Origin of the sequence: Photobacterium sp. GJ3, assembly GCF_018199995.1 — a bacterium.
In the GTDB taxonomy this organism is placed as follows: Bacteria; Pseudomonadota; Gammaproteobacteria; order Enterobacterales; family Vibrionaceae; genus Photobacterium.
The window spans coordinates 3,109,372-3,167,042 of the sequence record NZ_CP073578.1; the positions used below are offsets into that span (position 1 = coordinate 3,109,372).

Annotated in this window: 47 protein-coding genes and 4 pseudogenes (2 of these 51 only partly in view); 28 read left to right on the forward strand and 23 right to left on the reverse strand. The window is 54.0% G+C overall.

What is annotated here, in order from left to right:
- A protein-coding gene (locus tag KDD30_RS14460) for a pilus assembly protein PilM (protein WP_211646457.1) crosses the window boundary here: on the reverse strand, positions 1-685 show its 5' portion. It extends 77 nt beyond the left edge of the window; only the first 685 of its 762 coding nucleotides appear in the window; the start codon lies at positions 683-685; its stop codon lies beyond the left edge, outside the window.
- A 331-nt stretch (positions 686-1,016) separates the two neighbouring features.
- On the opposite strand from KDD30_RS14460, the gene KDD30_RS14465 reads away from it, so the two are divergent.
- Positions 1,017-3,563: a penicillin-binding protein 1A gene (locus KDD30_RS14465; RefSeq protein WP_211646458.1), complete on the forward strand. Its 2,547-nt coding sequence runs from the start codon at positions 1,017-1,019 to the stop codon at positions 3,561-3,563.
- Between the two features lie 90 nt (positions 3,564-3,653).
- Here KDD30_RS14465 and oxyR read toward each other — a convergent pair whose 3' ends face one another.
- On the reverse strand, positions 3,654-4,553 hold the full coding sequence (gene oxyR, locus KDD30_RS14470; protein WP_211646459.1) for a DNA-binding transcriptional regulator OxyR: 900 nt from the start codon (positions 4,551-4,553) through the stop codon (positions 3,654-3,656).
- A gap of 162 nt (positions 4,554-4,715) precedes the next feature.
- On the opposite strand from oxyR, the gene KDD30_RS14475 reads away from it, so the two are divergent.
- On the forward strand, positions 4,716-5,444 hold the full coding sequence (locus KDD30_RS14475; RefSeq protein WP_211646460.1) for a glutathione peroxidase: 729 nt from the start codon (positions 4,716-4,718) through the stop codon (positions 5,442-5,444).
- A 77-nt stretch (positions 5,445-5,521) separates the two neighbouring features.
- Positions 5,522-6,973: a dihydrolipoyl dehydrogenase gene (locus KDD30_RS14480; protein ID WP_211646461.1), complete on the forward strand. Its 1,452-nt coding sequence runs from the start codon at positions 5,522-5,524 to the stop codon at positions 6,971-6,973.
- Positions 6,974-7,066: 93 nt separating this feature from the next.
- On the opposite strand, the gene argH is transcribed toward KDD30_RS14480, so the two are convergent.
- From argH to argC, 4 genes are all read right to left on the reverse strand, one after another.
- On the reverse strand, positions 7,067-8,941 hold the full coding sequence (gene argH, locus KDD30_RS14485; protein ID WP_211646462.1) for an argininosuccinate lyase: 1,875 nt from the start codon (positions 8,939-8,941) through the stop codon (positions 7,067-7,069).
- A gap of 71 nt (positions 8,942-9,012) precedes the next feature.
- On the reverse strand, positions 9,013-10,221 hold the full coding sequence (locus KDD30_RS14490) for an argininosuccinate synthase (RefSeq protein WP_211646463.1): 1,209 nt from the start codon (positions 10,219-10,221) through the stop codon (positions 9,013-9,015).
- Between the two features lie 143 nt (positions 10,222-10,364).
- Positions 10,365-11,144: an acetylglutamate kinase gene (gene argB / locus KDD30_RS14495; RefSeq protein ID WP_211646464.1), complete on the reverse strand. Its 780-nt coding sequence runs from the start codon at positions 11,142-11,144 to the stop codon at positions 10,365-10,367.
- A gap of 26 nt (positions 11,145-11,170) precedes the next feature.
- A complete protein-coding gene (argC, locus tag KDD30_RS14500; RefSeq protein ID WP_211646465.1) occupies positions 11,171-12,184 on the reverse strand; it encodes an N-acetyl-gamma-glutamyl-phosphate reductase in 1,014 nt (337 codons plus the stop codon).
- Positions 12,185-12,738: 554 nt separating this feature from the next.
- On the opposite strand from argC, the pseudogene ppc reads away from it, so the two are divergent.
- Positions 12,739-15,368: pseudogene (ppc, locus tag KDD30_RS14505) on the forward strand (phosphoenolpyruvate carboxylase).
- A gap of 364 nt (positions 15,369-15,732) precedes the next feature.
- Positions 15,733-16,305: a PadR family transcriptional regulator gene (locus tag KDD30_RS14510; RefSeq protein ID WP_211646466.1), complete on the forward strand. Its 573-nt coding sequence runs from the start codon at positions 15,733-15,735 to the stop codon at positions 16,303-16,305.
- 108 nt (positions 16,306-16,413) lie between these two features.
- Here the strand turns inward: KDD30_RS14510 and metF are convergent, their stop codons facing one another.
- From metF to KDD30_RS14525, 3 genes are all read right to left on the reverse strand, one after another.
- Positions 16,414-17,316, reverse strand: a complete 903-nt coding sequence (gene metF, locus KDD30_RS14515) for a methylenetetrahydrofolate reductase (RefSeq protein WP_211646467.1) — start codon at positions 17,314-17,316, stop codon at positions 16,414-16,416.
- A gap of 283 nt (positions 17,317-17,599) precedes the next feature.
- Positions 17,600-20,005: a bifunctional aspartate kinase/homoserine dehydrogenase II gene (locus KDD30_RS14520; protein WP_211646468.1), complete on the reverse strand. Its 2,406-nt coding sequence runs from the start codon at positions 20,003-20,005 to the stop codon at positions 17,600-17,602.
- A complete protein-coding gene (locus KDD30_RS14525; RefSeq protein ID WP_211646469.1) occupies positions 20,002-21,171 on the reverse strand; it encodes an O-succinylhomoserine (thiol)-lyase in 1,170 nt (389 codons plus the stop codon). Before KDD30_RS14525 ends, KDD30_RS14520 begins: the two co-directional genes overlap by 4 nt.
- A 186-nt stretch (positions 21,172-21,357) precedes the next feature.
- Here KDD30_RS14525 and metJ point away from each other — a divergent pair, with 186 nt between their 5' ends.
- Entirely contained in the window at positions 21,358-21,675 is a 318-nt protein-coding gene (gene metJ / locus KDD30_RS14530) for a met regulon transcriptional regulator MetJ (protein ID WP_027250617.1), read from the forward strand.
- A 73-nt stretch (positions 21,676-21,748) separates the two neighbouring features.
- Here the strand turns inward: metJ and KDD30_RS14535 are convergent, their stop codons facing one another.
- Both KDD30_RS14535 and rpmE read right to left on the reverse strand, forming a co-directional pair.
- Positions 21,749-22,996 carry a malic enzyme-like NAD(P)-binding protein gene (locus KDD30_RS14535; RefSeq protein WP_211646470.1) on the reverse strand — a complete coding sequence of 416 codons (1,248 nt, stop codon included), beginning with the start codon at positions 22,994-22,996 and terminating at the stop codon, positions 21,749-21,751.
- A gap of 283 nt (positions 22,997-23,279) precedes the next feature.
- The gene (rpmE, locus tag KDD30_RS14540) at positions 23,280-23,495 is read right to left on the reverse strand and encodes a 50S ribosomal protein L31 (protein WP_211646471.1); all 216 of its coding nucleotides are present in this window, start codon (positions 23,493-23,495) and stop codon (positions 23,280-23,282) included.
- 227 nt (positions 23,496-23,722) lie between these two features.
- Here rpmE and priA point away from each other — a divergent pair.
- The 7 genes and pseudogenes from priA (at position 23,723) to rraA (ending at position 31,627) form a co-directional block, all read left to right on the forward strand.
- Positions 23,723-25,920: pseudogene (priA, locus tag KDD30_RS14545) on the forward strand (primosomal protein N').
- Positions 25,921-26,097: 177 nt separating this feature from the next.
- A complete protein-coding gene (cytR, locus tag KDD30_RS14550; protein ID WP_211646472.1) occupies positions 26,098-27,108 on the forward strand; it encodes a DNA-binding transcriptional regulator CytR in 1,011 nt (336 codons plus the stop codon).
- 160 nt (positions 27,109-27,268) lie between these two features.
- Positions 27,269-27,910, forward strand: a complete 642-nt coding sequence (locus KDD30_RS14555) for an SPOR domain-containing protein (protein ID WP_211646473.1) — start codon at positions 27,269-27,271, stop codon at positions 27,908-27,910.
- Between the two features lie 194 nt (positions 27,911-28,104).
- Positions 28,105-28,632: an ATP-dependent protease subunit HslV gene (gene hslV, locus KDD30_RS14560; protein WP_305800640.1), complete on the forward strand. Its 528-nt coding sequence runs from the start codon at positions 28,105-28,107 to the stop codon at positions 28,630-28,632.
- A gap of 9 nt (positions 28,633-28,641) precedes the next feature.
- Complete coding sequence (gene hslU / locus KDD30_RS14565; RefSeq protein WP_211646475.1) at positions 28,642-29,973, forward strand: HslU--HslV peptidase ATPase subunit; 1,332 nt, start codon at positions 28,642-28,644, stop codon at positions 29,971-29,973.
- A gap of 126 nt (positions 29,974-30,099) precedes the next feature.
- Complete coding sequence (locus KDD30_RS14570) at positions 30,100-31,008, forward strand: 1,4-dihydroxy-2-naphthoate polyprenyltransferase (protein WP_211646476.1); 909 nt, start codon at positions 30,100-30,102, stop codon at positions 31,006-31,008.
- Between the two features lie 133 nt (positions 31,009-31,141).
- Positions 31,142-31,627, forward strand: a complete 486-nt coding sequence (gene rraA, locus KDD30_RS14575; RefSeq protein ID WP_211646477.1) for a ribonuclease E activity regulator RraA — start codon at positions 31,142-31,144, stop codon at positions 31,625-31,627.
- Between the two features lie 70 nt (positions 31,628-31,697).
- On the opposite strand, the gene zapB is transcribed toward rraA, so the two are convergent.
- Positions 31,698-31,940, reverse strand: a complete 243-nt coding sequence (zapB, locus tag KDD30_RS14580) for a cell division protein ZapB (protein WP_036754671.1) — start codon at positions 31,938-31,940, stop codon at positions 31,698-31,700.
- 531 nt (positions 31,941-32,471) lie between these two features.
- Between zapB and KDD30_RS14585 the strand changes: the two genes are divergently transcribed.
- The 6 genes from KDD30_RS14585 to KDD30_RS14610 all read left to right on the forward strand — a co-directional run bounded on the left by KDD30_RS14585 (position 32,472) and on the right by KDD30_RS14610 (position 38,044).
- Positions 32,472-33,323 carry an MIP/aquaporin family protein gene (locus tag KDD30_RS14585; RefSeq protein WP_211646478.1) on the forward strand — a complete coding sequence of 284 codons (852 nt, stop codon included), beginning with the start codon at positions 32,472-32,474 and terminating at the stop codon, positions 33,321-33,323.
- A 47-nt stretch (positions 33,324-33,370) separates the two neighbouring features.
- A complete protein-coding gene (glpK, locus tag KDD30_RS14590) occupies positions 33,371-34,885 on the forward strand; it encodes a glycerol kinase GlpK (RefSeq protein ID WP_211646479.1) in 1,515 nt (504 codons plus the stop codon).
- 149 nt (positions 34,886-35,034) lie between these two features.
- Positions 35,035-36,042: a class II fructose-bisphosphatase gene (gene glpX / locus KDD30_RS14595; protein ID WP_211646480.1), complete on the forward strand. Its 1,008-nt coding sequence runs from the start codon at positions 35,035-35,037 to the stop codon at positions 36,040-36,042.
- A gap of 164 nt (positions 36,043-36,206) precedes the next feature.
- On the forward strand, positions 36,207-36,824 hold the full coding sequence (locus KDD30_RS14600; RefSeq protein WP_211646481.1) for a metalloregulator ArsR/SmtB family transcription factor: 618 nt from the start codon (positions 36,207-36,209) through the stop codon (positions 36,822-36,824).
- Between the two features lie 28 nt (positions 36,825-36,852).
- The gene (locus KDD30_RS14605) at positions 36,853-37,596 is read left to right on the forward strand and encodes a ferredoxin--NADP reductase (protein WP_211646482.1); all 744 of its coding nucleotides are present in this window, start codon (positions 36,853-36,855) and stop codon (positions 37,594-37,596) included.
- A 136-nt stretch (positions 37,597-37,732) separates the two neighbouring features.
- Positions 37,733-38,044, forward strand: a complete 312-nt coding sequence (locus KDD30_RS14610; protein WP_211646483.1) for a DUF3135 domain-containing protein — start codon at positions 37,733-37,735, stop codon at positions 38,042-38,044.
- Between the two features lie 74 nt (positions 38,045-38,118).
- Here the strand turns inward: KDD30_RS14610 and KDD30_RS14615 are convergent, their stop codons facing one another.
- Positions 38,119-38,466 carry a 5-carboxymethyl-2-hydroxymuconate Delta-isomerase gene (locus tag KDD30_RS14615; protein WP_211646484.1) on the reverse strand — a complete coding sequence of 116 codons (348 nt, stop codon included), beginning with the start codon at positions 38,464-38,466 and terminating at the stop codon, positions 38,119-38,121.
- A 394-nt stretch (positions 38,467-38,860) separates the two neighbouring features.
- Between KDD30_RS14615 and tpiA the strand changes: the two genes are divergently transcribed.
- Positions 38,861-39,631, forward strand: coding sequence for a triose-phosphate isomerase (tpiA, locus tag KDD30_RS14620; RefSeq protein WP_211646485.1), 771 nt, complete (start codon positions 38,861-38,863; stop codon positions 39,629-39,631).
- Between the two features lie 47 nt (positions 39,632-39,678).
- Here tpiA and KDD30_RS14625 read toward each other — a convergent pair whose 3' ends face one another.
- Positions 39,679-40,620, reverse strand: a complete 942-nt coding sequence (locus KDD30_RS14625; RefSeq protein WP_249199150.1) for a LysR family transcriptional regulator — start codon at positions 40,618-40,620, stop codon at positions 39,679-39,681.
- 88 nt (positions 40,621-40,708) lie between these two features.
- Here KDD30_RS14625 and chrA point away from each other — a divergent pair.
- Positions 40,709-41,882, forward strand: a pseudogene (chrA, locus tag KDD30_RS14630) (chromate efflux transporter).
- Positions 41,883-41,981: 99 nt separating this feature from the next.
- On the opposite strand, the gene pfkA reads toward chrA, so the two are convergent.
- Positions 41,982-42,944 carry a 6-phosphofructokinase gene (pfkA, locus tag KDD30_RS14635; protein ID WP_211646486.1) on the reverse strand — a complete coding sequence of 321 codons (963 nt, stop codon included), beginning with the start codon at positions 42,942-42,944 and terminating at the stop codon, positions 41,982-41,984.
- Between the two features lie 469 nt (positions 42,945-43,413).
- Positions 43,414-43,893 carry a CpxP family protein gene (locus tag KDD30_RS14640; protein WP_249199151.1) on the reverse strand — a complete coding sequence of 160 codons (480 nt, stop codon included), beginning with the start codon at positions 43,891-43,893 and terminating at the stop codon, positions 43,414-43,416.
- Positions 43,894-44,084: 191 nt separating this feature from the next.
- On the opposite strand from KDD30_RS14640, the gene KDD30_RS14645 reads away from it, so the two are divergent.
- The 4 genes from KDD30_RS14645 to KDD30_RS14660 all read left to right on the forward strand — a co-directional run bounded on the left by KDD30_RS14645 (position 44,085) and on the right by KDD30_RS14660 (position 47,699).
- On the forward strand, positions 44,085-44,774 hold the full coding sequence (locus KDD30_RS14645) for a response regulator (RefSeq protein WP_211646487.1): 690 nt from the start codon (positions 44,085-44,087) through the stop codon (positions 44,772-44,774).
- Positions 44,771-46,174 carry an envelope stress sensor histidine kinase CpxA gene (gene cpxA, locus KDD30_RS14650; RefSeq protein WP_211646488.1) on the forward strand — a complete coding sequence of 468 codons (1,404 nt, stop codon included), beginning with the start codon at positions 44,771-44,773 and terminating at the stop codon, positions 46,172-46,174. The genes KDD30_RS14645 and cpxA overlap by 4 nt, the downstream gene beginning before the upstream one ends.
- A gap of 73 nt (positions 46,175-46,247) precedes the next feature.
- Complete coding sequence (locus KDD30_RS14655) at positions 46,248-47,171, forward strand: bile acid:sodium symporter family protein (protein ID WP_211646489.1); 924 nt, start codon at positions 46,248-46,250, stop codon at positions 47,169-47,171.
- 63 nt (positions 47,172-47,234) lie between these two features.
- On the forward strand, positions 47,235-47,699 hold the full coding sequence (locus KDD30_RS14660; RefSeq protein ID WP_211646490.1) for a tRNA (cytidine(34)-2'-O)-methyltransferase: 465 nt from the start codon (positions 47,235-47,237) through the stop codon (positions 47,697-47,699).
- 77 nt (positions 47,700-47,776) lie between these two features.
- Here the strand turns inward: KDD30_RS14660 and cysE are convergent.
- From cysE to KDD30_RS14680, 4 genes and pseudogenes are all read right to left on the reverse strand, one after another.
- Positions 47,777-48,633, reverse strand: a pseudogene (cysE, locus tag KDD30_RS14665) (serine O-acetyltransferase).
- 132 nt (positions 48,634-48,765) lie between these two features.
- Entirely contained in the window at positions 48,766-49,782 is a 1,017-nt protein-coding gene (gpsA, locus tag KDD30_RS14670) for an NAD(P)H-dependent glycerol-3-phosphate dehydrogenase (protein WP_256449222.1), read from the reverse strand.
- A 13-nt stretch (positions 49,783-49,795) separates the two neighbouring features.
- Entirely contained in the window at positions 49,796-50,266 is a 471-nt protein-coding gene (secB, locus tag KDD30_RS14675) for a protein-export chaperone SecB (protein WP_211646491.1), read from the reverse strand.
- Between the two features lie 112 nt (positions 50,267-50,378).
- Positions 50,379-50,813 carry a rhodanese-like domain-containing protein gene (locus KDD30_RS14680; protein WP_211646492.1) on the reverse strand — a complete coding sequence of 145 codons (435 nt, stop codon included), beginning with the start codon at positions 50,811-50,813 and terminating at the stop codon, positions 50,379-50,381.
- Positions 50,814-51,284: 471 nt separating this feature from the next.
- On the opposite strand from KDD30_RS14680, the gene gpmM reads away from it, so the two are divergent.
- Genes gpmM through KDD30_RS14695 form a run of 3 tightly spaced genes read left to right on the forward strand, consistent with a single transcriptional unit; the run spans position 51,285 to position 54,760 of the window.
- Complete coding sequence (gpmM, locus tag KDD30_RS14685; RefSeq protein ID WP_211646493.1) at positions 51,285-52,823, forward strand: 2,3-bisphosphoglycerate-independent phosphoglycerate mutase; 1,539 nt, start codon at positions 51,285-51,287, stop codon at positions 52,821-52,823.
- Between the two features lie 8 nt (positions 52,824-52,831).
- Positions 52,832-53,998 carry a peptidoglycan DD-metalloendopeptidase family protein gene (locus KDD30_RS14690; protein WP_211646494.1) on the forward strand — a complete coding sequence of 389 codons (1,167 nt, stop codon included), beginning with the start codon at positions 52,832-52,834 and terminating at the stop codon, positions 53,996-53,998.
- 33 nt (positions 53,999-54,031) lie between these two features.
- On the forward strand, positions 54,032-54,760 hold the full coding sequence (locus KDD30_RS14695; protein WP_211646495.1) for a divergent polysaccharide deacetylase family protein: 729 nt from the start codon (positions 54,032-54,034) through the stop codon (positions 54,758-54,760).
- A gap of 99 nt (positions 54,761-54,859) precedes the next feature.
- On the opposite strand, the gene tdh is transcribed toward KDD30_RS14695, so the two are convergent.
- The 3 genes from tdh to KDD30_RS14710 all read right to left on the reverse strand — a co-directional run.
- Entirely contained in the window at positions 54,860-55,891 is a 1,032-nt protein-coding gene (tdh, locus tag KDD30_RS14700) for an L-threonine 3-dehydrogenase (RefSeq protein WP_211646496.1), read from the reverse strand.
- Positions 55,892-55,954: 63 nt separating this feature from the next.
- Positions 55,955-57,148: a glycine C-acetyltransferase gene (locus KDD30_RS14705; RefSeq protein WP_211646497.1), complete on the reverse strand. Its 1,194-nt coding sequence runs from the start codon at positions 57,146-57,148 to the stop codon at positions 55,955-55,957.
- 130 nt (positions 57,149-57,278) lie between these two features.
- Positions 57,279-57,671, reverse strand: the 3' portion of a protein-coding gene (locus KDD30_RS14710; protein WP_211646498.1) for a TetR/AcrR family transcriptional regulator. 255 nt of this gene lie beyond the right edge of the window; only the last 393 of its 648 coding nucleotides appear in the window; its start codon lies beyond the right edge, outside the window; it ends in the stop codon at positions 57,279-57,281.

Sequence of the window (57,671 nt, forward strand, 5' to 3'; positions counted from 1 at the left end):
TCGCTGGGGACTGAAACGGAAACAACTGTGCCGGAGTCAAACGGGAAACGGAGCGACCGCCAGGCGAGACAGACTCGGACACTGTCTCTGCGATCTGACCCGGCCCGGCAAACCAGAGAGGCGAACGCTCCGCCTGCCCGTCTCCACCGGCAGCCGCCAAATGATGAGGCAGATTCCGGAAGATCGCTTCAGACGCCGCTCCCTCAGCAACATGGCGATGGAATGGTTCCGGATGACGATGATTGGCCACCAGTTCCCACCCCCCATCATGCAGATAAACCAACGCCGGGTGCTTCGTGGCGGGTATTGCCAGCAACTCCGCCAGATATTTCAGCAGCCAGAGCAATGCCCGGCCCTGCAACTCCACCACCGTCGGGCGAAACCCTGCGGCTTTAGCCTGACCGGAAATCGTTTCAACACATACCTTTCTGGCGGCAAAGACCCGGAAATGAGTTTCAGATTTCTCCCCCTCTGCACCGGGTAAAGAATAATAATCGAGCGACAACAACTGTGGATCAAGGGCCAGCGCGCGAGCCAGCTCCTGTGTCAGCAGACCCGTTAAATCATCCTCCCAGTGGGATTCAACCGTGATTTCCCGCTGGATGACATCCTGATCCGGAATGGATAAAACACAACGCCCGGTTCGCTTTGGAAGCAAGGTCCGTAATTGACGCAAGGCTGACAACAAGGCATCCCTGGAAACGCTATCCTCAACGGGCCCCCAGCGGACGACGGTCCAGTTTCGTTTTCGGGAAAAAATGGGGCTTCTGCATACGCAGACAGTATCAATTGCGTTTTATTTTGCTTCAGCACGACCGCCTTTACACTATGGTGATCAATATCGATTCCGGTCCAGACTGGTTTGTGCAACATAGCGTGGTATGCTCCCCTGTTAGCGACAAGGCAAAATTATTCGAATAAACACCTTTGGCGGCGTTAAATTTTTTTGAGTTATCTTTATACTACTGACTGAAATAGCGCGGTTGGCCGAACGAAGGTGTAACGGGAATTCTCAAGTGAAGTTCATAAAGCGATTATTTATCTTTGCAATTATTTGCATCATTCTTGGAGTCAGTACGATTTTTGGTTTCTATCTGTACCTGAAGCCTGATCTCCCTGACGTAGCAACGCTGAAAAATGTTGAATTACAGACCCCCATGCAGGTGTACAGTGCCGATGGTGCGTTGATTTCCCAATTCGGTGAAAAACGACGTATCCCACTGACGCTGGATGAAATCCCTCCGCAGTTGGTTCACGCGATTATTGCCACAGAAGACAGCCGCTTCTATGACCATCCGGGCATTGACCCGATTGGCATTACCCGGGCCGCTTTTGTCGTTGCCACATCCGGCAGTGCCAAGCAGGGCGCCAGTACCATTACTCAGCAGCTTGCGCGAAACTTTTTCCTCAGCAATGAGAAAAAGCTGATGCGTAAAATCAAAGAGATTTTCATCGCAGTGCACATCGAGCAACTGCTGACCAAAGATGAAATCCTTGAGCTGTATCTGAACAAAATCTATCTCGGCTACCGTGCCTACGGCGTTGGTGCTGCGGCTCAGGTTTACTTCGGCAAAGAAATCAGTCAGCTGACCTTAAGTGAAATTGCGGTGATTGCCGGTCTGCCGAAAGCGCCTTCCACCATGAACCCGATTTATTCGCTGGATCGGGCGACCACGCGTCGCAATGTGGTACTGAGCCGGATGCTGGATGAGAAATACATTACCCGCGCCGAGTTTGAACAGGCCAAAGCCGAGCCGATTGTTGCCCGCTACCACAGTGCGGAAATAGAGCTCAATGCACCATACTTTGCCGAACGCGCCCGTGCGTGGATGGTGAATCGCTATGGTGAAGATGCATACACCTCTGGTATGAAGGTCTACACCACAGTTCATCCGAAGCTGCAGCGCGCTGCACAGCAGGCCGCCATTCAGAATTTGATGGAATACGATCAGCGCCATGGTTTCCGCGGCGCTGTCGCCACACTCTGGATGCCAGAGCAAAGTGCCTGGGAAGAAGAAAAAATTCTGGATCATCTGGCTAAACAGCCAACATATGGTGAACTGGATCCGGCCGTCGTGCTTCAGGTGAACGCAGAGACAGCCGAAGTCCTCCTCAAAGACGGCCAGCACCAGATACTGAACTGGGACGGCATGAAGTGGGCACGCCGCTTTATCACCGATTCCAGCCAGGGCGCGGCACCGAAAAAAGCCACAGACATTCTTGAGCCCGGTCAGCAGATCTGGGTGCAGCATCAGGGTGAGCAATGGGTTTTGAGTCAGGTCCCGGATGCGAATACCGCCTTTGTGGCCATCTCCCCCTATAACGGTGCCGTTCAGGCAATGGTGGGCGGGTTTAACTTCGTACACAGCAAGTTCAACCGTGCCACACAATCGATTCGTCAGGTGGGTTCCAGCATCAAGCCATTCATCTATTCTGCGGGTCTGGATTCTGGCATGACGCTGGCCACGCTGGTGAACGATGCGCCGATCGACAGCCGCGACCACAGCATGGGCACGGCCTGGCGCCCGAAAAACTCACCACCGGTTTACGACGGCTGGACCCGTTTGCGTCGGGGTCTTGCTCAGTCGAAGAATGTCATGGCAGTCCGTGTGCTGCAGGATGTCGGACTGGATGACTCCATCAGCTATCTGACCCGCTTTGGCTTTAAGCGGAAGGATCTGCCACGCGCCGAAGCCATTGCACTGGGTGCCGGCAGCCTGACACCTCTGGAAATGGTTCAGGGATTCTCGGTCTTCGCCAATGGCGGTTATTTTGTCGAGCCCTATTTCATTGAGCGTGTCGAAGATGCCTACGGCAACCTGGTGTATCAGGCCCATCCGAATGTGGTCTGTAACGACGATTGCCAGCGTCAGGAGCAATTGGCGGGCAATCATGTCGTCGCAAGCCGCGCGGTCATGCATGACATCGCCATCAGCGAGGAAGAACTGGGCCCGACAGGCAGTGCCGATGCCAGTGAATTGCAGCAAATCCGTGTCGCACCTCAGGTGATTTCTGAACAGAACGCATTTCTGGTTCGTGAAATGCTGGAAAGCAACATCTGGGGCGGCGGCGACTGGCGTCATGATACCGGGTGGAACGGAACGGGCTGGCGCGGACAGGCGTTAAAGCGCCGTGACGTGGGCGGAAAAACCGGGACAACTAATGACTCCAAAGATGCCTGGTATACAGGTTTCGGACCGGGCATTGTGGCCACCGCCTGGGTGGGCTTCGATGATCACAGCCGAGAACTGGGTCGCACCAGTCGCAATCCGAATATTGAAAACGACCAGACTGCCGGTGCTGAAGCCGGTGCAAAAACGGCGCAACCCGCCTGGATCGGTTTCATGGATAAAGCACTGGAAGACGTTCCCGAGCAGCGTAAGCAGCTTCCGCCGCATATCGTTCAGGTCCGCATTGACCGCGATACCGGGAAACTGACCCGACAAACGGACTACACCTCCATGTTTGAATATTTCATTCAGGGCACTGAGCCGAAAGACTATGCCGGGGAAGGCGGTGACAGCGGTATCTTCGAAGCGGACAGTTCTGATGAATTGTTCTGAACCCTGTAACTGACCGCAACCAAAAGCGCGCCTCCAGGCGCGCTTTTTTGTTCTGCGGCTCTCCGGACCTTTTCCGAAATGCCTGCCTTTTTAATGCGCCAGATGCCCCGTAATGCTCCGCCGGATCTGCTCGGACAGCTGTTCATAACGTCCTTTCAGCGGCGAACCGGGACGATAGGCCAGCGTGATCAGCCGACTGGGTTCCGGCTCGCAGGCTTTGATATAACACACCCCATCCCGCTTGCTCGTATTCGGGGTTGCCAGCTTTGGCAGCAAAGTAATGCCGCTCCCGGCAGCCACCATGTTACGTAAGGTCTCAAGACTGGTGGCCTTAAAGCTGCCGTCTTCTTTGGCTCCGGCAGCAAAACAAAAGCCCATCGCCTGATCCCGCAAACAGTGGCCATCCCCCAGCATCAGCAAAGTTTGTCCGTTCAGCTCATTCATGGGTAACTCAGACCGGCCAGACCATGGGTGCCCTTCCGGCACGGCCAGAACCATCGGCTCATGGTAAAGCGACAACTCTTTAAAGTGCTCACTTTCTTTCACCGCTGCGAGAATTATACAGTCCAGCTTCCCTTCATCCAGTTGTTGCACCAGCACCTGTGTCTGCGCCTCATGCAAAAACAATTCGAGCTGAGGAAACGCAGCCTTCATCGCCGGAATGATGAGTGGCAGCAGGTAAGGCCCGACCGTTGGAATAAAACCGATATGCAAAGGCCCGGACATACTTTCCCCTTGCTGGCTGGCCATTTCGGACAGCACCTTCACCTCGTGCAGTACCTTTTTCGCCTGATTCACCAGGTTTAACCCGACATCCGTAAACAGCACCTTGCGGCTGGTCCGCTCGAGCAAAGAAACGCCCAGTTCAGTTTCCAGCTTACGGATCTGCCCACTCAGCGTCGGCTGACTGACGAAGCACGCTTCCGCTGCTTTACGAAAATGCCGGTGTTCAGACAACGCCACAAGATATTCGAGATCACGGATGTTCATGTATCACTCTCTGCCATATTTAATAGGATTTGACGATTGATAAGATAACAGTAAACGATTGGAGCTATCAATTGGTATTTCGCATACTACATACATCGACAGGGGCAAGACAAAAAAGTCCCACAAAATATTGAAATTCCAAACTTCCAACAGGAGCGCAACATGTTTACATCGAAAGAAGGCATGACCATCCCGCAAGTTACATTCCGTACCCGTCAGGGCGATCAGTGGGTTGATGTGACCACGGATGAGCTGTTCAGCAACAAAACTGTCGTGGTGTTCAGCCTGCCGGGAGCATTTACCCCAACCTGCTCCTCAAGCCATCTGCCACGTTACAACGAGCTGGCTTCCGTATTCGCTGCCCACGGTGTGGACGACATCCTGTGTGTCTCCGTCAACGACACCTTTGTGATGAATGCCTGGAAATCTGATCAGGAAGCAGAAAACATCACCTTCATCCCGGATGGTAACGGCGAATTCACCAAAGGTATGGGCATGCTGGTTCAGAAAAACGACCTGGGCTTCGGTGATCGTTCATGGCGCTACAGCATGCTGGTGAAAAACGGTGTGGTTTCTAAGATGTTTATTGAAAACGATGAGCCGGGCGACCCGTTCAACGTCTCCGATGCCGATACCATGCTGAACTACATCGCCCCTGACTACAAACTGCAGGAGTCGATCACAGTTTTCACAAAACCTGGCTGTCCTTTCTGTGTCAAAGCGAAACAGAACCTGATCGACCAAGGTCTTCAGTTTGAAGAAGTGGTCTTGGGCAAAGATGCAACCACAGTGAGCCTGCGTGCCATTTCTGGCCGGAGCACTGTGCCACAGGTATTTATTGGCGGAAAACACATTGGTGGCAGCGAAGAGCTGGAAGCTTACCTGGCTTAAGACCACCGGCAGGGTGAACACCACCCTGCTCCTCCCCAAATTCCGCCCTGAGAACTGATTGTCGTTGGAGAAATATAATGAAAACCCTGACTGTTGATGTTGCTGTGATTGGTGGTGGTACGGCTGGCCTGGGTGCCTACCGTGCAGCAAAAGCCCACACCGACAGTGTTGTCATGATTGAAGGTGGCCCTTACGGCACCACTTGCGCCCGCGTGGGCTGCATGCCATCAAAACTCTTGATTGCCGCTGCAGAAAGCGTCCATAACATTGAAAAAGCCCCTGCATTTGGCATTCATCCTCAGGGTGAGATTCAAATCAACGGCCGTGAAGTCATGGACCGCGTGAAACGCGAACGTGATCGCTTTGTCGGATTTGTGCTGGAAAGCGTCGATGAAATTCCGTCAGAAGATAAAATCAGCGGCTACGCAACATTCGTGAACAACACCACGCTCGACGTTGACGGCCATACCCGTATCGAAGCGAAGCGAATTGTGATTGCCACCGGTTCTCGTCCGGCCTACCCGACGGTGTGGCATGAGCTGGGCGATCGCCTGATCATCAATGATGATGTCTTCGAATGGGACGACTTACCGGCATCTGTTGCTGTGTTTGGCCCTGGCGTGATCGGACTGGAACTGGGACAAGCCCTGCATCGTCTTGGCGTTGATGTGAAAATCTTTGGTCTGGGCGGTCAGGTTGGCCCGCTGACCGATGAAGAAGTCATGGCGTATGCCAGCAAGACCTTCAACGACGAGCTGTATCTGGATGCCGATGTCAAAGTCGAGAGCATGAAGCGTGTCGGCGATGAAGTTGAAATTCAGTTCATCAACAAATCCGGCGTGCTGGAAACCCAGTATTTCAACTATGTGCTGGCAGCGACCGGACGCCGTCCGAACGTCGACAAACTGGCCATTGAAAACACCAGTGTCACGCTGGATGCACGGGGGGTGCCGGTTGCGGACCACTTCACGCTGCAAACCTCGGTCGACTCAATTTTTATTGCCGGAGATGCGAGCAACCAGTTGCCTTTACTGCACGAAGCAGCCGATCAGGGTCGGATTGCCGGTGACAATGCAGGCCGATTCCCGGATATACGTGCCGGACTCCGCCGCTCAAAAATTTCTGTGGTCTTTACAGAACCACAAATTGCGATGGTCGGTGAAAGCCGCCGCGAGATTAACCAGCGCATAGGCAACTGTGGCTGCTACGAAGTCGGTACGGTTTCTTTTGAAAATCAGGGGCGTTCCCGGGTGATGCTGCGCAATCAGGGTATCCTGAATCTCTATGGCGAGCATGGCACCGGCCGCTTCCTCGGCGCTGAAATGATTGGCCCGAGTGCAGAACATCTGGCTCACCTGCTCAGCTGGGCGCATCAGAATCAAATGACGATTGCTCAGATGCTGGATATGCCGTTCTACCATCCAGTGATCGAAGAAGGGGTGCGGACCGCACTGCGCGATTTAAACGCCAAGCTGCATCTGGGTCCGGAAATGATCAAACACTGTCTGGACTGTGGTCCCGGCTGTTAATCGAGTTCACAACGACACTGCAACATCCAATCTCAACGGGAAAGCAAAAGCGCCGGATCTCCGGCGCTTTTTTTATCTTTGAACCTGCCGTCGTTAGGCCACATTCACACTGGGAATCATCTGCTGATCCAGCCGGACTTCAAGCGCCACTTCATCACAGGCATGCTGACGCGGACACATATCGCAGTCTTTCATCACTTTTTCCGGCAACAGTGCTTTCGAAGTCGGAATAAAGTCCTGCTTCATAAAGAATTCCGGCACACGAGTCAGCACAAATACGCGCTTAATCGCCATCTGATTCGCTTTTTCAAGCAGATGAAGTACCAATGCCTTCCCCTGCCCCTGATGCTGCCAACCGGCCTCGATCCCCAGAGAGCGGATTTCAGCCAGGCCAGAATCATAGACATACAACGACGCGCAACCGGTCACGATCCCCTGCGTTTCCGCAACCGCAAAGGAGCCAATATCCCGCACCAGTTCGTTCCGCGGACGCGGCAGGTTCTCACCCAGACCGGCCCAGTAAGCCACCATCCCTTCAATGGCATCCAGATCGGTCAGGCGAGCACCTCGTACTTTCACCCCCGGCGCATGACGTTTCGACAGGCGCTTCTCCGTCTGAGCAATGGCATGGTCGACCTGATTTGGTGCCACGCCGCCCAGCGCGCAGCGTTTTTCCAGACAGGATTCAATGGTCAGGATCGGATACACATCTGCATCAATCACCGGCGAGAAGGCTTTCATCTCATCCAGCGACAATTCTTCCAGCGCACAGCCTTTTTCTATCGCCGCGACCACTGCCACGCCGACAATATGATGCGCTTCACGGAACGGAATGCCTTTCGCCACCAGGTAATCAGCCAGCTCTGTGGCATTCGAATAGCCCTGCATTGCCGCTTCCAGCGTCCGGTCTTTATTGACCTTGATGCCGTCAAAGCACAGCGCCGCCATTTCCATGCATTCATGCCAGGTGTCCAGTGCATCGAACAACCCTTCTTTGTCTTCCTGCATGTCTTTGTTGTAGGCAAGCGGCAAAGCTTTGACCGTCATCATCATCCCGGCCAGCGAGCCGTACACCCGGCCACATTTGCCCCGGATCAGTTCCAGTGCATCCGGATTCTTTTTCTGGGGCATCAGGGAAGAACCCGATGTGACCGTATCCGCCAGTTCAATGAAGTTCGACTCACCGGAGTTATAAAAGATCATATCTTCTGCCAGCCGCGACAGGTGCAGCATAGAAATCGACGCCGTCGACAGCAGCTCCATGACATGATCCCGATCCGACACCGAATCCAGACTGTTGCGGGTTGCCCGGTGGAACCCCAGACTGTGGGCCAGCGCTTCCCGGTCAATCGGATAAGCTGTGCCGGCCAGCGCCCCCGAGCCCAGCGGACAGGTGTCCAGCCGCTGCAGCGCATCACTCAGACGGGAATGATCCCGCTCAAACATTTCCACATAGGCCAGACACCAGTGCGCAAAGGTCACAGGTTGCGCCCGTTGCAGGTGCGTGTAGCCCGGCAGCACCGTGGTCTGATGCTCGCGGGCAACAGTCGTCAGTTGGCTTTGCAGGTGGTCCAGCATCATCAGCAACTGATGTCCCTGCTGACGACACCACAGCTTGAGGTCAGTCGCCACCTGATCATTCCGGGAGCGGCCTGTGTGTAATTTCTTACCCAGATCGCCCACCCGGTGAATCAGTTGCTGCTCTACCCAGCTGTGAATATCTTCGGCATCCGACTGAAGGATCTGTTGCGGATCCTCCATCACGGCAAGCTTCAGCTCATTCAGTGCCAGTTCCAGCTTCTGCTGTTCCATCTCGGTCAGTACCCCGACCTGACGCAGCGCTTTTGACCAGGCCACCGAGCCAACGATGTCCTGCTCCGCCAGGCGGTAATCAAATCGCAGGGAATCATTAAACTGCTTGAACCGAGTATCTGCTGCCTGACTAAAACGTCCGCCCCATAGTGCCATGGTACTTCTCCTTTCCTGTACGACCGGTGTTGCTCACATGTCTTTTCGTAATGCGCTTTGCGCTATGTTTTTTATTTTTTCTGTTCGTTCAGTGCACGGATACGGCTGGCCAGCGAGTACAGGCGGATAAAGCCACCTGCATGGCTGTGATCGTACACTTCATCTTCACCGAAGGTTGCAAACTCTTCGGAATACAGGCTGTTCGGTGAACGCTTCTGCACCGCAGTCACCTGACCTTTATAGAGTTTCAGCACCACTTCACCATTCACATCCTGCGCCAGCTCATTCGCGGCAGCCAGTAACGAACGGCACAGCGGTGTAAACCAGCGGCCATCGTAAATCAGATGCGAAGCTTTCAGTGCGATGCTTTCACGGAACTCAAAGGAATCTTTGTCCAGCACCAGTTGTTCGACGGCACGCAACGCTTCCATCATGATGGTGCCGCCCGGCGTTTCATAACAACCGCGGGACTTGATGCCCACCAGACGGTTTTCCACGATATCGATCCGGCCAACACCATGCTCAGCACCCTTCTGGTTCAGATATACCAGTGCTTCGTACGGTGTCATGGCCTTGCCGTCCACCGCGACAATTTCGCCTTTTTCAATGACGACTGAAACCAGTTCAGCCGTGTTGGGTGCTTCTTCCGGATCTTTCGTCCAGACCCAGCACAGTTCATTGGACTGATTCCAGGTATTTTCCAGCACGCCGCCTTCGGTGGAAATGTGCCAGGCATTGGCATCACGGGAGTAGATTTTTTCCAGTGTTGCTGTGGTCGGAATCTGACGCTCCGCCAGATACTCCAGCAGCGCTTCACGACTGCGCAGATCCCACTCACGCCATGGGGCGATTACCGTCAGTTGAGGCGCCAGTGCGGCATAAGCACTTTCAAAACGCACTTGATCGTTCCCTTTCCCGGTACAACCGTGACACAGGGCATCCGCGCCCACTTCCAGCGCACATTCAACCTGAGCCTTGGCAATGATCGGACGCGCCATGGATGTACCCAGCAGATATTTACCTTCGTATACCGCGCCGGTTTTCAGGCTTGGGTAGATGTAGTCTTTGACCATCTCTTCTTTCAGGTCGGCGATATAGCAAGCGGAAGCACCCGAAGCCAGTGCTTTTTCTTCAATGCCTTCCAGCTCGGCTTCGCCCTGACCCACATCCGCCACAAACGCGACGACTTCACAGTCATAATGCTCTTTCAGCCATGGAATGATGGCCGATGTATCCAGACCGCCGGAATAAGCTAATACGACTTTATTTACCTTGCTCATTGTTACTCTCCTTCGTTGCCTGCTCGACGGTCATCCCGGTCAGGCGATATCAATCATGATGTTCAAACGATAATCATAAAACGGTTCATTTTTTATATCCGAACCCAGCTTTTGCGCCAGCGTCCGAATGCAATTCTGCGGGTTCAGAGCACAAATCGGGTCCCGATTTGTTCTCCTTCAAACAGCGCCTGAAGCTTGTCCGGATACCGCCAGCCCGCAATCTCAACCGGACGGCCCAAACCTTTCGCAGCGTCAAATGCGGCTTTCACTTTGACGATCATGCCGTCGGTGATCACCGCCTGCTCAATCAGTGAGTCGGCTTTGGCTTCGCTCAGCGAATCAATCAGATGGCCTTTGCCATCCAGCACGCCACTGACGTCCGATAACAACACCAGCTCCGCATCCAGTGCTGCCGCGACGGCTACCGCCGCCTGATCAGCATTCACGTTCATCAGTGCACCGTCAGCGGTCAGGCCAATGGAGCTGATAATCGGCAGATAACCCGCAGCCATGATGCTGGCAACCAGCGCACTGTTGCCCGGCGCAGCCTTACCGACCGCACCCAGCTCCGGATCCAGCTCAGTCACCTGACATAAGCCGCCATCAGCCAGACTCAGACCCACCACATTCACGCCCGATTTGAGTGCCTGTCCCTGCAGCATTTTGTTCGCCGTCCCTGCCAGCGCACCGGCAATCACGCCGATTTGATCCACCGGGGTGACCCGCAACCCCTGCTTTTTCACAGTCGGCAGATTCAATTGTTTCATCAGGTCATCAACCAGATAACCACCACCATGGACCAACAGCAGAGGCCGGTTTGCTTTCGCCTGGTAGGCACTGATGGCACCAAAGACTTTCTCCAGAGTGTCGCTGCACGACAGCACAGCACCCCCTAATTTGATCACTAACGGCGACTGTTCCATTGTGGGTCTCCTCTCAACAGCCAAACTTAGCCAACCAACGCAGTTAACGGCGAAAAGCCATTGCGAATATTTATGCACTGCATCGCCTGAGACGACGCACCTTTCAGTAAATTGTCAATCGCAGCCGTCAGAATCACATGCTGCCCCTGCACCTGCCAGCCAATGTCACAAAAGCAAGTATTCACCACATCCTGCAAACGTGCCGCCTGGTTGCCCAGTAAGCGCACCGCCTGCTCTGTGGGTTGGTGGTACGCAGATGTCATTGCCTGCGTGACATCTTCCGGGGTTACCCCCTCCGCCAGTTTGACGGTAATTGTCGCCAGAATGCCGCGCTTAAAATTCCCCAGATGCGGGGTAAAAATGACATCTGTGCCCAGGTGCGTTGCAATTTCCGGCAAGTGCCGGTGCGTAAATACACCGTAAGCCATCAGACTGACTTCGCAGAACGTATTCACCATTGTCGCTTTGCGACCCGCACCGGATGCGCCACTGACGGCATTGATCACCGGCCATTGCTGCGTATCAACCAGACCCGCCACCAGCAGTGGTTTCAATGCCAGTTGGGAAGCCGTCGGATAACAACCGGGGACAGCCACCAGTTGTGCCTTGGCGATGGCGTCGGCCTGCCACTCCGCCAGACCATAAACCGCTTTATCCAGCCATTGCGGATGCTGATGGGTAAATCCGTAGTACTGGGGATAAAAATCATCGCCTTTCACCCGGAAAGCACCGGACAAGTCAAAGACCTGACAACCGGCCTCAAGGAAAATGGGCGCCAAGTCATGACTGATCTCATGTGCCGTCGCTAACAGGACGATATCGGAAGATTTGGCAACGGCTGCAACATCCGCCAACGGCTGAAGCGGTAAGTCCACCAGGCCCCGTAATTGCCCGTGCAGTTCGCTGAGAGGTTTACCGGCATCCAAACTGTTTTCAGAGACATATAAACCCGCCAAATGGAGTTGCGGATGCTTCTGGACCATGGCCGCCAGTTCCGCACCGGTATAGCCGCTGGCCCCAATAATTGATGTATTCAGCATGTGGGATCCCGTTGTCATCGTGGTGAAATTCACTATCTAGAAAATATAACTGCTGTATGTTTCAGTGCGTGGCGCCGGGCAGGCGCAATAAGAAGGGTGCCAGAGGCACCAGGCAATCAAGACTCAGCGTCGTCGGAAGGAATACTGCTTGTGGTTCATTGCCTGGTTCATAAGGTTGCTTGTTGCCTCTGGACTAAAGATAAAGCGGAGTTTCAGTACAATCTCTGACTGGTCATTCATCACCAACACCAAGATTGGTATTTTTATTCATTTATTTTGAATTTTTATATTTACCTTTTCTGGCATTTTGTGTCAAGAGAAGGCGAATAAAAAAGTATCCTTCGTGACTTCAACCCGGTTTCAGCGCACGCTATGGCTGTAAAAATATAGAAAGTAAATTACAGGACTGAGACGTTTTCCCTGCATATTCATAACTTCAGGGGTGGATTTTGGCCAAAAAAGAACCGACTTATTGACCTTTCGCCCCAATGGAGGCTAGATTGTGGGTTACGCCTTGGCGATTGGATGTAACAAAATTACGATATGGATGCGATATGAACGAAAAGTACAGTGCGTTAAAAAGCAATGTCAGTATGCTTGGCCACTTGCTGGGTAACACAATCAAGGACGCCCATGGCAGTGAACTGCTGGACAAAGTGGAAACCATCCGCAAGCTGTCAAAATCAGCCTGCGCCGGAAGTCATGATGACCGGGAAAAGCTGATCACCGAACTGCAAAACCTGCCGGATGATCAATTGCTGCCCGTCACGCATGCGTTCAGCCAGTTCCTGAATCTGACCAACATCGCCGAGCAGTACCACACCATTTCCCGCCATTGCGAAGAGCTGGTCTGCAATCCGGATGAAATGGACGCGCTCTTTGCCAAGCTCAATGATGAAAAAATCGGTGAACTGGACTCGCTGCAGGCCGTGCGTGAACTCAATATTGAATTAGTTCTGACGGCTCACCCGACGGAAATTGCCCGTCGCACCATGATTCACAAGCTGGTGCAAATCAACAAATGCCTGTCCAAACTGGAGTTGACCGAACTCTCACACCGCGAACGCCAAAAAGCAGAACGCCGTCTGGAACAACTGATCGCCCAAGCCTGGCATTCAGATGTCATCCGGAAACAGCGTCCGAGTCCGCTGGATGAAGCCAAATGGGGCTTTGCCGTGGTCGAAAATTCTTTATGGGAAGCCGTCCCGGAATTCCTGCGCCAGTTTGATGAAAAACTCCACCAGCATCTGGGCGAAAGCCTGCCGCTTGATGCCGCCCCGGTGAAATTCTCTTCCTGGATGGGCGGTGACCGTGACGGCAACCCGTTCGTCACATCGACCATTACCCGGGAAGTCTTACTCCTGTCCCGCTGGAAAGCAGCAGACCTGTACCTGAACGACATTCAGGAACTGGTGAGCGAACTGTCGATGGTTGAGTGTAACGACGAAGTCCGCGAACTGGCCAACGGTGCGCACGAACCTTACCGTGAAATTGTCAAAGGCCTGCGCACCCTGCTGACCCAGACCCGGGATGTGCTGGATGCGCAAATCAAAGGGCAAGATGTACCGAAGCTGGCCATTCTTGAGGACGTTGATCAACTCTGGCAACCCCTGCACGCCTGCTACCGCTCGCTGCATGAATGCGGCATGAATATTATTGCCGACGGCCTGCTGCTGGATACGCTGCGCCGGGTGCAATGCTTTGGTGTCCATCTGGTCCGGCTTGATATCCGCCAGGAGAGTACCCGTCATTCCAATGCGATTTCCGAACTGACCCGTTATCTGGGACTGGGTGATTACGATCAGTGGAGCGAGCAGGACAAAGTGGCGTTTCTGGTTCGTGAACTGGCCTCAAAACGGCCATTGCTGCCACGCGATTGGGAACCTTCAGAACCCGTGCAGGAAGTGCTGGACACCTGTCGTGTCATTGCACAGCAGCCGCGTCAGGCGCTCGGCGCTTATGTGATCTCCATGGCGCGCACAGCATCCGATGTACTGGCGGTGCACCTCCTGCTGAAAGAAGCCGGTTGCACCTTCCGACTCGATGTCTGCCCGCTGTTTGAAACCCTGGACGATCTGAACAATGCCGAATCTGTGATCACGCAGTTGATGAATATCGACTGGTATCGCGGCTTTATCCAGAACCACCAGATGGTCATGATTGGCTATTCTGATTCCGCCAAAGACGCAGGGGTCACTGCTGCAGGCTGGGCACAGTACCGCGCTATGGAAGCGCTGGTGAATGTCTGTGATGACGCCGGTGTTGAACTGACCCTGTTCCACGGTCGCGGCGGCAGTATCGGTCGTGGCGGTGCCCCGGCACACGCAGCCCTGCTGTCTCAGCCGCCACGCAGCCTTAAAGGCGGCCTGCGTGTTACCGAACAAGGTGAAATGATCCGATTTAAGCTGGGCCTGCCGGATGTGGCGGTCAACAGCCTGAATCTCTACGCCAGTGCCATTCTTGAAGCCAACCTGCTACCCCCCCGGCACCCAAGCAGGCATGGCGTGATGTGATGGATGAACTGTCTGATGTGTCCTGCGAGGCTTACCGCTCGGTGGTTCGCGGCCATGAATCCTTTGTGCCTTATTTCCGCGCGGCAACGCCTGAAATGGAACTGGGCAAGCTGCCACTGGGCTCCCGCCCGTCAAAACGGAATCCGCAAGGCGGCGTCGAAAGCCTGCGTGCGATTCCATGGATCTTTGCCTGGAGCCAAAACCGCTTGCTGCTGCCCGCCTGGCTGGGTGCCGGTAAAGCGATTCAGCATGTCATCGATCAGGGGAAAGCCGAGCTGCTGGACGAAATGTGTCGTGAATGGCCATTCTTCTCAACCCGACTGGGTATGCTGGAAATGGTGTACAGCAAAACCAATATTCCGATCGCAGAATACTATGATCAACGTCTGACTGATACGCATCTGTGGCCACTGGGACAGGAACTGCGTGACCAGTTACAGCGCGATATCAAGGTGGTTCTGAATGTAGAGAACAGCGATCACCTGATGGAACAGGACCCATGGGGTGCTGAATCCATCCGCCTGCGCAACGTCTATGTTGAGCCGCTGAACATGCTTCAGGCTGAACTTTTACACCGGACCCGCCAGCAGGAAGTCGTCTCGCCAATGCTGGAAGAAGCCCTGATGGTCACGATTGCCGGTATTGCTGCCGGGATGCGTAACACAGGTTAATCCCCCTGCACTCTCCCCAAACAGGCCACCGCAAGGCGGCCTGTTTCTCATGTTCGTAATTAAGACATCCTGAAATTTTTTATTTCAACTAAGGTCAATAGAAGTGCAGTGAACCAACTTTGAGGGAAACTTTTTGCTATGCACAAGGTCCTAATAGTTGGACAGGCGTCACAAGATAACTAATTGCTCACTGTTCACCACAGAATATTTATGCTTCTGCTGGTTGCAGTCAATCAATTGATGATATCCTATGTGATCTCGACTGGGCACTGCAACAATACGATTATAAAAGCGCCTCAGAGCGTCAGGGTAACGTAACCCCAGTCGATTTATTTTTTTTGAAGTATTTTAACGGATAGAAGAGATGTCACTACCACACGTCATTTTGACCGTGCTGAGTTCGCGCGACGCGACCGGCTACGACATTACAAAAGAGTTCTCTCACAGCATCGGCTATTTCTGGAAAGCCAGTCATCAGCAGGTCTATCGTGAGCTGAACAAAATGGCCACCAACAATCAAGTCACCTGTAAACTCGAACCTCAGGAAGGCAAACCAGACCGTAAAGTTTATTCCATTACGGATCTGGGCCGAGAAGCACTCTTTGAGTGGTTCCAGGAGCCAGCCCGTAATCCAACCATCCGTGATGAATTCTCTGCCAAACTGCTGGTCTGCGGCGTGCACAACTCTGTGCCAATGCAACAGCAACTGGAAGCGTTGATTGAAGAATCTCACACGCTGATGAACCACTACCATGAACTTGAAAAAGTTCATTTTGCAAATTACAAAGCGTTGGATCGCCAGTCTCGTCTGGATCGTCTGACCCTGCGCCGTGGTATTCATAACCGTCAGGCTTGGATCGACTGGGCAGAAGAAGTGCTGACTGAACTGAAAGATCTCGACAGCCCTGACAGCGCAGTGTCACTCAGCGCTGAGTAACCGAACACGGGTTTCCATCCCGGAAATCCGTGCGCCGTTGCCGACTGGCCACAGAGACAAAAATGCCGCATTCATGATGCGGCTTTTTCTTTTCCATCCGATTGATGCTTAAGCGGTGGCTTCATCGCCTGCACGCACACCTAAGGTGTGGCAAATCGCGTAGGTCAGCTCTGCACGGTTCAGGGTATAGAAGTGGAAATCCTTCACCCCTTCCCGACTCAGGACGCGGACCATGTCAATGGCGTTACTGGCTCCCACCATCTGACGACTCAGCAGATCATCATCCAGCCCCTGATATTGCTTCTCCAGCCAGTTGGGAATTTTCACATTGTTTGCTAAAGCAAATCGCTTGGCTTGCTTCATGTTCACCACAGGCAGGATCCCAGGGACAATCTCGACATCAATTCCGGCAGCCACACAGCGATCCCGGAAACGCAGGTAGCTTTCGACATCAAAAAAGAACTGCGTAATCGCACGGCTCGCACCCGCATCGACTTTGCGCTTCAGATTAATCAAATCAGCCTGTGCGCTTTTCGCTTCCGGGTGCACTTCTGGGTATGCGGCAACCGAAATATCAAAATCAGCCTCTTCACGCAGCAACTGAACCAGATCCACCGCGTACATGTCCGGTCTGCCACCCTGTGGCGGCAGGTCGCCACGCAGCGCGACGATATTACGGATCCCATTCTTCCAGTAGTCACGGGCGATCGAGCGCAGCTCGTCGCGGCTGGCATCAATACAGGTCAGGTGCGGTGCGGCGACCAGGCCAGTCTGATCTTTGATGTCTTTAATGATGGAGTGTGTCCGATCACGCTCACCGGAGTTCGCACCATAAGTCACAGAAACAAACTTTGGCTTCAGGGTTTTCAGGCGATGAATCGAAGCCCACAGGGTTTCTTCCATCGCAGGTGTGCTTGGCGGGAAAAATTCAAAGGACACATTAAGCGCACCGTTCAGATCGGCGATGTTCTGGTTTAAAGCATCTAAGTGACTGGCGTAAGAATAACCCATAATTGAAACCTTCCTGCTGACGGCCTGTGGCCTTCCCTGAAAACGCTGACGCCAGATAACCGTTTAGACGTCTATATGTCTACAGAATGTCTTGTAACCAATTTAATGTCAACCGAACCAACATGAATTTTTCTCAACATCAAATCCCAGTTTATTCAAGTTCAACGGTTGAGGGCGAAATAACCGGAGCTACCCGCGGCATCAGGGGCCTGAGCACTTCAGTTACAAACAACAAAGGGCAGTTGAATACTGCCCTTTGGTTCTATCTCATCACCTGAAAATCTTAGAACAGGTTCGCCAATCGGTTCAGATCAGACAACAAAGCGCCTGCGGTGACATCACGCCCAGCCCCCGGGCCGCGAATCACCAGCGGATTCTCGCGATACCAGCGACTTTCAATCGCAAAGATATTGTCGCAGGGCAGCAAATTCGCCAGTGCATGCTCCGGCTCCAGTGCATCCAGCCCGACTACGGCCTGACCGTTTTTATCCAGACGCGCCACATAGCGGAGTACTTTCCCTTCACGCTGGGCTTTACTCAAACGCGATTGCAGCCGCTCATCCAGAATCTGGTTCTGTTCGAAGAAGGCATCCAGCGTCAGATCCGCCAGTTCATCCGGCACCAGCGATTCAACCTTTACTTGCTCCGGCTCTAATGACAGGCCGGATTCTCTGGCCAGAATGACCAGTTTGCGCATGACATCACTGCCATCCAGATCGTGCCTTGGATCCGGTTCGGTCAATCCTTGCTGCCACGCCTGTTCCAGCAACTGACTGAACGGCAGACTGCCATCGAACTGCTGAAACAACCAGGACAAAGTGCCGGAGAAAATCCCCGAAACAGCCAGGATGGTATCCCCGCTATCCCGCAGATCTTTCACCGTATGATTCACCGGCAGCCCGGCCCCGACGGTGGCATTGTACAACCAGTGGCGACTGCTCTTTTCAAAGGCATCCACCACCGCGCGATAAGTATCACCCGGTGCAGACCCTGCCACTTTGTTGGCGGTGATCAGATGCAGGCCATGACCGGCAAAATCGGCGTAGCGTGCGGCCAGTGTCTGACTGGCCGTCACATCCAGAACCACCAGCTCATCATAATCATGCTGTGTCAGTAGCGGCAGCCAGTCACTTCCCGGGGCCGCTTCCACGTCAAACTGCGTCAGTGCCTGTGACGGCGCAATGCCATTCAGATCAACCCAGTAGCGACGACTGTCAGCCACCCCAATCAGGGTAAAACTCATCCCGTGGCGTTTTTCCAGCGCGACCTTTTCTTCATCGAATAACTCCAGCCAGCGACTGCCGATATTACCGTGACCGCACAACAGCACACCGATCCGTTTCTGAGCCTGAAACAGGCTCTGATGAATTTGCTGAACCAGCGCCGGAATATCCGCCTGCCGCAACACCGCAACCAGACTCAGCCCCGATTCGGCTTCCGAAATAAACTCTACCGGCTGCCCTTTCAGCTGCTGCTGAAAACCGTGGCAGTGCACCGGATTATTCACCACACCGGCACCGACCGCCGCGACCATGGTGAAACCATCACGCAGACGGATTTCAGCGTGCAAGCCGCTGTCCTGCAGCAGAGACAACACGCCATTCGCCATTTCCGCCGTGTAAGCCAGCAGGATCTGCCCTTTGTCCGCCTCGATATTCTGCGCCAGGGGTTGCACCTGTGCCTGGGGCAGAAGCGTGCTCAGTTCGGCTTCAATCTGCTGCAGATTCTGAGCGCGGGTCACCGACAGTTCCAGCAGGCAGACTTCATCCAGCGAGGTCACAATCTTGGCCCCCCGTCCAGAGGCCAGTACCCGTTCCACCCGTGTGGAGCCGGATTCCGGTTGCAGACTACAGCGCAGCGTCAGGTCAATGGCACTTTGCGCCACAGGCTGAAGGGTACGGCTGTGCAGCACCGGTGCTGCCAGGCGAGCCAGCTCATCGGCTTCATCCAGCCGCAGCAAAGGTAACAGGCAGGCATCGCCAACAATACGCGGATCGGCACTGTATACCCCGGCCACATCACTCCAGATCGTCACACGACTGACCCCGGCCAGTGCCCCAATCACCGTCGCGGAATAATCTGAGCCATTTCGGCCCAGCAAGACCGTTTCCCGGGCCTGATTACTGGCCATAAAGCCGGTGATCACCAATCGGTGACCGCTGTGCTGGGCCAGTTCATTCTGCAATAGCGGCAATGAACGTCCGCGATCCACTTCAGGCTGGGTGGCGCGCTCTGCCCGCAGAAACACACGGGAATCCACGGCACGGGCGGCCAAGCCTTTCTGAGTCAGGAGCGCAGCCAGCAAGCGGGAAGACCACAGTTCACCATGACCCAGCACCCAAGCCTGTCTGGCCGGGGTCAGGTCCCGATCCGTCAGTTGCCCCAGTTCACTGAATTCAAGATGCAAAGACGTCAGTAAGACATCGGCAGCCGTTTCATCCAGTAATTCTTCAATCAGGTGCTGCTGAAAATTCCGCAGGTCCTGCAAACTCTCATGCGCCAGACGCCCATCCTTGGGCAGCAGGGCCAGCCACTGAATCAGACGGTTGGTTGTTTTACCCGCCGCTGATACAACAATCAGATCGTCGGACTGAGAATATTGCTGCAGGATATTGACGACATTCCGGTAACAACCGGCATCCGCCAGACTGCTGCCTCCGAATTTATGTAACTGACGCTCAAGGCTCATGCACCGGCCTCCGCCGCTTTGGCAAACGCCTGATCCAGATCGGCGATCAGATCATCCGCATCTTCCAGCCCGACCGACAAACGCAGCAGTGATGGCAGCAATCCAGCGGCCAGTTGCGCTTCGTCCGACATCGCTCTGTGGGTCATGCTGGCCGGGTGCGCGATCAGACTTTCTGTTCCCCCCAGCGATTCAGCCAGTGAAAACAACTTCAAGGTCGCCACAAAAACTTCCAGTTGTTTCATGTCCCCTGCCAGCTCAAAACTCAGCATGGAGCCAAATCCTTGCTGCTGTTTTGCGGCAATGTCATGACCGGGATGATCCGCCAGGCTTGGATGATAAATTTGTCCGACCAGCGGCTGAGTTTGCAGATAAGCCAGCAGGCGAGCTGAGTTTTCTTCATGTAATCGCATCCGCGGCACCAGCGTCCGGACACCCCGCAACGTCAGATAAGCATCAAACGGCGCGCCCGTGGCGCCGATACAGTTGGCCCACCAGGACAGTTGCTCAGCCTGCTCACTGTCTTTGGCTATCAGCACCCCGCCGACGACATCGGAGTGACCGTTAATATATTTGGTGGTGGAGTGCACCACGAAATCAGCTCCCAGCGAAATGGGCTGCTGCAGTGCCGGAGATAAGAAGGTGTTATCTACGGCAACCAGTGCGCCCGCAGCATGCGCCTGTTCACACAACTGTGCTACATCAATCACCCGCAACAAGGGGTTGGACGGCGTTTCAACCCACACCAGCTTGGGTTGCTTCGCCAGTGCTTCGGCCAGTGCTTCCGGGTTACCCTGATCGACAAACAGCACCTGAAAATCACCTTTCCCGGCCCGGGTATTGAACAGTCGATAAGTGCCGCCATAACAATCATGGGGAGCAACCACCAGATCGCCCGGCCCTAATTGTGCTGTCGCCAGCAGGTTGATCGCCGCCGTGCCGCAGCTGGTCACAACACCACCCGCGCCGCCTTCAAGATCGGCCAGCGTCTCGGCCAGCAAATTTCGGGTCGGGTTGCCTGAACGGGAGTAATCATATTGGGGCAACGTACCCAGCTCCGGGAAGCCATAGGTTGAGGTCAAGTAAATTGGTGGCACCACAGCACGAAATTGCTCATCAGTTTCAATACCGCTGCGTACAGCGATGGTCGCTGTTTTCTTGTCTCTCATATCGTTGCTTCCTTGTTCCTTCGGCATGGCCGGGGTCGACGAGAATAAAATTTCCACAACCTTAGCTAGATTTCAAAAAGACGTCAACACTTCTGGACGTCTATATGTCTTTGCTTGTGGCAGTAAATGCCGCTAAAATTCCCCCATACAATATTTCGAAACCCGATATCGCTGAGAAGGTAAACAATGGCAAAGTGGAACGGTGAGTACATCAGCCCTTATGCAGAACATGGCAAGAAAAATGAGCAGGTCAAAAAGATCACTGTTTCAATCCCATTGAAAGTGCTGAAAATCCTCACGGACGAACGCACCCGCCGTCAGGTGAACAATCTGCGCCATGCCACCAACAGCGAGCTGCTGTGCGAGGCTTTCCTGCACGCCTACACGGGTCAGCCATTGCCAACAGACGAAGATATCCGGAAAGACCGCCCGGACGACCTGCCAGCAGAAGCCAAAGCGATTATGGACAGCCTGGGTATTGAATACGAAGATATCAACGAATAATCTAGCCCTAGCACTCAAAAAAAAACCAGCCTTGCGGCTGGTTTTTCAATCCTGAATCACAATGGATGTGTCATTACACTTCCATATAACCCACTGGCATTTCAATTCGGGCAACCCCTGATGCAACCGCAGCTTCTGCAACCGCCTTCGCAACACGAGGTAACAGACGCGGATCCATTGGCTTCGGAATAATATACTCTGGGCCGAACGCCAGTTTCTCTACACCCGCAGCTTTCACAACTTCCGCAGGTACCGGCTCTTTCGCCAGTTCACGGATCGCATGGACCGCAGCCAGCTTCATGTCGTCATTGATCTCGCTGGCGCGCACATCCAACGCACCACGGAAAATGAACGGGAAGCAAATCACGTTATTCACCTGATTCGGATAATCCGAACGACCGGTCCCCATGATCAGATCATTGCGCACGGTATGGGCGAGTTCTGGCTTGATCTCTGGATCCGGGTTGGAGCAGGCAAAAACAATCGGCTGATCAGCCATCAGTTTCAGCGCTTCTGCAGACAGCAGATCCGGGCCGGACACACCGACAAAGATATCCGCACCTTCAATCACATCTTCCAGCGTTCGCTTATCGGTATTATTGGCAAACAGCTGCTTGTATTCATTGATGTCATCGCGACGGGTGTGAATCACACCTTTACGGTCCAGCATGTAGATTTTCTCACGCTGCGCGCCACATTTAATCAGCAGTTCCATACAAGCCACGGCAGCTGCACCAGCCCCCAGGCAGACAATCACAGCTTCATTGATGTTCTTGCCCTGCAGTTCCAGTGCATTCAGCATACCCGCAGCGGTCACAATGGCCGTCCCGTGCTGGTCATCATGGAAAACCGGCACCTGACAGCGTTCAATCAGACGCTTTTCAATTTCAAAGCAGTCAGGCGCTTTGATATCTTCCAGGTTAATGCCACCAAAGGTGTCTGCAATATTCGCAACTGTATCGACGAACTCGTCGATGGTGCGGTGCTTGACTTCGATATCAATCGAATCCAGGCCTGCAAAACGTTTGAACAACAGCGCCTTACCTTCCATCACTGGCTTAGAAGCCAGCGGGCCGAGGTTGCCCAGACCCAGAATCGCCGTACCGTTGGTAATGACGGCAACCATGTTGCCCTTACCGGTGTACTTATAGACATTTTCTGAGTTTTGCGCGATTTCACGCACAGGTTCAGCCACACCCGGGCTGTAAGCCAGAGCGAGGTCTTCTACAGTGTTGGCAGGCTTGCTGAGTTCAACCGAAATTTTCCCGGGGACAGGGTAAGCATGATAGTGAAGTGCTTGTTGACGAAAATCTTCAGACATAGTTATTAGAATCCTGAATGGATGGATGTTCGGTTCGGTATTGAACAATGAATCATATTCGATAGCAGCACAAAATCCTAGTTTGCGCTAGCTGGTAATACCATGAGAATGCAGTCGGAACGCAGGAAAAATGCGGGGGTGTGACCAGCACAACTCATTATTATGATTATTGTAAATAAGAGGCCGGACATCAATGCGCTTGCGGGATCCCTAAAAAGCAAAAAGGGATGCCGCAGCATCCCTTTTTTCGACAGTGTCTTTCAGGTCAGAAGACCCGCAGCAATTACTTGCTGGACAGAGCGCCGAAACGCTTGTTGAATTTGTCGATACGGCCACCGGTGCTCACTTGACGCTGCTTACCAGTGTAGAATGGGTGACATTTGTCGCACACATCCAGGTTGATGTCGTCTTTGCTCAGGGTAGAGTTGAAGACGAAAGTGTTGCCGCAAGAACAACGAGCGTTTACAGCAGTGTATTCTGGGTGGATACCTTGTTTCATGGGGAAACCTCATAGCTAAGGCCGTGTCGCTCTCCCGATCCAAAGCCGGGCACCACACGTCGTTAATTAACACTGTCAGGCCAAAGGCGCTGGACAAATAGGCGGCGTATGATAATCAATCAGCAGCCACAGATCAACCGCAATCAGAACCTGCTGTGACTTTGCCTCATCCGCCCCGCAAGGTACACTGGCTCTATTCTCAGCATAAGTGATTTCAGCCAAACTGCATGACTGCCACCATCGCCAAAATAGCGCTGCCTGTCCCGCTGGACAAAACCTTCGATTATCTGATTCCTGCGGGTCAAAAGCCGGTGGTCGGTGGCCGGGTTCGTGTCCCTTTTGGTCGCCAGCAACTGACCGGGATCGTGATTGAACTCACAGATTCGTCCTCTTTTTCACGCGACCAGCTCAAACCTCTCAAAGCCGTGCTGGACGCTGCCCCCTTGTGGCAACCACCGCTATTTCAGTTACTGGAATGGACCAGCCGTTATTATCAGTACCCGCTCGGCGACACGCTGGCCAATGCACTGCCCGCAGCATTGCGTAAGGGCAAACCGGCCAACAGTGAAATTCGTTACTGGCAACTGACGGAACCAGGCAAAGATCAGCCTCTGACGGCTTTAACCCGCGCGCCCCGTCAGGCCAAAGTGCTGACCCTGCTGCGTAACGGCGAACTCAGTCACGACATGATGCTCGACGCAGAAGTGAGCAGCGCCACGCTGAAAACCCTGGCCGACAAAGGCTGGATTGAAAGCTATCAATCGGTACCGAAAACACTTCGCTGGCAGGAAAGTTTTGCGATCACCGAAGACAAACCACGCCTGAATGAAGAGCAGGCGCTGGCTATCGCCAGTGTGAATGCCAACCCGGAATATGGCTGCTACTTATTGGAAGGGGTGACAGGTTCCGGCAAAACAGAAGTTTATCTCAACCTGCTCGAACCCATCTTGGCGGCCGGAAAACAAGCACTGGTGCTGGTGCCGGAAATTGGCCTGACCCCGCAAACCATCAGCCGTTTTCAGCGACGGTTTCATGTACCGCTGTTTACCATTCACTCCGGGCTGAACGATACGGAGCGTCTGAGTGCCTGGCTGGCTGGCCGGGACAATCAGGCCGGGATCATCATCGGTACCCGCTCTGCCCTCTTCACGCCGTTTGCCAATCTCGGCATCATTATTGTCGATGAAGAACATGACGCGTCTTATAAACAGCAGGACAGTTTGCGCTACCACGCTCGCGATATGGCCGTCCTGCGGGCCTGCAAGGAAAATATTCCAATTGTACTGGGCTCTGCCACCCCGGCGCTGGAAACCCTGCACAACGCAAAAACCGGAAAGTACCATCATCTGCACCTCACCCGCCGGGCCGGGAATGCACAGGCAGCACGCCATGGCGTACTGGATGTCAAAGGACTGTATCTGGAAGCGGGTCTCTCCGCCCCGCTCATCGCCCGGATGCGCCAGCACCTCAGTGCGGGCAATCAGGTGATGCTGTTTCTCAACCGCCGCGGTTTTGCACCGGCGCTGATGTGTCACGAGTGTGGCTGGCTGGCAGATTGCAAACGCTGCGATGCTCACTACACCTATCACCAGAATACCGGGGAACTGCGCTGCCATCACTGTCAGACCCAGCGGCCCGTCATGCCCCAGTGCCAGCAGTGCGGTTCTACACAGCTCCAGACCGTCGGTGTCGGTACGGAGCAGCTCGAACATCAGCTGGGCGAGCTGTTTCCCGAATATAAAACCGTTCGGATTGACCGCGACAGCACCCGGCGCAAGGGCAGCCTGGATCACTACCTGGAAGCCATTCGCAACAAAGACTATCAAATCCTGATCGGCACTCAGATGCTCGCCAAGGGGCACCATTTCCCTGATGTCACTCTGGTTGCGCTGGTGGATGTCGACAGTGCCCTGTTCAGCAACGATTTCCGGGCACCGGAACGGCTAGCTCAACTCTTTATTCAGGTCGCAGGCCGGGCAGGCCGGGCCAGCAAACCCGGCGAGGTACTGCTGCAGACCCACCACCCGGATCACGCACTCCTACAGGCGCTGCTGTATCAGGGCTACGACCATTTCGCCGCACAGGCACTGACCGAGCGGCGCCAGGCCATGCTGCCCCTTATACATATCTGTCGCTGTTTCGTGCCGAAGCACAGCAAAGTGATCTCACGGAGCAGTTTCTGCTGCAGGTCCGCGGCATTCTGGAATCCAGTCCGCTCTTCAGCAACCACACGCTGGTCATGGGACCCAACCCGGCGCCCCTCTCGCGCCGGGCGGGTCGCTACCGCTGGCAACTCCTCTTGCAGGCACCGGATCGCAAGACACTCCAGCAACTGCTGAGCATTGCACGGCCAGCCATTCAGCTCTTGCCACTGGCCCGAAAAGTCCGCTGGTCACTTGATGTTGAGCCTCAGGATCTGAGCTGAAGATAAAACAAATAATGCGACTTACTTCACAAAGCCAATGTAATTTATGCTATTGCGCACATGTTTAAACCGGCTTAAAGCGCCTACAATAACAGGCTTGCCGGACTAGGTTTCTGCGCCGATTTAGCTCCGATCCCCCGGCAATCATGAGAGAAATATCTTAGAGAGGAACAATTTATGGCGACAATGAAGGATGTTGCCCAGCTGGCCGGTGTTTCAACCGCGACGGTTTCCCGTGCGCTGATGAACCCGGAGAAAGTGTCGGCCTCGACTCGTAAAAAAGTTGAACAGGCTGTCATGGACGCTGGCTATTCCCCCAACTCCCTGGCCCGCAACCTGCGACGCAATGAATCCAAAACCATTGTCGCAATTGTCCCGGATATCTGTGATCCCTATTTCACAGAAATCATTCGCGGTATTGAAGAAGCCGCCATGGAGCATGGTTATCTGGTGCTGCTGGGCGACAGTGGTCAGCAAAAAAGCCGGGAAAACTCATTCGTTAATCTGGTCTTTACCAAACAAGCTGATGGCATGTTGTTGCTGGGTACAGATCTGCCGTTTGACATCAGTAAGCCCGAGCAGAAAAACCTGCCGCCGATGGTCATGGCCTGCGAATTTGCACCTGAGCTGGAACTGCCAACCGTCCACATCGACAACCTGACCGCCGCTTTTGAAGCCGTCAACTACCTGACGCAAATGGGCCATCAGCACATCGCCCAAATCACCGGACCAGACAGCGCGATGCTGTGCCAGTTCCGTGCCCAAGGCTACCAGCAAGCGTTGCGCCGCGCCGGTATTGAGCTCAACCCGGCTTATACCGTGAAAAGTGATTTCACTTTTGCCGGCGGTGCCCGTGCAGTGACCACTCTACTGTCACTGCCAGAGCCGCCGACCGCGCTCCTGTGTCACAACGACGTCATGGCCATTGGCGCCATGCAACAGGCTAAGCGTCTGGGCATCAAAGTCCCGCAAGATTTATCCATAGTCGGGTTCGATGATATCCAGTTCGCAGAATACTGCGATCCGCCGCTGACCACAGTGTCTCAGCCGCGTTATGAAATCGGCCGTCAGTCCATGCTGATGCTGCTGGAGATCCTGCAAGGCAAGGATATTTCGGCGGGTTCACGTTTGCTGGATGCCAAACTGGTAATCCGCGAAAGCGCAGCCCCGCCATCCAATAAATATTAACGCCACCAGAAATGATGAAAACCTCACCACTTTGAGCAAAAGCTCACACTTCCACCGGGAAGCACACCTGCAATCACCCGCAGAGGCTTCCCGGCACTAGCCAGTCCGGGCACTTCTTTGTACCATATCTGTCCAATAGTTCAGCAATAATCAGACCATTGTGGCAACCAAAGATTACGTCAAACGCGGCCGGGCAGCGAAGAAACCGGCCAGAAACAGCCGTTCCCGAAACAGCAAACCCAGCGGACAGTTCCCAGTCAAGTGGGCGCTCATTGCGCTTTTTCTAGTGATTGGACTCGGTTACGGGCTCTATTTCCTGTCCTCTTCACCCAAACCTGCAGCACCAGCGCCTGAAACAACTGCGCCCATGCCGCCCAAGGAGCACAAGAAACCGGCCGAGCCTGCCAAAAAAGAAACCAGCGTCAAAGTTGAGCCAAAACCTGTTCCTCAACCCAAGCCACAGGAAAAACTGCCGCCGAAGCCAGCAGAAAAGTGGCGTTATATTGAAGAGCTGGAAAATAAAGAAGTTCAGGTTGAAGCTAAGAAAACCCCGGACAAACCCGGACGTCCTTACCTGATGCAGTGCGGCGCTTACCGGACTCCGGCACAGGCAGAAGAACGCAAAGCCATGATTGCTTTTCAGGGACTGACCAGCCAGATCAAAGTCTCTCAGGGCGATAAAGGGAGCTGGTATCGTGTGGTTCTGGGTCCATACCCGCAAAAACGCAAAGCCGAGAGCGATCGGAATATGCTGCGTCGGGCCGGCATCGAGCCTTGTGCCATCTGGTACTGGGACGCCTGAGCAAGTTGCAGTCTCCTTCAGCCTGTCTACACTGACAACAGCAAAACACCGCAAAAGGATGCTACGGCATCCTTTTTTGTTTTCTGAAACGGACAGATCTGCTCATTACCTTGAAAACGGGCAGCCCCATCCCCAGATCATCGCCTATACCCATACCGGCCCCACAAGCCGGACTGATGCAAAGAGGTAAGACCGTGACAACTATCGTCTCTGTACGTCGCAACGGAAAAGTCGTCATTGCTGGTGATGGCCAGGTTTCTCTGGGCAACACTGTCATGAAAGGCAATGCCCGGAAAGTCCGCCGTTTATACAACAACCAGGTGCTGGCGGGATTTGCCGGTGGTACGGCAGATGCCTTTACTTTATTCGAGCGTTTCGAGCGTAAGCTGGAAATGCATCAGGGCCATCTGATGAAAGCCGCAGTCGAGCTGGCAAAAGACTGGCGAACCGATCGCAGCCTGCGCAGACTCGAAGCCCTGCTGGCGGTTGCCGATGAAACCGCATCCCTGATTATTACGGGTAACGGCGATGTGGTTCAGCCGGAAAACGATCTGATTGCCATCGGCTCCGGCGGGAACTTCGCCCTGTCTGCAGCCCGTGCACTGCTTGAAAATACCGAGCTGGATGCTCGCGCCATTGCTGAGAAGTCGCTGACCATTGCTGGTGATATCTGTGTGTACACCAACGACTTCCAGACTGTTGAAGAACTAGATGCCCAGTAAGGATTCCTCATGTCTGAAATGACTCCCCGCGAAATTGTTCATGAACTGAACCGCCATATTATCGGCCAGGACAAAGCCAAGCGTGCGGTCGCCATTGCACTGCGTAACCGCTGGCGCCGTATGCAGTTGCCGGAAGAGCTGCGGGTTGAAGTAACGCCGAAAAATATTCTGATGATAGGTCCGACCGGTGTCGGTAAAACCGAAATTGCCCGTCGTCTGGCAAAGCTGGCCAATGCGCCGTTCATCAAAGTCGAAGCCACTAAGTTCACCGAAGTGGGCTATGTGGGGAAAGAAGTCGAAACCATTATTCGCGATCTGACCGATGCCGCGATCAAAATGACCCACCAGCAAGCCACCGAGAAAGTGCGTTTCCGTGCGGAAGAGCTGGCCGAAGAGCGTATTCTGGATGTACTGTTGCCACCACCCCGTGACGCTTGGGGCAAAAACGAGGAAACCGAATCCGATTCGGCGACCCGTCAGTCTTTCCGCAAAAAGTTGCGCGAAGGCAAACTGGACGACAAAGATATCGAAATTGATGTTGCCGCACCGCAGATGGGCGTTGAGATCATGGCACCTCCGGGTATGGAAGAGATGACCAACCAGCTTCAGGGGATGTTCCAGAATCTGGCGGGCAATACCACCAAAAAGCGGAAGATGAAAATCAAGGACGCGCTCAAAGCCGTGACTGAAGAAGAAGCGTCGAAGCTGGTGAACCCGGAAGAGCTGAAAGAGCAAGCGATCCATGCGGTTGAAAACAACGGCATCGTCTTCATTGATGAGATCGATAAAATCTGTAAGCGCGGTGAGTCTTCAGGCCCGGATGTTTCCCGTGAAGGGGTGCAGCGTGACCTGCTGCCACTGGTTGAAGGGTCAACGGTATCCACCAAGCACGGCATGGTGCGGACTGACCATATTCTGTTTATCGCATCCGGCGCATTTCAGGTGGCGCGTCCGTCTGATCTGATCCCGGAGCTGCAGGGCCGTCTGCCAATCCGCGTCGAGCTGGAAGCGCTGACCAGCGAAGACTTCAAACGTATCCTGACCGAGCCGAATGCTTCACTCACCGAGCAATATTGCGCCCTGATGGCGACCGAGAACGTCACCATCAGCTTCACGGAAGACGGCATCGCGAAGATTGCTGATGCAGCCTGGCAGGTGAATGAACGCACTGAAAATATCGGTGCCCGTCGTTTGCATACGGTGATGGAACGTCTGATGGAAGAGCTGTCTTATGATGCTTCTGAGCAAGATGGCGTGGCGCACGTGATTGATCAGGCTTACGTCCAGGACCATCTGGGTGAGCTGGTTGAAGACGAAGATCTCAGCCGCTTCATTCTGTAATTCTGCCTTCGGGGTGCCTGTCTTTCGACGGGCGTCCCGTTTTCCCTTCAAGGCTTGCGCCAAAACAAAGTTCTTCCCCGCCTGGCTGCCATAATGGACCTATGCTGAACCATTGAATACGCAACCATGCTTTTATCTCCTTCGACGGTCTGGTTAGAGGCCACGCGTCCCAAAACACTGTTACTGGCCATCGCAGCGCTGCTGTGCGGCAATGCACTGGCTGTCTCTCAGGGACATTTCTCCCCGTCAGTCGCCACACTCGCGCTGGTCACCGCCCTGCTGCTGCAGATTCTGTCGAATCTGGCGAACGACTATGGTGACGTCAAAAAAGGGACAGACAATGCCAACCGCCTGGGGCCGATCCGTGGCCTGCAAAGCGGTGCGATTTCTTTGTCTGCCATGCGAATGGCCATGGCTGTGACCCTGCTGCTGATTATTTTGAGCGGTCTGGCCCTGCTGATCCTGGCGAAACCTGCCACAACGGTCTTACTGATATTCGTCGGACTGGGTGCCGCCGCTATTATCGCAGCACTCGCTTATACGCTGGGTAAACGGCCTTATGGCTACCGGGGATTAGGCGACCCGGCAGTTCTCATCTTCTTCGGCTGGGTCGCTGTCGGTGGCAGCTATTATCTGCAAAGCCATCTGTTCTCGCTTGAAATCCTCTTACCTGCCACCGCCAGCGGGCTGCTGGCCGTCGGCGTGCTGAACCTCAACAATCTGCGTGACATGGACAACGATCGCGCCTGCGGCAAAATCACCCTGGCCGCCCGGCTGGGACCGAGACTGGGCCGCGGGTATCATCTGGGGCTGCTGGCAGCCAGTGTCCTGTGTTTTGCCGCCTACAATGTCATCTCGGCTTTGCCATCCTGGGGCTGGCTGTATCTGCTTGCGATCCCGCTCCTGGTTCAGCATGGCATTCAGGTTTGGGTCACAACCGAGGGTCAGGCGTTACGCCCCATGCTGGGCCAGCTGATCCGAGCAGCCATGTTCACCAACCTGCTGTATGCCGTCGGCCTGATCCTGAGCCGATAAAGCGCCGCATCAGGATTGCAATGCCGCCCGAGGTGGTTATACTTTCAGCAAGTTATTGAGCGGAAAACCGGATACCCACATCCGGCAGATACCGATTGATCCGATCATCACTTGCCAATGAAGAAGCGAGCTTATGGAATACAATACCTCTGAACTCTGTGATATTTATCTCGACCAGGTCGATGTGGTTGAGCCGATGTTCAGCTCATACGGGGGCCGAAGCTCGTTTGGAGGCCAGATCACCACAGTCAAGTGCTTTGAAGACAATGGGTTGCTTCATACCGTTCTGGCTGACAATGGTGCAGGTCGGGTATTGCTGGTCGATGGCGGGGGGTCGCTTCGCCGGGCGCTGGTTGATGCCGAACTGGCTCAGCTCGCCATGCAAAATGAATGGGAAGGTATTATCGTCTATGGCTGCGTGCGTCATGTCGACGAGCTCGATGAACTCGATATCGGCATTCAGGCAATGGCATCCATCCCGGTCGGTGCTGACAATCAGGGCATCGGAGAAGTCGATGTTGCGGTCAATTTCGGAGGCGTGACTTTCTTACCGGAAGATCATCTCTATGCAGATAATACCGGCGTGATTCTGTCGCCGGAGCCACTGGACATCGACTAATCCCAGCCGCGATGTCAGCCCATAGAAAAACAGAGCCATGCGGCTCTGTTTTTTACAGATATCGCGCGGATTATTCCACGGTATCCATCTTACCCAGCAGTGCCCGAACGCGCTCTTGCCAAGCCTGGTGATCATGACGCAGTTTTTCATTGTCCTGCACCAGTGACTCACGATCTGCGCGAAGTTCCTGTGCCAGATTCGCCAGGTTTTCGTTTTTCTCTTTCAGTTCTTCCACTTCCATCTGCAGCAGGGAAATGGTGTCGACGGCCATCTGCACTTTGGCTTCCAGCTGTTCCAGCATCTCTAAAGACATAGTTTTCACCCTATCAGTACCTGCGCAAGACCGCAGCTTACCCTTCCGAGCTGATGTTGCAGACAGCACTGACTGTCATCCAATTCGTGGGGATATCGCCGAGACTACCAGGCAAATAACAAATCCAATGTAAGCCCTATTCTAACTAGGCCTTATACGTCTGGCACCAACAAAAACCATGCTTCATCACAAACGCGTAAAATTTATGCAAAGTTCAACAAAATTTTACCTTTCGCTACAGGTCAGCCAAAGTGACCCGCGATGAAATGTTAGCAACCACTCAGATTTCTACTCTGCATTTTATGCACGCCAGAGGTCATGCTAGTGTGCGCCCGCAACAGATCAAAATAGAGTTTTTGCTCAAGATCATTGTTCTTATACGAAGATGAATATTGACCATAAACACAAATAACATGCTCGAACGCACATTTTTTATTCGTTTCACTTTGCCAAAAATCATCATTCGCGTATTTTTCTGATCACATTACGATAACAAGTGATTGACCTACGACTCGACAAAAGGACTGGTAAATGAACAAAAGACAACCCCCGACATTGCTCGGCGAATGCCTGGCAGAATTTATTGGCACCGGATTGCTGATCTTCTTCGGTGTTGGCTGTGTCGCTGCACTGGTACTGGCTGGTGCAAGCTTTGGACAATGGGAAATCAGCCTGACCTGGGGGCTGGGCGTGACGATTGCGATTTACTGCACCGCTGGTGTCTCGGGTGCACACATCAACCCGGCAGTGACCATTGCGCTGGCAATCTTCCACGGCTTCGACAAATCTAAAGTTGCCCCTTACATTCTTGCTCAGCTTGCTGGTGCGTTCTGTTCTGCGGCTCTGATTTACAGCCTGTACAGCAACCTGTTCGTCGATTTCGAAAACGCGCATGGCATTGTGCGTGGCAGCGTTGAAAGCTTAGGAACTGCAGGCATCTTCTCGACCTACCCGAATCCGAGCCTGTCCTTTGCGGGTGCATTTGCTGTCGAGTTCGTCATCACGGCTGTGCTGATGTTTGCTATTCTGGCCATCGGCGATGATAAAAATGGCGCACCGCGTGGCCCGCTGGGACCAGTTCTGATTGGTGTGCTGATTGCAGTGATCGGTGCTTCTCTGGGGCCACTGACCGGCTTTGCCATGAACCCGGCCCGTGATTTCGGCCCGAAATTCTTTGCTTATCTGGCTGGCTGGGGCGATATGGCGCTGACTGGCGGGAAAGATATCCCGTACTTCATCGTCCCGATTCTGGCGCCGATTGCGGGTGCCTGCTTCGGTGCCTGGCTATATCCGAAAGCCATTGCTGTGTATCTGCCGGGCAATCGCTGTACCCTGCCGAACCAATGTGAAACCGATGAAGAGAAAGAAACCGCGCAAGTCTGATTGCGGTGCTACTCCCCTATAATTATCAGAGATAAGAGGACACTCAGATGACCACAGAACAAAAGTATATCGTCGCACTCGATCAGGGAACCACCAGCTCACGTGCCGTGATCCTTGATCACGATGCGAACATTGTGTGCACCGCACAGCGCGAATTCACTCAAATCTATCCAAAAGCAGGCTGGGTTGAGCACGACCCGATGGAGATCTGGGCGACGCAAAGCTCTACCATGGTGGAAGCCCTGGCCAAAGCCGGGATCCGTACCGACCAGATCGCCGGAATCGGCATCACCAACCAGCGTGAAACGACCATTGTCTGGGACAAAAATACTGGTAAGCCTGTCTATAACGCGATTGTCTGGCAGTGCCGCCGGACCGCAGATATCTGCCAGCAACTGAAAGCAGAAGGCCTGGAAAGCTACATTCGTGAGAACACCGGCCTGGTCGTCGACCCGTATTTCTCCGGGACCAAAATCAAGTGGATTCTGGACAACGTTGAAGGTGCGCGCGAGCAGGCAGAAGCCGGCAACCTACTGTTCGGGACCGTGGATACCTGGCTGATCTGGAAACTCACTCAGGGACGTGTCCACGTCACGGACTACACCAATGCCTCCCGAACCATGCTGTTCAATATCAATGCGCTGGAGTGGGATGAAAAACTGCTGAAAGCCATGGATATCCCGCTGTCGATGATGCCGGAAGTCAAAGCGTCTTCTGAAATCTACGGCCAGACCAACATTGGGGGTAAAGGCGGTACCCGTGTGCCAATCGCAGGTATTGCAGGCGATCAGCAAGCGGCTCTCTTCGGTCAGATGTGTGTGGAAGCCGGTCAGGCGAAAAATACCTATGGCACTGGCTGCTTCCTGCTGATGAATACCGGAAACGAGAAAGTCACCTCGCAGAATGGTCTGCTGACGACGCTGGCCTGCGGCCCGAAAGGTGAAGCTGCCTATGCACTGGAAGGTGCAGTCTTCATGGCCGGTGCATCGATTCAGTGGCTGCGTGATGAGCTGAAACTACTGGGTGATGCCAAAGACTCCGAATACTTCGCCGAAAAAGTTGGCAGCGCCAATGGCGTGTACGTGGTACCAGCCTTCACGGGCCTGGGCGCGCCCTACTGGGACCCGTATGCCCGCGGTGCCATTGTTGGCCTGACCCGGGGTGTGAACAGCAACCACCTGATCCGTGCCACTCTGGAAAGTATTGCTTACCAGACCCGCGATGTCCTTGATGCCATGCAGGCCGACTCCGGCATCCGTCTGGAAACACTGAAAGTAGACGGCGGTGCAGTCGCCAATAACTTCCTGATGCAGTTCCAGTCAGACCTGCTGAATACCGAAGTGCACCGCCCTGTCGTCACCGAAGTGACCGCGCTGGGTGCCGCGTATCTGGCTGGCCTGGCCGTCGGTTTCTGGGGTAGCATCGACGAACTGAAAGACAAAGCCGTTCTGGACCGCAGTTTTACGCCATGTCCGGATGACAGCAAACGCGCCCGCCGCTACAACGGCTGGAAGCGCGCCGTTGAGTGCGCCAAAGGCTGGGCCATTGACGAAGAGGATTAATCCACTCGTCCGACCCTGCTGAGTCACCCCGGCAAGCCTGCATTCCCCCGCAGGCTTGTCTTTTTTCTGCCGAACCGTTGCCCCAAACCAATGACGGCAGCTTGTGATACAATCGTGCAGATTTTCATCATTTCACTTCTGGAGTTCCCATGAAACGCGATTTAGCGATGGCTTTTTCCCGTGTGACCGAAGGTGCCGCACTGGCTGGCTATCAATGGCTTGGCCGAGGCGACAAAAATGCTGCGGATGGCGCAGCCGTTGAGGTCATGCGTACCCTGTTAAACCAAACCGAGATCGCGGGTGAGATTGTGATTGGTGAGGGTGAGATTGACGACGCCCCGATGCTCTATATCGGTGAAAAAGTCGGGCTGGGCGGCGAAGCGGTCGACATTGCCGTCGATCCCATCGAAGGCACGCGAATGACTGCCATGGGCCAGAACAATGCGCTGACCGTCCTGGCTGCCGGTGAGAAAGGTGCTTTTCTCAAAGCGCCGGATATGTACATGGAGAAGCTGGTGGTCGGCCCGGAAGCCAAAGGACACATTGACCTCAATCTGCCCATTGAAGACAACCTCAGAAATATTGCCGCAGCACTGGGTAAACCCCTCAATTCGCTGGTCGTAACCACGCTGGCAAAGCCACGTCATGATGCAGTCATCGCCCAGATGCAGCAACTGGGGATCCGCGTTTACGCCGTGCCGGACGGCGATGTGGCAGCCTCAATTCTGACCTGCATGCCGGACAGCGAAGTGGATGTGATGTACTGCATCGGTGGCGCGCCGGAAGGTGTTGTGTCTGCTGCAGCCATCCGGGCACTGGGCGGTGATATGCAGGGTCGTCTGCTACCCCGCTTTCTGGTCAAAGGCGGCAGCGACGATAACTACCGCATGGGTCAGTTAGAAATGGATCGCTGCCGTGAAATGGGTATCGAACCCAATCAGGTGCTGCCGCTGGATCAAATGGCGAAAAGCGACAACGTCGTCTTTGCCGGTACCGGCATTACCAAAGGTGATCTGCTGGATGGCATCACCCGCAACGGGAATATCGCCACCACAGAAACCCTGCTGATCCGCGGCAAGTGCCGCACCATCCGCCGCATCAAGTCAATTCACTATCTTGACCGTAAAGATCCGGCCATTCTGCCGCATATTCTCTGAATCTGATCTCCGGCAACCTTTGCTGTTGCCGGAGATAAATTGCTGATCATTCTCTGATTTAGACGACTTTTCTGCGTCATCTGGACTAAGCTCTTTAGTAAAGCCATTGCTTTATATACTTTGTCAGCGCCATAATAGGCCGAATGAATACACGCAATACCACAATGAAAACCATAGATAAAATTCTCCACCGGATGAAACAGGACGGCCCAGTCACTGCCAAGGCACTCTCAGAAGAGCTGGGGCTGACGACCATGGGGGTTCGCCAGCACCTGCAAGGTCTGGAAGAAGATGGCCTGGTAGGCTTTGACGATATCAAAGCCAAAGTCGGGCGGCCGACCCGTCACTGGCATCTGACCGCCAAGGGTCACGAGCAATTTGCCGACCGGCACGGCGATCTGATTATTCAGATGCTGGACTCGGTGGAGAACCTGTTTGGGCAGGAAGGCTTGCAAAAAATCCTGAATCAGCGTGAGGAAAGCACGCTCAATCAGTACCAGCAGGCCATTGCAAAGGCAGAAAATTTAAAAGAAAAACTTCAGATCCTGACTACACTGAGGGAGAAGGAAGGTTACATGGCACAGCTGGAGTCTGACGACGACGGCTTTGTTCTCATCGAGAACCATTGTCCTATCTGCCATGCCGCCAAACGCTGCCCCTCTTTATGTCGATCTGAACTGGCTGTCTTCCAGCGTCTGCTGGGCGACGGAGTGGCGATTGAGCGCAGTGAACATATCATTGCCGGCCAGCGCCGCTGCAGCTACCGCATTTATCCGACCTGAGTCACTGAGTATGTAAAAGGAGATCACAATGGCTGACTGGATCCCTGCAAAGGTTATCAAGAATCGTCACTGGAACAGCGACTTGTTCAGTTTAACGCTGGAGGCGAACATTGAACCCTTCAAAGCCGGGCAATTTACCAAGCTGGCGCTCGAGTGCGACGGCAAAATGATCCAGCGTGCTTACTCCTTTGTGAACCCACCCAATACCCATCAGATCGAAATCTACGCAACCCGGGTAGCAGATGGCCTGCTGTCCCCGCGCCTGCATGCCCTGGAGCCAGGTGATGAAGTCTTCATTACTGCCCGCGCCAATGGCTTCTTTACGCTGGATGAAGTCCCTGAGGGAGATTACCTGTGGATGCTGTCAACCGGCACAGCCATCGGGCCATACCTCTCGATTCTGCGGGAAGACACGGTCTGGAAACGCTTTCGCAAAATTGTGCTGGTGCATGCGGTCCGCTTCGCAGCCGATTTAAGTTATCAGGCAGAGATCAACGCCCTGAAAGCAGCCCATCCTGAGCAACTCATCGTTCAACCTTTTGTCAGCCGCGAGCCCGCGCCCCTGACCTTACCCGGCCGGATCCCGCAAGCCATTGCCGATGGCATGCTTGAACGCCACGTCGGTATTCCGCTGGATCCGCAAACCAGCCAGTTGATGCTGTGCGGTAACCCAGCCATGGTCAAAGAGACCAAAGCGGTGCTGGAAACCCGGGGCTTCGAGAAAAACCTGCGCCGTAAACCCGGCCAGATCACGGTTGAACATTACTGGTAAACCCGCGTCTGAGTTTCCCGACCTGACAGCCTGCCTTTTATTGAGCGTCTCATCAATGAGACGCTTTTTCGTTTCCCCGCCATCTAGTGTTAAGAGTGTCACACTTTTGGCCCTTTTGGCTGTTGGGGGAAATACGATGCAAACTTTACCTTCATTCGATGAACTGAAGCATCTGGCTGAAACTGCACCGGAAGCGTTAGAAGCCTTACGTCTGCGGATGAGCGAAGAAATCATCCAACAGGCCAGTCCGGCCATGCAACCGAGATTGCGCGCCCAGTTCAGTCATATCAATCAGGTGATTGCCCGCGGTAAAAACCCGATCCATACCAACATGCTGCTCCGGGCTGAACTGCAGCAACAATTACAGCGCTTTGCCCAGTCCCTGATGTCCCCGGAAACCATCACTGAGCATCAGGCGGAAGTGATGCCGTTTCGGCGCAGGGCATAACACCAAATGAAAACGGGCCGTTCAATGACGGCCCGTTTACTTTGCATCCATACCTTGCTCAAAACATCCCGGCTTCAGCGGCTTGCCTTGAGATAGGTTTCTTTTTCCATATCGCGAATTTCAATGGTCAGGCTGTCAATCGAAGCGGCATGCTGCTCCAGCAGCGGCATCAAACGTTCTGCCAGACCACGCTTACAGTCATTATCCCGGCCAGACAGCAAGGCCAGCTCCAGATGGATAAAATTGCGCGCATCGCCCCCCTCGCCCACTTGCCACTGATGGCACGGGTAGGCCCGGGATTTCACAGAAGACGGTTCGAACACACCGCAGGTCAGCAGTGATTGATGTAAATCTTCCAGCAGGGCAGCGACATTCACGCGCTCGGCGACCGGATCCGCAAATTCCAGCTTCAGATGAGGCATACTTCTCTCCTTGATGTGCAGGCAATGCCTGTATATTCCGTTTATCGCCGCCTAAGTTAGCTGATTTTGCTACCTCAGGCGACTGTCGTCTTCCGAAATCCTTTGCAGATCACTTTTCCCCGGTAAAACAACTGTCTGGATAACTTACAGGATTGAAAATAAATAACAGTTCAGCATTCACTTTTGGCGCTGAAATGGGTACAAACATCCAGGTCTTGCTCAAGATTAAGGAAGTTTACGTCTATCCGGCGTATACTGTGTGACGTTTTTGCCACAGGCATCAGGACGCCTCAGGCAAAAATGGCAGACTACACTGAACACACCGCTGGCTTACGGCAGTGATGTGCTCAGTTTAGTCTGAGTTTAGACATCACATAGATATGGAGAAAATCTTATGCGTCATCCTGTAGTTATGGGGAACTGGAAACTCAACGGCAGCAAAGAAATGGTCACCAACCTGCTGACAGGTCTGGATGCTGCGCTGGCTGGCGTTGACGGTGTTGACGTGGCCGTTGCGCCACCTGTGATGTATCTGGAACTGGCAGAGCGCCTGATCAGCCAGGGTCAGAGCAAGATTATCCTGGGTGCACAGAACGTGGATGTGAACGCCAGCGGCGCATTCACCGGTGATATTTCTCCGGAAATGCTGAAAGACTTTGGTGCAACCCACATCATCATCGGTCACTCAGAGCGTCGTGAATACCACAACGAATCTGATGAATTTGTCGCGAAGAAATTTGCCTTCCTGAAAGAAAACGGCCTGACGCCAGTGCTGTGTATCGGTGAGTCCGAAGCACAGAACGAAGCTGGTGAAACCGTTGCCGTATGTGCCCGCCAACTGGACGCTGTCATCAACACGCAGGGCGTTGAAGCACTGAACGGTGCCATCGTTGCGTATGAGCCAATCTGGGCCATCGGGACCGGCAAAGCTGCAACCGCACAACAGGCACAGGAAATCCACGCTGCGATCCGTGCACACATTGCATCTTTCAGCGCTGATGTCGCGAAAAATGTTGTGATTCAGTACGGCGGTTCAGTGAAAGCGGGCAACGCTGCTGAGCTGTTTGCAATGCCTGATATCGACGGCGCACTGGTTGGTGGTGCTGCTCTGGATGCAGAAGGTTTTGCAGCCATTGCGAAAGCTGCGGCTGAAGCGAAGAAGTAATAGCTGCCTGGCACTGTCAGCCTCCGGGCTGGCAGTGCTTCATCCAGTCATTCTCCCCCCGGCAGTGTTTCCACCACCAGCTGCCGCAACCACTGATTCTTTTCATCCTGCGTTTTCACATCCGGCCACAACATCAGCATATCAAAATCAGGTACCTGTACCGGTGGTTCCGCCACTGCCAGTGCGTCCATCCCGGTTTGCGCTGCTGCCATCAGTTTGGGCACCACAGCGATCAGCCGCCGCTGAAACAGTAAACGCCGGATCGTCATAAAGTTGCGGGATGCCACGGTGACACGCCGGGACAGATCATGATCGTCCAGCAAGCGATCCACCGTTGACACCAGACTGCCGTCCGGGCTGACCAGTGCCTGCTCGATGGCCGAAAAACAGGCCATATCGCCCACCTCTGCGGCATCGACCTGAAGCGGATCGAACAGGCAGACATGCTGCTCGCGATACAGCCATTGGGAAGCAAACTGCGCCGCATGTCCGGGAATACTGCCAATCATCAGATCCAGTTTTTCCTGCTCGGCAACCAACTGATAGTTATGACGGTTCACATGGACAAAACTCACCTGTGCTTGCGGCGCCGCTCCCCGAATCACATCATAGAGCTGAGGTGCAAACAAAAACTCGGCATAGTCGGTCAGTCCAATCCGGTACACGCCCGAGAACGTCTCCGGCTCAAACACAGGTTTGATGAGCAGCTCCTGCGACACGGTGTCCAGCAAACGGGTCACCACAGGGGCAATCTGGTGTGCGTAATCCGTCGGTACCATCTGGTGCCCTTTGCGTTCAAACAGCGGATCGCCGAGCAACTGCCGGAGCCGGGACAAGCTGTGACTGACTGCGGACTGGCTGACGAAACTCTTCTCTGCGGCCCCGCTCACACTGCGGCATTCATACAGAAAGGCAAACACCACCAGCAGATTGAGGTCGATGCTTTTCCAGCGGATCTCAGACAGCCGGGTTAAATTCATCTGATTCATAGTTGGAATGATTTCTATCCATTTGAGTCATTTTACGTCATTCACTACATTAAGGGCGATCAATTCACCCAATCAGAAGCAAAACACGATGTTCGCAATCTTTATGACCTTCTTCTCGCTGGGCTGGATCAGCTTTGGCGGCCCGGCGGCACATATCGGCTATTTCCGGCAGGCATTCGTCGAAAAACGCCAGTGGCTGAGTGACCATGAGTATGCACACCTGGTCGCCCTCAGCCAGTTCCTGCCGGGACCGGGATCCAGTCAGGTAGGCTTCGCACTGGGCTATCACCGCGGGGGCTGGGGGCGCCTGCATGGCCTTTTTCGGCTTTACCCTGCCTTCTGTCCTCATCATGCTGGCACTGGCTTCACTGAGCAGCCGTCTGACGGATCTGAGCGGGTTCGACCATGTGGTGCATGGACTCAAACTGCTGGCCGTTGTCGTGGTGATCGATGCCACCTGGGGCATGTTCAAAAATTTCTGTCAGCGCCGCCTGACGGCTTTCCTCTGCGCGATCACTGCGATGACTCTGATGATCGCACCGGGTCTCGCGACTCAGATCGGGATGCTGTTGCTGGCGCTGTTCATCGGGGCTCGCTGGCTGAAAACCGAAGACAGCGCTGAGCCCGGCGCGGTATTCACCCCAACTCGCTGGCCACTGCTGCTTTTTGTCCTCATCTTCGTGGGGTTACCTCTGACACTGAGTGCCCTGCCGGGTCACTGGCCAGTGGCTACGCTGTTCAGTGATTTCTTCCAGGCGGGCACACTGGTGTTCGGTGGTGGTCATGTCGTTCTGCCACTGTTGCAGTCACTGGTTGGTGATCAGTTGAGCCAAGATACGTTTCTGACCGGTTATGCGGCGGCACAGGCAGTGCCGGGGCCGATGTTTACCTTTGCCACCTATCTGGGCTACGCATTACTGCCGTCCGCACCGATCCTCGGTGCGCTGCTGGCAACCCTGGCCATCTTTTTACCCGGTTTTCTGCTGCTGCTGACCGTGCTGGCGCACTGGAAAACATTGGCAGCTTACCCTCGGGTGGCCGGGGCATTGCAGGGCATCAATGCCGCCGTGGTCGGACTGCTGTTATCGGCACTCTATCAGCCGGTCTTCACCAGTGCAGTCCTGAACGGGACGGATGCCGCGCTGGTCGTTGCCGGGCTCTTCCTGCTGAAGCAGTGGAAACTGCCGATTCTGTGGCTGGTGATTGGATTTATGCTGGCGGGCTGGGGACTCGGATCGGCTGGGGTAAACCTGTTGGGCTGAGCCCCGCTGAGTACGGCGCCTTCAGCATATAAAAACGCCCGCCGGTAAGCCCGACGGGCGTTTCTGATGTTGTCATCAGCACTGAGCCAATCGATAGACTCAGAACAGTTTGTCTGCCACGGCAAACAGATCTTTACGCACCGGACGCTTCATGTTTTCAATCGCGTCGATGATGTCGTGGTGAACCAGTTTCTCGTTCTGCACACCTACACAGCGACCGCCTTCGCCCTGAATCAGCAGATCTACCGCGTATGCGCCCATTCGTGACGCCAGAATCCGGTCAAATGCGGTTGGCTGACCACCACGCTGAATATGGCCCAGCACGGTTGCACGGGTTTCACGGCCGGTTTCTGACTCAATGTATTTCGCCAGCTGATTGACATCGGTCATCAGCTCGGTGATCGCCACAATCGCGTGCTTCTTACCTTTGTAGATCCCTTCTTTGATCTTCGCCAGCAGCTCTTCTTTGTGCAGGCCGGTTTCCGGTGTGATGATGTACTCACAGCCACCCGCAATCGAAGCCATTAACGTCAGATCACCGCAGTGACGGCCCATCACCTCAACGATCGAGATACGCTGATGCGATGAAGACGTATCGCGCAAGCGGTCAATCGCATCGATCACCGTATTCAGTGCCGTCATAAAACCAATGGTGTAATCCGTCCCGGCGACATCGTTATCAATGGTGCCCGGCAGACCGATACAAGGGTAGCCCATTTCGGTCAGCTTCTTCGCCCCCATGTAAGAGCCGTCGCCACCGATCACGACCAGCGCGTCAATGCCATGCATTTTCAGATTCTCAATGGCCTGCGCACGCACTTTCTCATCACGGAACTCAGGAAAACGTGCCGAGCCCAGGAAAGTCCCGCCCTTGTTAATGACGTCAGAAACACTGGAACGGTTCAGCTTTTCAATCCGGTTCTGGTGCAGGCCCTGATAACCGTCATAAACACCGTAAACTTCCAGGCCTTCCGTTAAACCGGCACGCACTACACCGCGAATCGCTGCGTTCATACCTGGGGCGTCACCGCCACTGGTCAAAACACCAATCTTTTTAATCATGGTTACCCTCTGACTTTGGGAAATGAAAAATCCTTTCCTGCACGAGCTGGCTCAAGTCACCGACTCCGCCCCGCTCCCTCAACTCGGTTGCGACTCGCGTAAACTGTAACTTTCCTACTAATGTAGGAGTATTACAATTTAGAAAAACGATGTATTGATTCATATCACGTAAACAGGCCCTGTGCCGACCGACATTGCATCAGCGTGGAACCCGTCGTACATTTTGTACGACCAGGCCCGGCCAGCCACTCTGTCACTAAGTATATGCTCAGTTTCCGCTGTCAGCCTGTCCGGACCGGGTTCTCTGAAACTGCCGGATTTTTGTCACATGACCTGATAATTCTTACCCCGCAGTATAGCGTTTTTGTGATGAAATTTAATAACAAAATTGACAAGTCCAGTACAGATGCACCACAAAAAAAGCCACAACTCGACGTTGTGGCTTCTGTTTACTGCCTTGAAGTCAGCATTATTCACTGCGTTTTTCTTTCCATTTCGCCATGCATTCTGCCTGCTTCTCTGCTTTCAATGTCTTGTACTGTGCTTTTTGCTCTGGGGTCAGAATATTCAACAGGTCATGACGGTGCTTCATCCTGTTCACCCGATGCTCAATTTGCTGATCAGACATCTGCTTCGCCAGTGCACGAACGGCATTTTCATCAAAAGAATCCGCCAGCATCAGCGCCTGCATTTTCTCATGATTGGCTTTCATGGCTTCACGGCCTTCACCTCTGTGCTCGCGCATGGACTCTTTCTGATTGTCCCGCAACGCCCGCATTTGCTCTTTCTGCGCATCGGTTAAATTCAGATCACTGAAGATCCCCCGGTCGCCACGCGGGCCGCAGTCACCGTGGTAGCCCTTTCCATGTGCCTTACCGCCGTCTGCCAGTACCGCAACCGAGCCGAACACCAGTGGCATAGCCAGCACAGCAACCAGGGTACGTTTCATTGTTTGATTCATCATCTTTTTCATCATCTCACTCGCTCTGTCGCGTTCATTCGTTACCCACAGAGTCTACGCCGTCGCAAGTAAAGGGTTGTCTCGAAAACGTAAAGCTGGGTAAAGCAGTGTCATTCAGCTTGGCGTGTGATCCCCCATCGGGGATACTGAATAGCAAGAGCACTAATCTGGATATCCTGATGGCGAATATTCTTCTGGTCGACGACGATACCGAACTGACCGCATTGCTAAGTGACATTCTTCAACTCGAAGGCTTTACCGTGCGGGTAGCGCATCATGGAGAGCAAGGCCTGCAAATGGTCAATGATGAAACGGATCTGATTCTGCTGGATGTGATGATGCCGACCATGAACGGGATCGAAATGCTGCGTAAACTGCGGGAAACCAACACGACCCCTGTGCTGATGCTGACCGCCAAAGGGGAAGAAATCGACCGGGTACTGGGCCTGGAACTGGGCGCAGATGACTACCTGCCCAAACCCTTCAGCGATCGGGAACTCCTGGCCCGAATGCGGGCCATTCTGCGCCGGGCCAAAATCGTGCAGGAAAGCCAGCCGGAGGGAGACAGCCTCACCTATCTGGATCTGACCATCTATCCCGGTCGCCAGGAGGTCACCTGCAAGGGAGAGCCGGTTGAGATGACCGCGACAGAACTGGCGCTGCTCAGCCATCTGGTCCAACACCCGGGCATCGTGGTCACCAAACAGGACCTCAGCCTGGAAGTGCTGGGCAAGCGACTGGCCCCCTTTGATCGCGCCATTGATATGCACGTATCGAACCTGCGCAAAAAGCTGCCGCCGCGGGATGACGGAAAACCCAGAATCAAAACCCTGCGCGGCAAAGGCTATCTGCTGGTGGAGGCCGGATGAAACTGCCCGTCCTGAACCGACTGTCGAGCCGGATTTTTGCCATCTTCTGGCTGACCCTGATGCTGGTGGTGGTCGTTCTGCTTTTGTTACCCCATCTGGACCCCCGCTCACAACATACGATTCCGCAGCCTGAACTGGAACGTTACCAGCAGGCCGCCTCACGTATTTCTGAACGTCTCAGCGCACAACCGGGCGCCCTGCCCGACAAGCTGCTGCCCTGGGTCGACCCCGACCGCCATAAAGGAATGCAGCTTTACTTCACCAATTTTGAAGGCGAGCTGATCACCCCGCACCAGCGGACCAAAGCGCTGCGTAACTTTATCACCAGTGCCGACAGCCCGGATGCGCCCCGCCAGAAACTCTACGGTCGCTGGATGATCGCCGGTCCGTTTCTGGTCAGTGATCAGCAGCAACGTGCGCTGATGTACATCGGCCGGGTGACCCACAGACCGCCGCCATTTTTCCTGCGCATTCTGGATCAGCCCTTCCACATGCTGCTTCTGACCATGCTGGTCAGTACGCCACTGCTGCTCTGGCTGGCCTGGGCACTCAGCCGTCCGGCACGTCAGCTGCAACAGGCGGCACAGCGGGTTGCCAGTGGCCAGTTCACGCAGGATCCGACGCTGGAAACTTCCGGACCACGCGAATTTCAGCAGGCGGGGGCCAGCTTCAATCAGATGGTCAGCTCGGTCAATCAGATGATCCGCGGTCAACAACGGTTGCTGTCTGATATCTCACATGAACTCCGCTCTCCGCTCACCCGGCTGCGGATGGCCACCGCCCTGGCCCAGCGCAAACAGGGCAACAGTCCGGAACTGGATCGCATTGACACTGAAGCCGAACGACTGGAAGCCATGATCGCCAAACTGCTGGAACTGTCCCGGATGCAGATTCGTGGTCAGGAAGTCCGGGAAGCCAGTGATGCGGCCAGCCTGTGGCAGGACATGCTGGATGATGCAGAATTTGAAGCCAGCCAGCACCAGAAAAGCCTGACCTGCGGCCCGTTACTGCCCTGGCCGCTGGCCGGAAACGCCGAGTTGCTGATCAGTGCGCTGGAAAACGTGGTCCGAAATGCCATCTATTATGGTAAAGACCGTGTCGAAGTAAAGTTCTCAGCCAACGACCAGACACTGACTGTCACGGTCGACGATAACGGTACCGGGGTACCTGAGGACGAACTGAAGGACATTTTCCGGCCATTCTACCGGGTGTCCACCGCTCGGGATCGTCACAGCGGCGGCACAGGGTTAGGTTTAGCCATCACCGAAAATGCCATTCGCCAGCATAACGGCTGCATTGCGGCGAGCCGCAGTCCGCTGGGTGGCCTGCGAGTCACGCTGACACTGCCTTTGTCGTCGCATGATGTGCCTGAAGCTGATGAACCATTCGTCTCTGAATGAGGATGAACAGGCCCTGTGGTGAGTTCATCCAAGATGTTCCTTGGCGCCGATTGACAAGATCCGGGTGAATTGAGTGTCGAATACAAGCCTGCTGTTGCTGAATCTGGTTCTGGCCCTGATGATGTTCGGCATTGCGCTGGGCCTGAAACCTGCTGACTTCAGGACAGTCGCCCGGCATCCGAAAGGGCCGCTGACCGGGCTGGCCGCGCAGTTTTTTCTGATGCCAGCCCTGACCTGGCTCCTGACCATGGTGGTGCCCTTACCCGCCGAAGTCGCACTGGGACTGATACTGGTCGCCAGTTGCCCTGGCGGCAGTTTTTCTAATCTCGTCACCTATCTTGCCAACGGCAATACCGCTATGTCGATCAGCATGACCGGCATGGCCAGCCTCGCCGCAGTAGTGATGACACCGCTCAACTTCATGGGCTATGCCAGTCTGAATCCGGCCACTGCCGTCCTGCTCAAGCAGATCACCGTCCCGCCACAGAGCATCCTGCTGGTGGTCATTTTGGTGCTGGCACTCCCGCTCGCCCTCGGGTTGCTGTGCGGCTATCTTGCACCCGGATTTGCCCGGCGCAGCGAGCCCTGGTTCCGGGTCACTTCGCTCATCACGTTGCTGGGTTTTGTGGCTGCCGCGCTCCTGAGCCACTGGCCGCAGTTTATCGCAGGTGCCAATGTCTACCTGCTGACCGTCGTCGCTCACAATGCGCTGGCATTGGCCATCGGCTGGCTGAGTGCCTGGACGATGAAACTGCCGATGGCCGACAGGCGAGCCGTTACGCTGGAGGTCGGTCTGCAAAACTCCGGACTGGGGCTGGGGATCATTTTCTCGTTTTTCAGCGATCTGACCGGCATGGCAATCATTGCTGCCGGTTGGGGGATCTGGCATCTGCTCAGTGGTCTGGGGCTGTGTTTTCTCTGGCAACGACAGGACAGACGACAGCGGCGAGTTCCGGTGCTCAAGCAGGTTGAAGCGTCGCGCACACCACCCCGCTGAACACTGGTTTCATCCGCACAAGACAGGCTACAATGGCCGTTTTCCCATCGCTGAATCCTGACCATGTTTGATATTGCTCTGTACGAACCTGAAATTGCGCCCAACACGGGCAACATTATCCGCCTGTGTGCCAATTGCGGTGCGAACCTGCACCTGATTGAGCCGCTGGGGTTTGATTTAGAAGAAAAAAAGCTACGCCGGGCCGGACTGGATTACCGCGATCTGACTCACGTCCACCGTCATGCCAACTTTGATGCCTTCCTGGCAGCAACGGCGGGACGCCGCCTGTTCGCCTGTACGACCAAAGCCACGCAGTACCACACAGAAGCTCAGTTTCAGGCCGGGGATATTCTGTTATTCGGACCGGAAACCCGAGGCCTCCCCGCCGAAGTGATTGAAAGCCTGCCACCGGCGCAGCGCCTTCGGATCCCAATGCATCCGGACAGCCGCAGTCTGAACCTGTCGAATGCCGCGTCCATCATTGCCTTTGAAGCCTGGCGTCAGTTTGATTTTACCGGCGCGAAATAATCAGACTACAGCGGTGAAAAAGGGGCGATTACGCCCCTGCTCTGAATGATCAGCGGAGTTCAGCTCCGATCAGAAACTCAGATCCCGTCGCCGGCAATGAAGGTCTGGTAAACTCCGTTGAACTGCTGGTCCATGTCCATCGACGGTTTGTCGCTGCTCGGACGGCCAACAATTTTTGCCGGTACACCGGCAACCGTGGTATGAGGTGGTACGGGGCCAGTACCACAGAACCGGACCCAATTTTGGCGCCCTCACCCACTTCGATGTTGCCGAGAATTTTCGCACCGGCACCAATCATCACCCCTTCGCGGATTTTCGGGTGTCGGTCACCGCTCTCTTTCCCTGTCCCGCCCAGTGTCACGTCCTGCAGGATGGAAACATCATTCTCAATCACCGCCGTCTCACCGATGACAATCCCTGTCGCATGGTCAAACATGATGCCCTGACCAATCCGTGCAGCCGGGTGAACATCCACCTGGCAAGAGACAGAAATCTGATTTTGCAGATACACGGCTAACGCTTCGCGGTTCTGCTTCCAGAGCCAGTTCGCCACCCGGTAGCCCTGCAAGGCATGAAAGCCTTTCAGATAAAGCAACGGCACAGAAAATTTATTGATGGCCGGGTCTCGTTCCACCACTGCGCGAATATCGCAGGCGGCCGATTCGGTGATCATACAATCTGCCAGATAGGCTTCCTCAACCACTTCACGAACCGCCATCGCTGGCATGGAAGGTGTGGCGAGTTTATTCGCCAGAATATAGCTCAGTGCAGCGCCCAGATTATCGTGCTTGATAATCGTGGCATGGTAAAAACTGGCCAGCATGGGTTCCTGTTCAGTCAGGACTTTGGCTTCCTGTTTAATGGTTTTCCAAACCGCTTGCTGTTGACACTCCCTCACGTCGTCCCCTGTATATCCTTTTTGTGTTTGCACCATAATCTGCCCCCTTGCCCGTCGCCGGGTTCTGACAGCGCTGAATGGGTATCACTTTAAACTTCTCAGCAAAAAAAACAACGCGGGCATTCATGCCCGCGCTGATTCATTCGTTCTGGGAATCTCAAAAGACGATTACTCGTCTTTTTTCGCCCTGGCCAGCAGATCTCTGGCAGCTTCCCGGGCATCTTTACCCTGATACAGCACCTGATAAATCTGCTCTGTGATGGGCATATCCACACCATAGCGCTGCGCCAGTACCCAGACTTCCTTGGTATTTCGGTAGCCTTCAACCACCTGACCGATCCCTTGCTGCGCTTCATCGACGCCTTGTCCCTGCCCCAGAGCCAGACCAAAGCGACGGTTTCGGGACTGGTTATCCGTACAAGTCAGAACCAGATCGCCCAGACCAGCCATCCCCATAAAGGTTTCCGGTTGCGCGCCCAGCGCTGCGCCCAGACGACACATTTCTGCCAGCCCGCGGGTGATCAATGCCGTTCGGGCATTGGCCCCATAACCGATCCCGTCCGACATCCCGGCACCAATCGCGATCACGTTCTTGACTGCACCACCAAGCTGCATGCCAATAAAATCGCTATTGCTGTAGACCCGGAAGCTCTTATCGCAATGAATCTTCTCCTGAAGATCCTTCACAAACGCCGTATCCGGCGAAGACACAGAGATCGCCGTCGGCAATCCTGCAGCCAGCTCTTTGGCAAACGTCGGACCGGACAGCACGGCCAGCGGAATCGCGTCGCCCAGAATCTCGTGCGCGACATCCTGAAGCAAACGACCCGTTTCCGGCTCCAGCCCTTTGGTCGCCCAGCAAATCCGGGAATCTTCCCGTAAATGAGGCTTCATCTGCTTGAGCACATCGGCAAAAGCATGACTCGGCACCACCAGCAGAATATCCCGGCTGGCCTGAACGGCAGCTTTGAGATCCGCGGTGAGAATCAGGGAGTCCGGAAACGCCGAGCCCGGCAAAAATGCTTCATTGGCCCGGTCGGTTTCCAGTTGGGCGATATGAGACGGGTTATGGCCCCACAAAATCACATGGGCACCATTGCGTGCCAGTGCGATGGCCAGAGAGGTGCCGTATGAACCGGCACCCAGCACTGACATTGAGATTACATTTTCAGTGGTTGAAGTCATGACAATCCGCCAATCAGGCTTCAGTGTTTTCCTGGTTGCTTTCTGCCTGGCTCTGCAGGTAGTTCATGAACAGCGCGTCAAAATTCACTGGAGCCAGGTTCAGTTGCGGGAAGGTTCCTTTCACCACCAGGCTTGAAATCGTTTCACGCGCATAAGGGAACAGGATGTTCGGGCAGAATGCACCCAGGCAGTGCGCCAGTTGTGGCGCTTCCATACCGTCAACCGAGAAGATACCGCCCTGCTGTACTTCACACAGGAACGCCGTTTCTGAGGCATTATTTACGGTCACGGTCAGACGCAGTATAACTTCGTACACACCCTCTGCCAGCTCACGACTCTGCGTATCCAGATCCAGTTTCACTTCCGGATTCCACTCTTTCTGGAACATTTCCGGAGAGCTTGGTGCTTCGAAAGACACGTCTTTCAGGAAAATACGCTGGATTTGGAAGTTCTGTTGCGCTTCGTTGTTCGCTGCTTCAGCCATGATGTTGTCCTTTTTCTGATGATTTCCGTAAGAAATCTTTCATTGTCACCGGAGATGTCCGGCCTGAATTAAATTGGGAAGCTGTTTTACACAGCCCCCCGGAAGTTCAAACTTACTTTTTCCCTTTCACCAAAGGCATGTTGGCCTCGTTCCAGGAAATCAAACCGTCTTTCAGCAGATTCACATTGCTGAAACCCGCTTTATGTAACAGGTTGGCGCTTTCCTGCGCCGTCTGGCCTGTTTTGCACACCACAATGATGGGGGCAGACTTATACTTTTCAAGCGAACCCAGGTTCTGCGCTTTGATCTCGCTTGGCAAAATGTGAAGTGCGCCAGCAATGTGGCCGCGCTGGAACTCATCTTGATTACGAATATCAACAAAAACACCGTCTTCGCGATTCACCATCACGGTGGCCTGATTCGGAGTGATAACAGCGTAACCTGCTGTTTTCTGCTTCACCAGCGAACTCACCAGGGCCAGAACCAGACCCACCCAAACCAGTGACAAAATCGGATTACTCGTAACAAACTCTATGAATTGTTGCATGATTTTCGCTCTATCCACCTTCACCGTCTGCCCGGCTCACGGTCAGCGGTAAGATTCAACCAAAATTAAGGAAACTGAGTATACCTGTGGCCGAAACGAAGTACAGCCACCCAAAGCATTTACGCGTCATGGCTCACTGCTTTGGATGCAACTTTCCGGACCGTCAAACTCGCATGAATTCCGGCCACAGGAACGAATCAACCACCAGATAAGCGTTCCCTATTGCTAAAATAGAAAAAAACGCATTCTCAGGTCTTACGCTGCGAACCCGAATTGAATATATTTTATGGAGTAAAGATAACAAACCATTTACAGCAATGTTTGATCTGTACTACAAAGAATCGGTTATTTTGTAGTAAAATTACCGACCTGATCCCTTACCTGAGCGCCCTGGTTGGCCTGCACCTCCCGGTCGTTGAGGTAATTGATCTACATTTTTCAGATTGTTCATATTGATGGAGAGGACAGCTTATGTCTGCGAAGAAGCCACTGGCTCTGGTGATTCTGGATGGTTGGGGTTACCGCGAAGATACCGCAAATAATGCGATCGCCAATGCCAATACCCCGGTTCTGGATCAACTGATGGCAAACGAAGCCAACACCCTGATTTCTGCCTCTGGCATGGACGTTGGTCTGCCTGACGGCCAGATGGGGAACTCAGAAGTGGGTCATACCAACATTGGTGCCGGTCGTGTGGTCTATCAGGATCTGACCCGCATTGCGAAATCCATCTCCGACGGTGAATTCCAGCATAACCCTGCTCTGGTTGAAGCCATGGACAGTGCGATTGCTGCCGGTAAAGCGGTTCATCTGATGGGCCTGATGTCACCGGGCGGTGTTCACAGCCACGAAGATCACATCGAAGCTGCCGTGAAAATGGCTGCTGAGCGCGGTGCTGAAAAAATCTATCTGCACTGCTTCCTGGATGGCCGTGATACGCCACCTCGCAGTGCGCAGGCATCCCTGGAGCGCTTTGATGCCCTGTTCGCTCAGTTAGGCAAAGGTCGCACCGCTTCGCTGGTGGGTCGCTACTTTGCCATGGACCGCGACAACAACTGGGAACGTGTGGAATCCGCTTACAATTTGCTGACAGCAGCCAAAGGTGACTTTACTGCTGCGTCTGCAGTAGAAGGCCTGCAGGCCGCTTATGCCCGTGACGAAAATGATGAATTCGTGAAAGCCACAGTCATTCGTGCCGAAGGTCAGCCAGATGCAGCGATGCAAGATGGCGACGCACTGATTTTCATGAACTTCCGTGCAGACCGTGCCCGCCAGATCACCCGTGCCTTCCTGCCTGAGTTCGCAGGTTTTGAACGCCAGCAGTTCCCGGCTCTGAACATCGTGATGCTGACGCAGTATGCTGCCGACATCAACCTGCCATCCGCATTCCCGCCGGAAAGTCTGTCAAACACCCTGGGTGAATGGCTGGCCAAACAAGGCAAAACACAGCTGCGGATTTCTGAAACAGAAAAATACGCCCACGTGACTTTCTTCTTCAACGGCGGCGTTGAAACAGAATTTGACGGCGAGTCCCGTGCACTGGTGGCATCGCCAAAAGTTGCAACCTACGATCTGCAGCCTGAAATGAGTGCGCCGGAGCTGACCGACAAACTGGTTGCAGCCATCAAAGGCGGCGAGTTCGACATGATCATCTGTAACTACCCGAATGGTGACATGGTCGGCCATACCGGTGTCTACGATGCTGCCGTAAAAGCCTGTGAAGCCATTGATGAGAGCATCGGCCGCGTGGTTGAAGCCATCCGTGAAGCGAATGGTCAACTGCTGATTACCGCAGACCACGGCAACGCTGAAATGATGATCAACCCGGAAACCGGTGGCATCCACACGGCACACACCAACCTGCCAGTGCCACTGATCTACGTGGGCGATCAAGCGATCAGCCTGAAAGAAGGCGGGAAACTGTCTGATCTGGCACCGACGATGTTGTCCTTGACCGGGCTCCAAATCCCGACAGAGATGACTGGTCAGGTGCTGTACGATCTGAAATAATCGCCAGCATGCGAGCATTATTTCAACGTACAATCTGTACTTTGCGCGCCAGTGCCTTCAGCACTGGCGTTTTGCTATGTCTGACGTTCGCCCTGCCGGCACAGGCCAATGACCAGAATCAGCTGGACGGTATGAAGCAGGAAATTGCCCGGCAGCAACAGCAACTCAGCAGCAAAAAACAGCAACTCAATGATGTACAGAAAACCCTGAAGCAGCAGGAACTGGCGATTGCAAAATCGGCAGGAAACATCCGGCAGGCAGAACAGAAAATCTCCCAGCTGACCCATTCCATTGCATCGCTCGAAAAAGAGCAGCAAGCGCTGCAACAACGGCAGATCGGGCAACGGGAACAACTCAAAACGCTGATCACCAGCCATTACAAGCTTGGCAAATCTTCCCCGCTGGCGAACCTGCTGGGCGAAAATGATGGGGCGGAGCTGGAACGCATGGCCGAATATGCGTCGCGGCTCAGCGAAGCACGCAGCCGGGCACTGGATGAGTTATCGGCAACAGACACCGAACTTCAGCTGAAAAAACATCAGCTCAATGAGCAACGCACGACACAGCAAACCCTGCTGGCAGAACTGAAACAGGAACGCACCAAACTGGTCAGCAGCCAGAAAGCCCGGCAAAGCACCGTCAAACAGCTGCAAGGTCAGCTCAGTGCAGATAAGCGTTATCTGACCGAACTGAAAGACAACGAATCCCGGTTGATTGTCGAAATTGCCAAGGCCAAAAAAGCGGCCGAAGTCGCTGCCCGTAAAGCCCGGGTTCGTATGGATGGACTGGGAAGCTTTAAGGGCAAGTTACCCTGGCCGGTCAAAGGTAGCATACGTCATGCCTATGGCAGCCCGCTTCAGGGTGAACTGCGCTGGAAAGGAATGGTGATCAGCCAGTCGATTGGCAGCGAAGTGAAAGCCGTTCACGGGGGCAAAATTGTCTTCGCAGACTGGCTGCGTGGCTACGGCCTGATGGTTGCCATTGACCATGGTCACGGCGACATGACGTTCTACGGCTACAATCAGACTGTGCTCAAAAAAGTCGGCGATACGGTTCAGACCAATGAAGCGATTGCGCTTGTCGGCGACAGCGGCGGTCAGGAACGACCTGGCCTGTATTTTGAAATTCGCCGCAAAGGAACGGCCACCAACCCGAAACCCTGGCTGACACGTTAATCCGCAATGCGGCAACCCACGAAAGGAACAAGGATGGTTCGAATACAGTGGATGCTTCGTTTGACTTTCATTTGGCTGCTGACCATGCCGTTCGGTGTTCAGGCAGCCAGACTTGCGATTGTCATTGATGATCTCGGTTATCAGCAAATGCCCTCCCCGCTGTCGGCACTGCCACCACAAATCACGGTCTCGATTCTGCCGGATACGCCCTTTGATCAACTGACAGCCCATCAGGCAACACAGGAAAAACGAGACGTATTGCTGCACATGCCCATGCAGCCCAGCCAGCCCGCGCCACTGGAACTCACCACGCTGACATCCGCGATGAAAAAAGATGAATTGCAGGAAAAACTGCGCCATGCACTCACGCGGGTGCCGGGTGCCATAGGTGTCAACAACCATATGGGCAGTGCCCTGACGCAAAACACGGTGGCAATGGACTGGGTGATGGAAGTACTGAAACAGCAGCAACTGGGGTTTCTCGACAGCCGGACGACGCCTTTTTCTGTTGCCGAAAAACAGGCTCAGGCGGCTCAGATCCCAGCATTACGCCGTCATGTTTTTCTGGATCATGTCCCGACGGAAGCCTTTATCCGTCGCCAAATCCATCAGGCTATCCGACAAGCCAAAGCAGAAGGTCGTGTGATTGCCATCGGCCATCCGCATCCGGTCACGCTGGCGACCCTGACCGCCATGCTGCCGGAAATGCAGCAACAGGTCACGCTGGTGCGTTTATCTGAACTCTATCCGACCGCTGGCTGAGCCGCTCTCACGACAGATTGCGATTCACAGATAATCCGGACATACAAAAAGCGGCGTGCTACTTGCACACCGCTTTTCAAAATCATTTTCCGCGCCGGATTAATCCCAGCTCAGAATCACTTTACCGGACTTACCAGAACGCATCGCATCGAAGCCTTGCTGGAAGTCATCTACGCTGTAGTGGTGCGTGATGATTGGCGTCAGATCCAAGCCAGACTGAATCAGGCTGGCCATCTTGTACCAGGTTTCGAACATTTCACGGCCATAGATCCCTTTGATCACCAGACCTTTGAAAATCACCTGATTCCAGTCAACACCCATGTTTGATGGCGGAATACCCAGCATGGCAATCTTACCGCCATGATTCATGCTTTCCAGCATACTGTTGAAAGCAGCCGGTACACCCGACATTTCCAGACCGACATCGAAGCCTTCGGTCATGCCCAGCTCAGCCATCACATCTTCCAGCTTCTGCTCAGCAACGTTCACTGCACGGGTCACACCCATCTGACGGGCCAGATCCAGACGATATTCGTTCACATCAGTGATCACGACATGGCGTGCACCAACGTGTTTTGCAACAGCAGCTGCCATAATGCCGATTGGGCCAGCACCAGTGATCAGAACATCTTCACCCACCAGATCAAACGACAGTGCCGTGTGAACTGCGTTACCAAACGGGTCAAAGATCGAAGCCAGATCATCAGAGATGTTGTCCGGGATTTTGAATGCATTAAACGCAGGAATCACCAGATACTCAGCAAAGGCACCTTCACGATTCACACCCACACCAATGGTGTTACGACACAGGTGGGTACGGCCGCCACGACAGTTCCGGCAGTGGCCGCAAGTAATATGGCCTTCACCGGAAACCCGATCGCCGATTTTAAAACCGCGTACTTCCTGACCGATGGCCACAACTTCGCCCACATATTCATGACCGACAACCATAGGGACAGGAATGGTTTTCTGTGACCATTCATCCCAGTTATAGATATGAACGTCAGTTCCGCAAATCGCCGTTTTCTTAATTTTGATCAGCAGGTCGTTATGGCCCATTTCAGGCTTGTCGACCTCAGTCATCCAGATGCCTTCTTCAGGCTTGAGTTTGGATAATGCTTTAATTTTCATGTTGCTTTCCACAAGGTGCTCAGCGGCGGACGACCCCGCCTCTGCAGCAGAATTTGGTGATGATCAGAGAATACCCATGTCCTGACCGATACGGATGAAGGCATCAATGGCGCGGTCCAGCTGTTCCTGGCTGTGCGCAGCAGACATTTGCGTCCGGATACGCGCCTGGCCTTTCGGTACCACAGGGTAAGAGAAACCCACCACGTAAATGCCTTCTTTCAGTGCACGCTCAGCGAATTCAGCCGCAACTTTCGCATCACCCAGCATAATTGGGATAATCGCGTGATCCGCCCCTGCCAGTGTGAAGCCCGCTTCAGACATACGGGTACGGAAGTGCGCAGCATTCTGCCACAGTTGTGCACGCAGATCGCTGCTTTCTGCCAGCAGATCCAGAACGCGAATCGATGCAGAAACAATGGCTGGCGCCAGTGAATTCGAGAACAGGTATGGGCGCGAGCGCTGACGCAGCCAGTCGATCACTTCTTTCTTGCCCGCAGTATAGCCGCCTGAAGCACCGCCCAGCGCTTTACCCAGCGTCCCCGTGATGATGTCGATCCGCTCAATCACATCATGATACTCATGCGTACCGCGACCGTTGTCGCCCATGAAGCCCACGGCGTGAGAGTCATCCACCATCACCAGCGCATCGTATTTATCCGCCAGATCGCAAACGGCTGGCAGATTCGCCACCACACCGTCCATTGAGAACACGCCGTCTGTCACGATCAGCTTGTGACGGGCACCCGCTTCATTCGCGGCGATCAGTTGCTGCTCCAGCTCTGCCATATTGTTGTTGGCATAACGGAAACGCTTCGCTTTACACAGACGAACACCGTCGATGATGGATGCGTGATTCAGTGCATCAGAAATAATGGCGTCTTCCGGGCCGAGAATTGTCTCGAACAGGCCCGCATTCGCATCGAAACAGGAAGAATAAAGAATGGTGTCTTCCGTGCCCAAGAAGGCTGACAGTTTATTTTCCAGTTCCTTGTGTGCGTCCTGCGTACCGCAGATAAAACGCACTGAAGCCATACCAAAACCGTGCTCATCCATGCCTTGTTTGGCAGCCTCAATCAACGCCGGGTGGTTAGCCAGACCCAGATAGTTGTTGGCACAGAAGTTCAAAACCTGATCACCGGACGTGATCTGGATATCGGCTTTCTGTGCAGAAGTGATCACACGCTCACTCTTGTATAATCCTTCTGCTTTCACTTCCTGAATCTGATCGGCGATCTGTTGATAAAAGGCAGCTGACATCTTGCTCTCCAAACTCGTAAAGGCGATTTTGCCAATTCAAACGAACAACATACTAACAAATTAGTTATTGATCGCTACATTATTACAAAGTTAAGCGAATTTTAAGGACTAAGCTCTGCAACGTCGACAACTAAGAAACATCCTGTCTGACTTGATCACAATAATGTGATTCAAGTTGAAGAACGACTTCCCGACCCTGAGCACTGGTCAGAGGTCTTATAATACTGAGGATCTGAAGCACCCCCTGATAAATTACCGCCTTGGTAATTTTTGCTTTTGGCGCCTGAGCAGTCTGGTAGCAAATCCAGGTACTGGCGACCAATTTCAGTGTATTCGCCAGATCGGACAGATCGCCGTCATCCAGCGTTACCAGACCCAAGGCACGAAAATGACGCATCACCACCATAATGTCCTGATGCAGTTTTTCCTGTGCTTGCAGATACTTATCCTGTAAGACAGGGTCTCGACTGAGAATATCGGGCAAGTTGGCATAGAAAAAACGGTATCGCCACATCAGTAAAAA

Bases quoted from the DNA above. Each gene is read 5' to 3' on its own strand.
- cytR (WP_211646472.1), top strand. From the start codon at position 26,098: ATGGCGACAATGAAGGATGTTGCCCAGCTGGCCGGTGTTTCAACCGCG.
- KDD30_RS14645 (WP_211646487.1), top strand. From the start codon at position 44,085: ATGGCGAATATTCTTCTGGTCGACGACGATACCGAACTGACCGCATTG.
- cpxA (WP_211646488.1), top strand. From the start codon at position 44,771: ATGAAACTGCCCGTCCTGAACCGACTGTCGAGCCGGATTTTTGCCATC.
- zapB (WP_036754671.1), bottom strand. From the start codon at position 31,940: ATGTCTTTAGAGATGCTGGAACAGCTGGAAGCCAAAGTGCAGATGGCC.
- KDD30_RS14610 (WP_211646483.1), top strand. From the start codon at position 37,733: ATGCAAACTTTACCTTCATTCGATGAACTGAAGCATCTGGCTGAAACT.
- KDD30_RS14475 (WP_211646460.1), top strand. From the start codon at position 4,716: ATGTTTACATCGAAAGAAGGCATGACCATCCCGCAAGTTACATTCCGT.
- KDD30_RS14695 (WP_211646495.1), top strand. From the start codon at position 54,032: ATGGTTCGAATACAGTGGATGCTTCGTTTGACTTTCATTTGGCTGCTG.
- argC (WP_211646465.1), bottom strand. From the start codon at position 12,184: ATGCTGAATACATCAATTATTGGGGCCAGCGGCTATACCGGTGCGGAA.
- KDD30_RS14625 (WP_249199150.1), bottom strand. From the start codon at position 40,620: ATGAATCAGATGAATTTAACCCGGCTGTCTGAGATCCGCTGGAAAAGC.
- gpmM (WP_211646493.1), top strand. From the start codon at position 51,285: ATGTCTGCGAAGAAGCCACTGGCTCTGGTGATTCTGGATGGTTGGGGT.
- oxyR (WP_211646459.1), bottom strand. From the start codon at position 4,553: ATGAACATCCGTGATCTCGAATATCTTGTGGCGTTGTCTGAACACCGG.
- KDD30_RS14510 (WP_211646466.1), top strand. From the start codon at position 15,733: ATGTCACTACCACACGTCATTTTGACCGTGCTGAGTTCGCGCGACGCG.
- pfkA (WP_211646486.1), bottom strand. From the start codon at position 42,944: ATGATTAAAAAGATTGGTGTTTTGACCAGTGGCGGTGACGCCCCAGGT.
- KDD30_RS14680 (WP_211646492.1), bottom strand. From the start codon at position 50,813: ATGCAACAATTCATAGAGTTTGTTACGAGTAATCCGATTTTGTCACTG.
- KDD30_RS14600 (WP_211646481.1), top strand. From the start codon at position 36,207: ATGAAAACCATAGATAAAATTCTCCACCGGATGAAACAGGACGGCCCA.
- rpmE (WP_211646471.1), bottom strand. From the start codon at position 23,495: ATGAAACAAGGTATCCACCCAGAATACACTGCTGTAAACGCTCGTTGT.
- glpK (WP_211646479.1), top strand. From the start codon at position 33,371: ATGACCACAGAACAAAAGTATATCGTCGCACTCGATCAGGGAACCACC.
- tdh (WP_211646496.1), bottom strand. From the start codon at position 55,891: ATGAAAATTAAAGCATTATCCAAACTCAAGCCTGAAGAAGGCATCTGG.
- argB (WP_211646464.1), bottom strand. From the start codon at position 11,144: ATGGAACAGTCGCCGTTAGTGATCAAATTAGGGGGTGCTGTGCTGTCG.
- KDD30_RS14525 (WP_211646469.1), bottom strand. From the start codon at position 21,171: ATGAGAGACAAGAAAACAGCGACCATCGCTGTACGCAGCGGTATTGAA.
- KDD30_RS14490 (WP_211646463.1), bottom strand. From the start codon at position 10,221: ATGAGCAAGGTAAATAAAGTCGTATTAGCTTATTCCGGCGGTCTGGAT.
- argH (WP_211646462.1), bottom strand. From the start codon at position 8,941: ATGGCACTATGGGGCGGACGTTTTAGTCAGGCAGCAGATACTCGGTTC.
- tpiA (WP_211646485.1), top strand. From the start codon at position 38,861: ATGCGTCATCCTGTAGTTATGGGGAACTGGAAACTCAACGGCAGCAAA.
- glpX (WP_211646480.1), top strand. From the start codon at position 35,035: ATGAAACGCGATTTAGCGATGGCTTTTTCCCGTGTGACCGAAGGTGCC.
- metJ (WP_027250617.1), top strand. From the start codon at position 21,358: ATGGCAAAGTGGAACGGTGAGTACATCAGCCCTTATGCAGAACATGGC.
- KDD30_RS14605 (WP_211646482.1), top strand. From the start codon at position 36,853: ATGGCTGACTGGATCCCTGCAAAGGTTATCAAGAATCGTCACTGGAAC.
- KDD30_RS14660 (WP_211646490.1), top strand. From the start codon at position 47,235: ATGTTTGATATTGCTCTGTACGAACCTGAAATTGCGCCCAACACGGGC.
- secB (WP_211646491.1), bottom strand. From the start codon at position 50,266: ATGGCTGAAGCAGCGAACAACGAAGCGCAACAGAACTTCCAAATCCAG.
- KDD30_RS14585 (WP_211646478.1), top strand. From the start codon at position 32,472: ATGAACAAAAGACAACCCCCGACATTGCTCGGCGAATGCCTGGCAGAA.
- metF (WP_211646467.1), bottom strand. From the start codon at position 17,316: ATGGGTTATTCTTACGCCAGTCACTTAGATGCTTTAAACCAGAACATC.
- KDD30_RS14690 (WP_211646494.1), top strand. From the start codon at position 52,832: ATGCGAGCATTATTTCAACGTACAATCTGTACTTTGCGCGCCAGTGCC.
- KDD30_RS14705 (WP_211646497.1), bottom strand. From the start codon at position 57,148: ATGTCAGCTGCCTTTTATCAACAGATCGCCGATCAGATTCAGGAAGTG.
- KDD30_RS14570 (WP_211646476.1), top strand. From the start codon at position 30,100: ATGCTTTTATCTCCTTCGACGGTCTGGTTAGAGGCCACGCGTCCCAAA.
- rraA (WP_211646477.1), top strand. From the start codon at position 31,142: ATGGAATACAATACCTCTGAACTCTGTGATATTTATCTCGACCAGGTC.
- KDD30_RS14615 (WP_211646484.1), bottom strand. From the start codon at position 38,466: ATGCCTCATCTGAAGCTGGAATTTGCGGATCCGGTCGCCGAGCGCGTG.
- KDD30_RS14480 (WP_211646461.1), top strand. From the start codon at position 5,522: ATGAAAACCCTGACTGTTGATGTTGCTGTGATTGGTGGTGGTACGGCT.
- hslU (WP_211646475.1), top strand. From the start codon at position 28,642: ATGTCTGAAATGACTCCCCGCGAAATTGTTCATGAACTGAACCGCCAT.
- KDD30_RS14520 (WP_211646468.1), bottom strand. From the start codon at position 20,005: ATGAGCCTTGAGCGTCAGTTACATAAATTCGGAGGCAGCAGTCTGGCG.
- KDD30_RS14535 (WP_211646470.1), bottom strand. From the start codon at position 22,996: ATGTCTGAAGATTTTCGTCAACAAGCACTTCACTATCATGCTTACCCT.
- KDD30_RS14640 (WP_249199151.1), bottom strand. From the start codon at position 43,893: ATGAAACGTACCCTGGTTGCTGTGCTGGCTATGCCACTGGTGTTCGGC.
- gpsA (WP_256449222.1), bottom strand. From the start codon at position 49,782: ATGACTTCAACCACTGAAAATGTAATCTCAATGTCAGTGCTGGGTGCC.